This is a genomic window from Streptomyces sp. NPDC051173, assembly GCF_040689515.1.
In the GTDB taxonomy this organism is placed as follows: domain Bacteria; phylum Actinomycetota; class Actinomycetes; order Streptomycetales; family Streptomycetaceae; genus Streptomyces.
In genome coordinates, this window is the sequence record NZ_JBFBBD010000044.1 from 1 (window position 1) to 57,671 (window position 57,671).

Consider the following 57,671-nt stretch of genomic DNA (forward strand, 5'->3'; position numbering starts at 1 on the left):
ATCAAGATCTCGGTCAAGCACAACGACCCGGTCGTCATGGTCAACGCCTACCGGCAGCTGGCCGCCCAGTGCGACTACCCCCTCCACCTCGGCGTCACCGAGGCGGGCCCCGCCTTCCAGGGCACCATCAAGTCCGCCGTGGCCTTCGGCGCCCTGCTCTCCGAGGGCATCGGCGACACCATCCGCGTCTCCCTCTCCGCCCCGCCGGCCGAGGAGATCAAGGTCGGCATGCAGATCCTGGAGTCGCTCGGCCTGCGCCAGCGCCGCCTGGAGATCGTCTCCTGCCCGTCCTGCGGCCGCGCCCAGGTCGACGTCTACAAGCTCGCCGAAGAGGTGACCGCCGGCCTGGAGGGCATGGAGGTCCCGCTGCGCGTCGCCGTCATGGGCTGCGTCGTCAACGGCCCCGGCGAGGCCCGCGAGGCAGACCTCGGCGTCGCCTCCGGCAACGGCAAGGGCCAGATCTTCGTCAAGGGCGAGGTCATCAAGACCGTCCCCGAGTCCAAGATCGTGGAGACCCTCATCGAGGAAGCCCTCAAGATCGCCGAGCAGATGCGCCAGGACGGCGTCGCCTCCGGCGAGCCCGAGATCAGCGTCAGCGGCTGAGCCCGTCCCGCCGTCGTCACCCCTGTGCCCCGCTCCCCGGAGCGGGGCACAGCGCGTCCCGGGCGGTCCTCGAACGGCAGAGGGCGGGCAGGGGAGGTGTACGGGGTACCAGAGAGGTACAGTTCCAAGACCTGTTCCCATGGCCTCCGGCCCGCGACGGTGAGGCATTCCGACACGTGTTGACGACGACCACCACCAAGGTCCTGGAGCCCGGCGAACTGGACGACGCGCTCGCCGTCCTCGACCGCGATCCCGTCGCCAACGCCTTCGTCACCGCCCGTGTCCAGGTCGCCGGGCTCGACCCCTGGCGGCTCGGCGGCGAGATGTGGGGCTGGTACGCGGGCGGCCGTCTCGAATCCCTCTGCTACGCCGGGGCCAACCTCGTCCCCGTCTGCGCGGGACCCGAGGCCGTGCGGGCCTTCGCCGAACGCGCCCGCCGCGCCGGCCGCCGCTGCTCCTCCATCGTCGGCCCCGCCGACGCCACCGCCGAGCTGTGGTCGCTCCTCGAAGCCCATTGGGGCCCGGCCCGCGAGGTCCGCGCCCACCAGCCGCTGATGCAGACCCGGTCCATGCCCGCGGACATCGCCGCCGACCCGCTCGTCCGCCGCATCCGCAAGGACGAGATGGACGTGATCATGCCCGCGTGCGTGGCCATGTTCACCGAGGAGGTCGGGATCTCGCCGATGGCGGGCGACGGCGGGCTGCTCTACCAGGCGCGCGTCGCCGAGCTCGTCGGCTCGGGGCGCTCCTTCGCCCGGATCGAGAACGGCCGGGTCGTCTTCAAGGCGGAGATCGGCGCCGCCACCACCCGCGCCTGCCAGATCCAGGGCGTCTGGGTCGCTCCCGAACACCGCGGCCGCGGCCTGTCCGAGACCGGGATGGCGGCGGTGCTCAGGTACGCGCTGACCGAGGTGTCGCCCGTGGTCAGCCTCTACGTCAACGACTACAACACCGCGGCCCGGGCCGCGTACCGGCGCGTGGGCTTCGAGGAAGTCGGCGCGTTCATGAGCGTCCTGTTCTGACCGCTCCGGCCGCCGCGCGGTGCGCGGAGTGACGCACGGGACCAGCCGGAACCCGGCCCCGATCCGGCCGCCCCGCCCGGCGGGGGAGGTAGCCTCCCGACATGGATGACATCGCGGTCGGCCCGCTCGACCTCGCCGCGCGCGTCGACGACGCGCTGGGCGTACAGGCGCTGGCCTTCGGGCTCACCGAGGAAGAGGTCGGCGTACGGCGCCACATCGTGCTCCGGCACCTCGGCTGTCCCGGCGCCCGCGCCCTCGGGGCGACGACGGCGGACGGGCGGCTCGTCGGCTTCGTCTACGGCATGCCGAACAGCCGCGGTCACTGGTGGTCCAGCGTCGTCGAACCGTATCTGCGGAACACCGGCTCCGACGGCTGGCTCGACGACGCCTTCGTCATCACCGAGCTGCACGTCCACCCGGACTACCAGAAGCGCGGCATCGGGCGCGCCCTCATCACCGCCATCACCGCGACCGCGGCCGAGCCCCGCAGCATCCTCTCCGCCATCGACACCGAGAGCCCCGCCCGCGCCCTCTACCGCAGCCTCGGCTACCGCGACCTCGCGCGGCAGGTCGTCTTCCCGAGCGCCCCGAGCCCCTACGTGGTGATGGGGGCGCCCCTGCCCCTGCTGGGCTGAGCGCGCGAAAACCCGTTGCCGCGCCGTCGCCGCCTGCGGCTAACCTCCTGCCAGTCCACTACGCACGCAGGAGACCACGATGGCCCACGTCCAGCGCATGTCCACGACGATGCTGAAGACACTGCGCGACGATCCGGCCGACGCGGAGACCGCCAGCCACAAGCTGCTGGTCCGCGCCGGTTACGTCCGCCGCACCTCCGCGGGGGTCTGGACGTGGCTGCCGCTCGGCAAGAAGGTGCTGGACAACGTCTCCCGGGTGGTCCGGGAGGAGATGGACGCCATCGGCGGCCAGGAGGTCCTGCTGCCGGCGCTGCTGCCCAAGGAGCCCTACGAGGCGAGCGGGCGCTGGGCGGAGTACGGCGACCTGCTCTTCCGGCTGAAGGACCGCAAGGGCGCCGACTATCTCCTCGGCCCCACCCACGAGGAGATCTTCACGCTCACGGTCAAGGACCAGTGCACGTCCTACAAGGACCTGCCGGTGATCCTCTATCAGATCCAGACGAAGTACCGCGACGAGGCACGGCCCCGCTCGGGTGTGCTGCGCGGCCGCGAGTTCCAGATGAAGGACTCGTACTCCTTCGACACCACCGACGAGGGCCTCGCCGAGGCCTACCGCCTGCACCGCGAGGCGTACCTCCGGATCTTCACCCGGCTCGGCCTGGACCACCGCGTGGTCTCCGCCGTCTCGGGCGCCATGGGCGGCTCGGCGTCGGAGGAGTTCCTCGCCCCGGCCGCGGCCGGCGAGGACACCTTCGTGGACTGCCCGCAGTGCGACTACTCCGCCAACACCGAGGCGGTGACCGTACGGATCGAGGCCGGCGCCGAGGCCGGGCACGGTCCCGTCGAGGAGCTGGACACCCCGGACACCCCCACCATCGAGGCCCTCGCCGACCACCTCGGCGTGCCCGCCTCGGCCACCCTCAAGAACCTCCTCGTCAAGATCGACGGTGAGATCACCGCCATCGGCGTGCCCGGCGACCGCGAGGTGGACCTCGGCAAGCTGGGCGAGCACCTGGCGCCCGCCGTCGTGGAGTTGGTGACGGCCGAGGACTTCGCGGACCGGCCCGACCTCGTACGCGGCTACGTCGGCCCGCAGGGACTGACGGTGCCTTATATCGCCGACCCACGCGTGGCACCCGGCACGGCGTGGATCACCGGGGCCAACAAGCCGGACACGCACGCGCGGAACGTGGTCTGCGGACGGGACTTCAAGGTCGACCGGTACCTCGACGTCGTCGTGGTCCGCGAGGGCGACCCCTGCCCCCGGTGCGGCGCGGGCCTGGGGATCGGCCGGGCGATCGAGATCGGCCACATCTTCCAGCTCGGCAGGAAGTACGCCGACACCTTCGGCCTCGACGTCCTAGGACAGCAGGGCAAGCCGGTCCGGGTCACCATGGGCTCGTACGGCATCGGCGTCTCCCGCGCGGTGGCCGCCCTCGCCGAACAGACCCACGACGAGGCGGGCCTGTGCTGGCCGCGCGAGATCGCCCCCGCCGACGTCCACGTGGTCGCGGCGGGCAAGGCGGCGCAGACGGAACTGGCGTCGTCCCTGGCCGCCCAGTTGGGCGAGGCCGGGGTGCGCGTCCTGCTGGACGATCGCGCCGGGGTGTCCCCGGGCGTCAAGTTCACGGACGCGGAACTGATCGGAGTGCCGACGATTCTGGTGGTCGGTCGGGGTGCGGCTGACGGTGTGGTCGAGCTCAGGGACCGGCGGACGGGGGCTCGCGAGGAACTGCCGGTGGCGGAGGCGGTGGCGCGTCTGACGTCGGCCTGAGTTTGCCCCAGCCCCGCCCCTCGATTTCAGCCCGTCCGGCGATTGAGGACAGGGGGTCTGGGGGCTTGCCCCCAGTTTCGGGAAGGGGCGGGGTAGGGGAACAAGCCCGCCGCAGGCGCGAACCGGCCCGCAGCCAGGAGCCGGGGCGCCGGCCCAGCGGCACCGCTAAAGCAACCCCCCGAACTCCAGCAGCAGTTCACCCCGCCCCCGGCGCCCGGAAGAAAGCTCGGCCAGTCCGGAGGACACAGCGCGGAAGACCGCCCACCCCCGCACCCGCTCCGCCGACACGTCCAGCGAATCCGAGAGCTTCGACACCCGCCGCCGCGCGGCAGCCGCCGAGCCCGGCGCCGCCAGCAGCGTGTCGACGCGGTCGCCGACCAGCCACGCCAGGTCGTACGCCCGCTCGCCCACCAGCGGCCGCGGGCCGACGGCCAGCCACGGCGACCGGTCGCCGGCCAGCACGTTGCCCTGGTGGAACTCCCCGTGCAGCAGCACCGGTTCCTCCGCGGAGTCCGCCGTGAGCGCGTCCCGGAGCTCCAGTGCCTCGTCGGCGAGGGCCCGCGCGTCGGCAGCCCAGGGCTGCTCCCGGTGCTCCCGAAGACCCGCGGCGAGGGCCGCCGTGTGCTCGGCGACGCCGCCGAACGGATGGTCGTCGCCCGGCGGCACCCACAGCCGCTGGAGCACCGCCGCGGCCTCCAGCTGCGCCTTCGGCTCCGCGAGCGAGCGCAGGCTGATGTCACCGTGCAGCCGTTCCAGCAGGAGCGCCCCGCCGTCGGGGTCCGCCCGCAGCGGCCGCACCGCGTGCCGGCCGTCCCACCGGGTGAGTGCCGCGTGCTCCAGCGCCGCCGTGCCGTCGGGCGGGGTCAGTTTGAGGGCCGCGGGCGTGCCGTCGGGCTGCCGGACGAGGAGGACCAGGCTGGTGCGCCCGCCCGGCTCCTGTACCCGTTCGAGTGTCAATTCCCAGCGCCGCAGCCACTCCTGGGCGGTCCCGGGCAGCGCGGCCAGCCAGCGGCGGGCGGGGCTCTCCGGGGGGTCGAGGCTCAGGGTCCGCACCAGCCGCTCCGGCGGTTCGAGGCGGTTGTTCGCGTGGGTCATCCCTGGGCTGTCCTTTTCGTCTTCGCTGGTCAGGCACGGTCCGGCGAACCGCTGGGGGAGGCCCGCTCGACGAGCCCAGGGAAGGCTACGCTGCCCCCGCGCCAGCGCACCGCCCGCACCGCCGAGTCCCGCAGCGCGGTCGCCGCGTCCCGGCGGAGGGCGCCCGTGGCGTCCCGTACGAGGTCGGCGTAGACGTCCGCGACCCGGCTCTCCAGCTCCGCGCCCAGCCGCACCGCGGCCGCCGCGTCGGGCACCGCGAACGGCAGCGCGTACCCCGCGGCCGCCGCCTCGGGCGTGCCGCCCAGGTCCCGTACGGCCCGGTCCATCGCGTCGCGCCGCACGCGGTGCGCGTCGTACGCCTCGCGGGCCAGCGCGGCGTGCGGCTCGTCGGCGCGCGCGCCGACCACTCCGTAGCCGTACACCGCTGCGTGTTCCGCGGCGAGGGCGGCCTGGGCCGCGTCCAGGGTCCGGGTCCGCGGGGTGGCGGACGGTGACCGCGTCATGAGTCCTCTCCGAGCAGGAAGATGTGACCGGCGCCCGCCGCCGCGACGGACGCGAGGAGCCGGGCGAGCTCGGGCGGCGCGCCGACGAGCGCGGCCGTACGGGCGTCCATGGCGCGGTGCTCGGCCTCGGCGAGGGCGGCCAGGGCCTTCTTCCCGTCCCCGGGGACGCCCGGGGGAGGTGAAGCGGAGGCGGAGGCCGAGGGCGAGGCGGACGCGGAGGTTCCGAACGCCTCGGCGTGCCGGGCGACTTCGGCCCGCAGCGGCCGCAGCCGGGGGGCGAGCGCGTCGTGCGCGCCGATGGTCGCGTCGTAGCGTGCCAGCAGTTCCGCCGAGTCCCGGCCTGCGGCGGCCCGCAGCCGGTTCGCCGCGGACGTCCGCTCGCCGCCGCCCCCGGCGCCGTCCGAGCAGCCGGTCAGCAGGGCCGAGGCGCCACCGGTCAGCAGGGCCGCGCCGCCCGCCAGTACCCCGCGTCTGCGCGGGCCGGCAGTGCCCCGCGTCGTCGTCGTGAGCGCCACGAGCCCCTACTTTCCGTGTGTCCGCCAGGTCCTGCCATGATCACCGCCCGCGAGCGTACCCGCGCGCGGGCGCGAGGCCGGGGGAGCGGGGACCGAATCGTCAGTCGGCTGCCGGAACAGATAGGCTTTGACCTGACACGCGACTTTCCCACAACAGCACACGCGGCCGAGGAGTCACCCGGATGAGCACCACCCAGAGCGAGAGGCTGCGCGAGCTGCTGGCCCCTCTCGTCAGCGCGCGAGAGCTGGATCTGGAAGAGGTCGAGGTGACCACCGCGGGCAAGCGCCGCGTGCTGCGCGTCGTGGTGGATTCCGACGCGGGCGTCGAGCTGGACGAGTGCGCCGACCTCAGCCGCGCGGCCTCCGAGAAGCTCGACGAGACGGACGCCATGGGCGGGACCCCGTACGTCCTGGAGGTCACCTCTCCCGGCGCGGACCGTCCCCTGACCGAGCACCGTCACTACGTGCGTGCCACCGGCCGCCTGATGAAGGCGCAGCTGACGGAGGGCGGCGAGCTCGTCGCCCGTATCGTCGCGGTGGACGACGAGGGCCTGGACCTGGAGGTTCCCGGGGTGAAGGGCCGCAAGCCCACCACCCGGCGGATCACCTTCGGTGAGATCGCCAAGGCCCGCGTCGAGATCGAGTTCAACCGCAAGTCAGACGACAAGGCCGCCAAGGCCGCAGACGAAACCGACGAGAGCCAAGAGGAGGCGTAGCCGTGGACATCGACATGAGTGCCCTGCGGGGTCTGGTGCGAGAGAAGGAGATCTCCTTCGACCTGTTGGTCGAGGCGATCGAGTCGGCCCTCCTCATCGCGTACCACCGCACCGAGGGAAGCCGCCGCCGCGCCCGCGTGGAGCTGGACCGGTCCACCGGCCATGTGATGGTCTGGGCCAAGGAGGACCCGCAGGACCTGGAGGAGGGCGAGGAGCCCCGCGAGTTCGACGACACCCCGTCCGGCTTCGGCCGGATCGCCGCGACCACCGCCAAGCAGGTCATCCTCCAGCGTCTGCGCGATGCCGAGGACGAGATCACTTTCGGTGAGTTCGCGGGCCGTGAGGGCGACGTCGTCGCGGGCGTCGTCCAGCAGGGCAAGGACCCGAAGAACGTCCTGGTCGACATCGGCAAGCTGGAGGCCATCCTGCCGGTGCAGGAGCAGGTCCCCGGCGAGGAGTACAAGCACGGCACCCGCCTGCGGACGTACGTCGTCCGAGTGGCGAAGGGTGTCCGCGGCCCGTCCGTGACGCTCTCGCGCACCCACCCCAGCCTGGTGAAGAAGCTCTTCGCCATGGAGGTGCCGGAGATCGCCGACGGTTCGGTGGAGATCGCGGCCATCGCCCGCGAGGCCGGCCACCGCACCAAGATCGCGGTGCGCTCGACCCGCTCCGGGCTGAACGCCAAGGGTGCCTGCATCGGCCCGATGGGCGGCCGCGTCCGCGCGGTCATGGCCGAGCTGCACGGCGAGAAGATCGACATCGTCGACTGGTCGGACGACCCGGCCGAGCTCGTGGCCCACGCGCTGTCCCCCGCACGGGTGAGCAAGGTCGAGGTCGTGGACCTCGGCGCGCGCTCCGCCCGGGTGACCGTGCCGGACTACCAGCTGTCGCTCGCCATCGGCAAGGAGGGGCAGAACGCCCGCCTCGCCGCCCGCCTCACCGGCTGGCGCATCGACATCCGCCCGGACACGGAGCAGTCCGACCAGGACTGATCCTTGTGAGGCCGGCGCCCCTGGCGCCGGCCGATGGACTTCGGGGCCCCGCGGTGGGGCCTCGGCAGACGGCCGCGCAGGGTGGCCGAAACGTATTCGTGCCCGATCACGGCCCCCCAGGGGCGAGGTCGGCGCGGGGAGGTAGACTTAATCAGTGTCTGGCCGGACGCATGCCCGCGCATGCCCTGAGCGAACCTGTGTGGGATGCCGGGAGCGAGCGGCCAAGGGCGATCTGCTGCGGATCGTGATGATCGAGGGCGCTTGCGTCCCCGACCCTCGCGGTACGCTGCCCGGCCGGGGTGCCTCCGTGCACCCCACACTGGTCTGTCTCGACCTGGCGGTCCGCCGCAGGGCGTTCCCCCGGGCCTTCAAGGCCCAGGGCCCGCTCGACGTGACGGAACTGCGCCGGCACATCGAGCGGATCGATGAGTAAGGGCAGCACCGGCAGGCAACACCGTAAGAAGAACGGCACGGGAAACCGTGCGGTCAGGTACCTCGCGAGTTGGAAGTAGGTCGAGATTGCGATGAGCACTCGATGAGTACGCGATGAGTACGCCCATGAAGTAGCGACGGTCCGGTGGACACCCCGGACCTAGAAGGAGCGAAGTGGCTAAGGTCCGGGTATACGAACTCGCCAAGGAGTTCGGAGTAGAGAGCAAGGTCGTCATGGCCAAGCTCCAAGAACTTGGTGAATTCGTCCGTTCGGCGTCCTCGACGATCGAGGCGCCGGTCGTCCGCAAGTTGACTGACGCATTGCAGGGTCCTGGCGGCAACGCCAAGTCCTCTGCGAAGCCCGCGGCGCCGCGCAAGGCTGCGCCCGCGAAGCCGGGTGCCCCCACTCCGGGCGCCCCCCGTCCCGCTGCCCCGGCTCCCAAGCCGGCCGCGGAGACCCCCTCTCCCAAGCCCGCAGGCGCGGCGCCGACCCCTGGTCCGCGCCCCGGCCCGAAGCCCGCTCCGGCGGCTCCGGCCAAGCCTGCCCCTGTCACCCCGGTCCCGGCCGCGGAGTTCTCCGCCCCGGCCCCGGCGCAGCAGGCGCCGTCCCAGCAGGCCCCGTCCGGTCCGCGCCCCGGCGCCACCCCCGGCCCGCGTCCGGCTCGTCCGGCGCCCGCCGGTCGTGACGGCGGTCAGCGTGACGGCGGTCGTCCCGAGCGCGCCCCGCGCCCCGGCGGCCAGGGTGCCCCGCGTCCCGGTGGCGCCCGTCCGGCCGGTCCCCGTCCGGGCAACAACCCCTTCACCTCCGGTGGCTCCACCGGCATGGCCCGCCCGCAGGCCCCCCGTCCCGGTGGCGCCCCGCGTCCCGGCGGCGAGCGGCCCGGTCCGGGTGCCCCGCGTCCGCAGGGCGGCCCCGGCGGCGCCCCGCGTCCGCAGGGTCAGGGCGGTGCCCGTCCGACCCCGGGCGGCATGCCCCGTCCGCAGGGCGGCCCCGGCGGCGCTCCGCGTCCCGGTGGCGCTCCTGCGGGCAACCGTCCGAACCCCGGCATGATGCCGCAGCGTCCGGCCGCGGGTCCGCGTCCGGGCCCCGGCGGCGGCGGTCGCGGTCCCGGCGCCGGTGCCGGTCGTCCCGGCGGTGCCGGTCGTCCGGGTGGCGGCGGCTTCGCCGGCCGTCCGGCCGGTCCCGGTGGCGGCGGTCGTCCCGGTGGCGGCGGCGGCTTCGCCGGTCGTCCCGGTGGCGGTGGCCCCGGCGGCGGTGGCGGCGGCTTCGGCGGTCGTCCCGGCTTCGGTGGCCGTCCCGGCGGCCCGGGTGCCCGTGGCGGCACGCAGGGTGCCTTCGGCCGTCCCGGCGGTCCGGCGCGTCGTGGCCGTAAGTCGAAGCGGCAGAGGCGCCAGGAGTACGAGGCCATGCAGGCCCCGTCCGTCGGCGGCGTGATGCTGCCGCGCGGTGGCGGCGAGACCATTCGCCTGTCCCGCGGTGCCTCCCTCACCGACTTCGCGGAGAAGATCGGCGCCAACCCGGCGTCGCTCGTCGCCGTGATGATGAACCTCGGCGAGATGGTCACGGCCACGCAGTCGGTCTCCGACGAGACGCTGCAGCTCCTCGGCGGCGAGATGAACTACACCGTTCAGATCGTCAGCCCCGAGGAGGAGGACCGCGAGCTGCTCGAGTCGTTCTCCATCGAGTTCGGTGAGGACGAGGGCGGCGAGGAGATGCTCGTCTCCCGTCCGCCGGTCGTGACCGTCATGGGTCACGTCGACCACGGTAAGACCCGACTGCTGGACGCCATCCGCAAGACGAACGTCGTCGCGGGCGAGGCCGGCGGTATCACGCAGCACATCGGTGCGTACCAGGTCGCCACCGAGGTCAACGGCGAAGAGCGCGCGATCACCTTCATCGACACCCCGGGTCACGAGGCGTTCACCGCCATGCGTGCCCGTGGTGCGAAGTCCACCGACATCGCGATCCTCGTGGTGGCGGCGAACGACGGTGTGATGCCGCAGACGATCGAGGCGCTGAACCACGCCAAGGCGGCCGACGTGCCGATCGTGGTCGCGGTCAACAAGATCGACGTCGAGGGTGCCGACCCGACCAAGGTGCGCGGTCAGCTCACCGAGTTCGGTCTGGTGGCCGAGGAGTACGGCGGCGACACCATGTTCGTCGACATCTCCGCCAAGCAGGGTCTGAACATCGACAGCCTGCTGGAGGCCGTGGTCCTCACCGCGGACGCCTCGCTCGACCTGCGCGCCAACGCGGAGCAGGACGCGCAGGGTATCGCCATCGAGGCCCACCTCGACCGTGGCCGCGGCGCCGTGGCCACCGTGCTCGTCCAGCGCGGTACCCTCCGCGTCGGTGACACGATGGTCGCCGGTGACGCCTACGGCCGTGTCCGCGCGATGCTCGACGACAAGGGCCAGAACGTCGAGGAAGCGGGTCCGTCGACCCCCGTCCTCGTCCTCGGTCTGACCAACGTCCCGGGCGCCGGCGACAACTTCCTCGTCGTCGACGAGGACCGTACGGCTCGCCAGATCGCCGAGAAGCGCGCCGCGCGTGAGCGCAACGCCGCCTTCGCCAAGCGCACCCGCCGGGTGTCCCTCGAGGACCTCGACAAGGTGCTCAAGGCCGGTCTGGTGCAGGACCTCAACATCATCATCAAGGGCGACGCGTCCGGTTCGGTGGAGGCTCTCGAGTCCTCGCTGCTCCAGCTCGATGTCGGCGAAGAGGTCGAGATCCGGATCCTGCACCGCGGTGTCGGTGCGGTCACCGAGTCCGACATCAACCTGGCGACCGGCTCCGACGCCATCGTCATCGGCTTCAACGTCCGCGCCGAGGGCCGTGCCACGCAGATGGCCGAGCGCGAGGGCGTCGACGTCCGTTACTACTCGGTCATCTACCAGGCGATCGAGGAGATCGAGGCGGCCCTGAAGGGCATGCTGAAGCCGGAGTACGAAGAGGTCGAGCTGGGTACGGCGGAGATCCGCGAGATCTTCCGCTCGTCCAAGCTGGGCAACATCGCGGGTGTTCTCATCCGCTCCGGCGAGGTCAAGCGCAACACCAAGGCGCGACTCATCCGCGACGGCAAGGTCATCGCGGAGGAGCTCAACATCGTCGGTCTGCGTCGTTTCAAGGACGACGTCACCGAGATCCGCGAGGGCTTCGAGGGCGGTATCAACCTCGGAAACTTCAACGACATCAAGATCGACGACGTCATCGCGACGTACGAGATGCGCGAGAAGCCGCGCGGCTGATACGCGTTGCAACTGCCGCGCGCGGCCCGTCCACCGGAAGCGGTGGCCGGGCGGCGCGCGGGACGGGGCCGGTCGGCGGGAGAATATTTCCGTCGATCGGCCCCGGCCGTTGCATGTACGGTTCTAGGAGCTCGTACACACCAGCTGGACCTCACGCCTCCCGGGTGGGCCTCACCCGTCACGCATGTATGTAGGGACTCTGTCCTTCGACCTCCTCCTCGGCGATGTCCGGTCGCTGAAGGAGAAGCGCTCCGTCGTCCGCCCGATCGTCGCCGAGCTGGCCCGCAAGTTCGCGGTCAGTGTGGCGGAGGTCGGTGATCATGACCTCCACCGCAGGGCCCGGATAGGGCTCGCGGTGGTCTCCGGGGACACGGGGCACCTCACGGATGTACTGGACCGCTGCGAGCGGCTTGTCGCCGGGCGGCCGGAGGTGGAACTGCTGTCGGTCAGACGGCGGATCCACGGCGACGACGACTGATGACTGAACCGAAGAAGAAAGAAGTAGGCGCATGACCGACAACGCGCGGGCGCGCAAGCTGGCCGACCGTATCCGGGAGATTGTCGCGGAGACGCTCCAGCGCCGGATCAAGGACCCGCGGCTCGGCTATGTGACCATCACGGACACCCGGGTCACGGGCGATCTGCAGCAGGCGACCGTGTTCTACACGGTCTACGGCGACGACGAGGAGCGCGCCGCGTCCGCGGCCGCCCTGGAGAGCGCCAAGGGCATCCTGCGCTCCACCGTGGGCCGGGAGACCGGGGTGCGCTTCACCCCGACCCTGACCTTCGTGGCGGACGCCCTGCCCGACAACGCCCGGACGATCGACGACCTGCTCGCCAAGGCCAAGGCCAAGGACGCGGAGGTCCGTGAGGTCTCCTCGGGCAAGAAGTACGCGGGCGAGGCGGACCCGTACCGCAAGCCGGGCGAGGACGCAGAGGACGTCGAGAAGGCAGAGACCGCCGAGAACACGGACGCGGCGTCCGAATGAAGCAGAAGGCACCGGCTCCGCCGGACGGTCTGATCATTGTCGACAAGCCGGCCGGCTTCACCTCGCACGACGTGGTCGCCAAGATGCGCGGCATCGCGCGGACGCGGCGCGTCGGCCACGCGGGGACGCTCGACCCGATGGCGACGGGCGTGCTCGTCCTCGGCATCGAGCGGGCGACCAAGCTGCTCGGTCATCTCGCGCTGACCGAGAAGGAGTACGTCGCGACGATCCGCCTCGGGCAGAACACCGTGACGGACGACGCGGAGGGCGAGATCACCTCGTCCGCCGACGCCTCCGGGGTCACCCGCGAGGCGATCGACGCGGGCGTGGCCAAGCTGACGGGCGCCATCATGCAGGTCCCGTCGAAGGTCAGCGCGATCAAGATAGACGGCAAGCGGTCCTACGCCCGGGCCCGCGAGGGCGAGGACTTCGAGATCCCCGCCCGCCCGGTGACGGTCTCCTCCTTCGCGGTGCACGCCGTGCACCCGGCCGAGGCGGAGGACGGCACCCCGGTGCAGGACCTGCTGGTCTCCGTCGTGTGCTCCTCCGGCACCTACGTCCGTGCCCTCGCCCGTGACCTGGGCGCGGACACGGGCGTCGGCGGCCACCTGACGGCGCTGCGGCGCACCAGGGTCGGCCCGTACGGGCTGGGCGAGGCCCGGACGCTGGAGCAGATCCAGGAGGAGCTGGGCGTCATGCCGGTCGCCGAGGCGGCTGCCGCGGCCTTCCAGCGCTGGGACGTCAACGAGGAGCAGGCGCGCCTGCTCGGCAACGGCGTGCGGCTCAAGATGCCGCTCTTCGAGGGCACCGGCCCGGTCGCGGTCTTCGGGCCGGACGGCCGCTTCCTGGTCCTGGTCGAGAACCAGGGCGGCAAGGCGAAGAGCCTGGCCGTCTTCGGCTGAGGCCGGCCGACGGCCTGACACCGGCGCCGGGGCCTCGGCTTCGGCATGATCGTGGGACGGGGCGCGTCCGTACGCGCCCCGTCCCACGATGCCCTTCTCTCCGCTCCCCATCCGCTCCATGCGGAGGATTCACCCCATTGGGCAGGCGCTCGGAGTGAACGGAGGGGGTGGAAGGGGGCGCGTTCCGGGTGCGATCTGTCCTGCCGATCATCCGCTCCCTACCGTCGACGTAAGTGCACGGCGGGGAGGTTCGACGGATGAACGGTCGGCGGACCGATGCGGACGAGTACCTGGTGCGCATCAGAGACCTCGCCGGGCGACCGCGCGGCACGGGGTTCCTCGCGGACGACCGCGGCACGATGATCACCAGCCACGAGGCGGTCGACGGGCTCGCCCGGCTCGTCCTCCTCGCGCCGGGTGACCGCACCTGCCTGGTCGGCGCGGACGCCGTGACCCAGCTGCCCGGCTGCGACCTCGCGCTCGTACGGACCGAGGGCCTCGGCGTGCGGCCACTGCCCGTCGCCGCGGCCGACTGGATCGAGGACGGCACGGAGGTGCGGCTGCGCGCGGGCCGCTGGCAGACCGCGCGGATCGTCGGCGAGGCGCTGGTGACGTACACCGCCACCGACCGCTTCCACCTGCTGGACGCGGCCGTCGAGCTGTCCCTCGGCGAGCGCGACGGCCTGCGCCTCGGCGAGGAGGCCACCGGCGGCCCCGTCATCGACGCCCGTACGGGAACGGTGGCCGCCGTCCTCGGTACCGCGCTGCACGCCGAGCGCCGGTCGGGCGGATTCGCGATCCCGCTCCGGGCCGCCGCCGGTGCCACCCCGGACGGGCCCCTGGCGGCCCTCCTGGAGCGCAACGCCGCCACCATCCCGGCGTTCGGCCCCGACCTCAATCTCGCCGGTGCCCTCCAGCTCACGGCCACCTCCCTCGGGCAGGTCACCACCGCGCGCGCCTGGCGCGATCCCGTCCCGAGGCCGGAGACCGCCAGGGAGTTCGAGCGCTTCCTGGCGTGCCCGCGCCCCCCGTTCACCGACGCGGACGACGGGCCGGATCCCGCAGGCGCAGACGTCCCTGAAGCCGGCCTGCCCTGCGGCGGCGACGCGGCCGAGCCCGCGGCCCCGCCCGACGACCGGCAAGCCGGCACCGAGGCGGACGCCGGGGCCGGGCCGGAAGCGGAACCGGAGACCCGCCCGCCGCTGGGGCCCCTGGTCCTGGGGCTCGTCGGCGGGCCGGGCACCGGCCGTACGACCGAGCTCGGCGCGCTCGCCTCCCGGCGGGCCCTCGGCTCGGAGCCCGCGCCCACGATCTGGATCCGCGGCGCCGACCTGCGCGACGGCGACGAGAGCGTGCGAGACGCCGTCGCGCGCGCCCTGGAGGCGGCCGCGCGGATCGTCACCGCCTCGGCGGGCACGGCCGGCACGGTCGGGGACCCCGCCGAGGCCACCCCGGAAGCCGTCGCCGCGCTCGCGCACCGCGTGGGACGCCCCCTGCTGATCGTCCTCGACGGGCCCGAGGAGCTCCCCCCGGTCCTCGCCCACGGACTGCCCGCCTGGACGGCCGCCACCGCGGAGTGGCTGGGGGAGGTGTCGGCCCGGATCATCGTCGCCTGCCGCCCCGAGCACTGGGAGACGGCGGGCGCCCTCTTCCCGCCGTCCGCCCTCCACGTGCCGGACGACGCCCCCGCCCCCCGGGGCCTGCCGCCATGTGTCCGCCTCACCGACCTCACCCCCCGGCAGGCCGCCGAGGCCCGGGCCGTCTACGGCGTCCCCGAGGAGGCCATCCAGCAGGCGGACGCCGCCCACCCGCTGGCCCTCCGGCTGCTCGCGGAGGTCCGCGCCGCCCTCCCGGACGCGGCCGTCTCCGGGGAGGACGAGGGAGCCCGGCCGCCCGACCGCTGGGACGTCTTCTCCGCCTATCTGGACCTGACCTGCCTGCGCATCGCCGTACGGCTCTCCGCCGACCGCAGGCCACCGCTGCGCGGCACGACGGTGCGCCGGCTCGCCGCCCGGGTCGCCGGGCAGGTGCACGAGGCGGCCCGGCGCTGTCTCGGGCCCGGCCAGGGGGAGCTGGAGCGCGAGGCGTTCGAGGAGCTCTTCCCCTGGCGCAACGGCTGGGCCTCCGCCGTGCTCACCGAAGGCCTCCTCGTCCCCGCGGGCAGCGGCTACCGCTTCGCGCACGAGGAGTTCGCCGACTGGCTCCAGGGCGCGCACCTGGACCTCGACACGGCCCTGCACGCGCTGGTCCACCGCTGGTACGAGCACGAGAGCGCGGGCCTGGAGGCGGAGGAGAGGCTTCCGTCCCGGCCGGGCACCGGGGCCGCCCCCGAGGGCCACGTGCCGCCGCCCCCCGGCTCCAAGCGGCCGCCCCGTACCGGCGCGGGCCGCCGCCGCACCAAGCGCGGCGCGGCCGAGCAGGAGAAACCCAAGCCGCTGCCCGTGCCCCGGCACCGTATCGGCCCCGTGCTCCAGTCGCTGCTCCTGCTCGCCCGGCGCTCCGGCCCCGCCGCCCTGGCCGAGCGCCTCTGCGCCCTGGTCCACGCCGTGGAGGCGCTCTCCCCGGCCGGGCGCTCCGCCCTCGGGCGGACCGCCGCCGCCACCGACGCACCGGCCCCGGCCCTCCCCGACCCCGCCTGGTGGGCCGCGCACCTGCTCGGCGAGACGCTGCTCCGCGTCCCCGACGCCGCCCCCTACCTCGGCGCGCTGCGGCTGCTCGCCGAGCGGATCACCGCCCGTGCCGTCGACCTCGGTGGCTTCGACAGCGACGCGAGCCGGGCGCTGGGCGGGCTCGCCGAGTTCGGGCCCTGGTTCTGGCTCCGGCTGCCGCTCGGCCTCGCCGACCGCCTCGACCTGCTGCGCCTGCTGCTCCCCGCCGACGGCCCGCCGCCCGGCGCCGCCGCCCAGGTCCACTCGCAGCTCGCGCCGCACCAGGGCGCCCACGCGCCCCAGAGCGACCGCTTCCTGCCGGCCGTCGCCACCGTCCTCGCCGAGGACCCCTGCGCGGCACAGACCCTCATCTGCCGCTGGTTCACCGACGAGCGCCCCCTCCAGGCCGCGCCCTACCCCGACAGCGCCCGCCTCACCGTCTCCACCGCAGCGCAGGTGCTGCTCCACACCCACCGCCACCGCGCCGTCGACGACCTCGCCGAGGCCCTGGTGGAGGCCGGGCACCCGCGTGCCGACGAGCTCCTCAACGCCCTCGCCGAGGACGAGCCGTCCGCGCTCTGCCGGGCCGTCGACCGCTGGGCCCACGACGACCGCCTGGAGCGGCACGTGGCCGCCGCCGCGTACGCCCTGCGGACCGCGCCCCACGTCACCATCGACGCCGACCGCGAGCTGCTGCGCTACTCCGCGCTCGCCCTCCTCGCCCGCCCCGCCGAGGGCGCCCTGCACGGCACCGCGCTCGCCCTCCTCGTCCGGGACACCGAGACCCGCGCGAAATACCTCCCGCAGGCCGTCGTCCGCTTCGCCGCAGGCGATCCGCACCTGCCCGCCGAGGCCCTCGCGGCCGCCCTGACCACCCACCCCGAGCCCGTATTCGCGATCTTCCGGGCACGGCTGTACGAGCCGGGCGACGGCCCGGCCCTGGTGCTGCGCGCCCTCGCCGGGGTCACCGCCCCGGCCCTGGCCCGCCGGGCCGCCGCGCTCGTCCAGGAGCACATCGAGCACCGTCCCGAAGGCGCCGACCACGCCGCGGCCTTCGTCGACCGGCGGCTGGAGGAGGGCCCCGCCGCCAGGTCCGTGCTCTTCCCGCTGGTCGTGCACCTGCTGAGCAGCCGCCCCGCACAGGTGCGCCGGGCCCTCGCCCCCGTCCTGGCTGCCCCCGGCACCTCGCTGTCCCGTCCCCTGCGCCAGGAGCTGCTGGAGGTGCTGCTGGAGCGCGAGCAGTACGGCCCGTACGAGCGCGACGTCACCGTCCTCGACGCCCTGCTGCGGGCCGTGGCCGCGGGCGCCGCAGAGCGCACCGAGGCGCGCACGCGCGACCTCGTGCACCGCACCGGCCTGCTGATGGCGCGCACCGCGGAGGGGGCGGCCTGCTTCGACCGGCGGCTGACGCAGCTGGCCCGCGAGATCCCGGTCTTCGGTGAACAGGTGCGCCGCTGGCTGAAGTCCGCGCCCGCGCAGTGGGCCGTGGTGGTGGGGCCGCGGGCGCGGATCAGGCTCACCGCCGGGGCCGAGGCGGGCGGGGCGAGCGCCGGTGGACCGGCCGATGCGGACCGCCGCGAGCCAGCATGGCACTCTTAGTCCTGCGTATATCGACAGACAACAGTTCGGGTTCGGGCGAGGAGCGGGCACAGTGCAGCGCTGGCGTGGCTTGGAGGACATCCCCCAGGACTGGGGGCGCAGCGTCGTCACCATCGGCTCGTACGACGGGGTGCACCGGGGGCACCAGCTGCTCATCGGGCGCGCGGTGGAGCGGGCGCGGTCGCTCGGCGTCCCCGCCGTCGTGGTGACCTTCGACCCGCACCCCAGCGAGGTCGTGCGGCCGGGCAGCCACCCGCCGCTGCTGGCCCCGCACCACCGGCGCGCGGAGCTGATGGCGGAGCTGGGCGTGGACGCGGTGCTGATCCTGCCGTTCACGGCGGAGTTCTCCAAGCTCTCGCCCGCGGACTTCGTGGTCAAGGTGCTGGTCGACAAGCTGCACGCCAAGCTCGTCGTGGAGGGCCCCAACTTCCGCTTCGGCCACCGGGCGGCGGGCGATGTCGGCCTGCTCCAGGAGCTGGGTGTCACCTACGACTACGACGTCGAGGTCATGGACCTCTATGTGACCGGTGAGGCGGGCGACGGACTGCCGTTCTCGTCCACGCTGACCCGGCGGCTGGTCGCCGAGGGCGACGTCGCGGGCGCGATGGAGATCCTCGGCCGCCCGCACCGCGTCGAGGGCGTCGTCGTCCACGGCGCGCAGCGCGGCCGCGAACTCGGCTACCCCACCGCCAACGTCGAGACCCTCCCGCACACCGCGATCCCGGCGGACGGCGTCTACGCCGGCTGGCTGACCGTCGGCGGCGAGGCGATGCCCGCGGCCATCTCCGTCGGCACGAACGTGCAGTTCGACGCGACCGAGCGGACGGTCGAGGCGTACGCCATCGACCGCACCGACCTGGATCTCTACGGCCTGCACGTGGCCGTGGACTTCCTCGCCTACCTGCGCGGCATGGAGAAGTTCGACTCCATCGAGGCGCTGCTCCAGTGCATGGCCGGCGATGTGAAGCGGGCGCGTGACCTGGTGGCGGCGCACGACGCCGCGCACGTCACGGCGTGACCCGCTGAGGAGTTGACGGAAGGGCCCCGGGCGGCATCCGCCCGGGGCCCTTCCGTTCCGTCATCCGCTCAGGTCTGCTGCGGCGGGTACTGCTGGGGGTAGCCGTAGCCGCCACCGGGCTGCGGCTGACCGCCCGCCGGCGGGTACGGGCCGCCCGGCTGCGGCTGGCCGTACGGGTACGGCTGCTGCGGATACGGCTGGGCCTGCGGCTGTCCGCCCGCGTACGGGTCGTACGGCTGCTGGTACGGGCCCGGGGCGCCCGGCGGGACGTACGCGCCCGGCACCGGCGGCGCCTGGTGCGCGGGCGGGTTCTCCCCGGTCCAGAGCCCGTGCTGCTGCTGGGCCCGCGTGAAGTCCTCCGCGACGAGGGCGGAGAGGTGGAAGTACGCCTCGCGCGTCTTCGGCCGCATCATCTCCAGGTCGACCTCGGCACCCGCCGCCAGGTGCTCGTCGAAGGGCACGACCACGACACCGCGGCACCGCGTCTCGAAGTGGGAGACGATGTCCTCCACCTTGATCATCTTGCCGGTCTCCCGGACCCCCGAGATCACCGTGACGCTGCGCGAGACGAGGTCGGCGTAGCCGTGCGCGTGCAGCCAGTCCAGCGTGGTGCTGGCGCTGCTGGCGCCGTCGACGGACGGCGTGGAGACGACGATCAGCTGGTCCGCGAGGTCGAGGACGCCGCGCATCGCGCTGTAGAGCAGGCCGGTGCCCGAGTCGGTGAGGATGATCGGGTACTGCTTGCCCAGCAGGTCTATCGCCCGCCGGTAGTCCTCGTCGTTGAAGGTCGTCGAGACCGCCGGGTCCACGTCGTTGGCGATGATCTCCAGGCCGGACGGCGCCTGCGAGGTGTAGCGCCGGATGTCCATGTAGCTGTTCAGGCTCGGGATCGCCTGGACGAGGTCGCGGATCGTCGCCCCCGTCTCCCGGCGCACGCGGCGGCCGAGCGTGCCCGCGTCGGGGTTGGCGTCGATCGCCAGGATCTTGTCCTGCCGCTCGCTCGCCAGCGTCGCCCCGAGCGCGGTGGTGGTCGTCGTCTTGCCGACGCCGCCCTTGAGGCTGATCACGGCGATGCGGTAGCAGGACAGCACGGGGGTGCGGATCAGCTCCAGCCTGCGCTGCCGCTCCGCCTCCTCCTTCTTGCCGCCGAACTTGAACCGGCTGGTGCTCGGCTGCTTCTTCGGCTTCGGCTTGTTGCGCAGCAGCCGCTCCGACGACAGCTCCATGGACGCCGTGAACCCCAGCGGGGCCCCGTGCACGGACCGCTGCCGCTGCTCGGGCGTCACGGTCGGCCACCCGCCGGACCGCGGGTCCACGGGGACGCCGGGCTGCGACTGGGGCTGTGGTTGCGGCTGTTGCTGCTGCTCGGCGAGCGGCGGAAGGGCGCCGTTGTCCGGCGTGACGGCGGGCGGCAGCGCGTAACCGCCGGGCTGCACGCCCGGCTGCGCCTGCGGTGCCTGCTCGCCGGGCGCGCCCTGCGGCTGCGGCGCGGGAACCTCGGCGGAATCGTCCGCGGCGACGGGTGCCTGAGGCGGCGTCACGGGGGAGGCGGGCGGGGCGTACGGGGCGTACGGGGAGGGCTTGGGCATGGGCTGGGGCGCGTCCGCCGCAGGGTACGCCTCGGGCCGGGGGTGGGAGTTCTGAGGGTTGTACGCGCCCGGGGTGTACTGCGCGTAGAGGTCGGGCTGTCCAACTCCCGCGTGCGGAGCGGGTGTCGGGGCGTACGGCGAGGGTGTCGGGGCCGCGTCGGGCCGCGGGTAGCCGTAACCGCCCTGCGGCGCGCCCGTCGGCTGCGCGTACGGCGACTGGGGCGCCGCCGCCTGGCCGGGGTAGCCGTAGCCGTCTCGCGGCGCGTCGGCCGGCGCGGGCGGGGGAGTGGGCGCCGCGGGGGCGACGTCGGGACGCGACGGCAGGGCCGGCGCGGGTGCGGGCGTCGGGGCGGCCGGGGGAGCCTCTGGGGCCGGGACGGCGGGCTGGAAGTCCGGGGGCAGCGGCGGCAGCGCGCCTTGAGGCGGCGACGGCGGCGCCCACGGCTCAGGGGCCGGTGCGGCAGGAGCCGGTGCCGGTGCCGCAAGGGCCGGTGCCTCGTGAACGGATGCCTCGGGGGCCGGTGTCGCAGGAGCGGGCGCCGCAGGGGCCGATGCCTTGTAAACGGACGCCTCGGGAGCCGGTGCCTCAGGGGCCGGCGTCTCGGTCGGCGTCTCGGCGGTCGGCTCCGTGACGCCCTCCGGCGGCGTCACGGCGGAGAACCGCATGGTCCCCTCGCTCCGGACATCCGGCTCCTGCGTACGTCCCGCGACCTCGTCGCGCAGAGCGGCCGCGGAGAAGCGCATGGTGCCGTCGGCGCGGGGAGCGTCGACGGGAGGTTGCGGCTCCTCGGCCCGGTTGTCCGGGGCTTCTTCCCGCGGGGCGACGGCGGAGAACCGCACGGTTCCCTCGCTGCGCACGTCACCCTCGCGAGCGCCGCTGCCGGTTTCGCCCTGCGGTACGCCGGGGGAGAAGCGCATGGTCCCTTCGCCGCGCACGTCGCCGTCGGCCTCGGAGGCGTCCGCTCCGAACGGAAGCGGGTCGGCGTCGGCGGTGTCCGCCGCGCCGTTGTCGTCGGGCGTGGCCGCGGTGGCCGCGGCGGCCAGGGGGAAGTCCTCACCGTGTTCGGCGGGCGCCTCGGCCGCGGGTGCTTCGCCGTCGGCAAGCGCTTCGGCCGCGTCAGGAGCCTCGGCCGGCGAAGGCGCCGTACCGTCCGCCACCGGTGCCACGGCCGCCTCCGCCCCGAACGGCAGCTCGTCCGCGGAACCGTCGCCCTGCGCGGCGGCGGGCGGGAACCCCTCCGCCGCGCCGGTGCCGAAGGGCGAGCCGTCCGTCGTCGGAGCCCCCTCGTCCGGGGTCGCGGCGGCGGCCGGCTGCGGCGGCCACACGGGCGGCAGACCAGGCGGAGCCGACGGCGGAAGCGGCGGAGCCAGCGGTTCACCCGAAGGCGGGGGCGGGGCCGTCCGGCCCCGCCCCCGCGGGGCCGTCCGGCCCGCGTCACCCTCGCCGACAGCCGGGCCACCGGCCGGGCCGGCCGCACCAGTGGCCTGTGACACCGCGTTCTGCGTGTACCAAGCCGGTGGTGTGTAGTCGATCGTGAACTCACCCGTGTGGTCGGGTTCGTTCTCGTGGCCCGCGTCGGACCGGTCCTCGCCGGCTGTGGTCCCGCCCGCGCGGAGCTCGTCCCGATCGCTGCTCACATTGCCTCCTGCTGATGTGGTCTGACGCCCATGTGCTGCCTGTCGGGCCCGACCGTTCCCGTCGTCCGACCGCCCGGGGTTCCCCCTGTTCCGACGGGAGGAGTCCGGTGCGCGGTTCTCCCGTACGTACACCCGTCAAGACTAATCGTCATACGCGTCGCGACGGCAGGCCCGTCCCCACCTCGTCAACGGCCCCTGTGGCAACCGGCCCCGGCCTGCGCCGGAACCGGGGTGATAGAAAGATTTCCCGCTCGAAAGCCGCAACGGCGCGGGATCCGCGCCCGATTCGCTCCTTTTCGTGGGAATGCTGACGTTCCCTCGGATCGCGGGGGGAGGCAGAACGGACGCCGGGCCCGCACAGCAAGAGGTATGCGCTGATGGTCCAGCCGCCCCCACCCCCACCGATGCCGCCGAACCAGCCCCCCGAGGGCGGCTTCGGCGCACCGCGGGATCCGGCCGCGAACGCTCCGCAAGCCCCCCAGCAGCCCCCCGCCGCTCCCGCCGAACCCCCGGCACCGGCAGGTCCGTCGGCCCCGCCGGCGAAGTCCGCGGCGGTCCCGGAACAGCCGCCCGCGCCTCCGGCCCAGCCCCCCGCCGCGCCCCCGCCCGCCTGGGGCGCTCCCCCGGCCCCGGGGCGGCAGGGACCGGCCGCCGGCGTGCCGTACCCGCCCAGCCCGTACCCGCCGAACCCGTACGCGCAACAGCCCGGCGCGCAACAGCCCAACCCCTACGGCGCCTTCCCGCCGCCCCCGGGCCCGCCCTACGGCGCCCCGGGTCCCCAGCCCTCCTCCGGTGGCCCGGACAGGAAGCGGACGGCCGTCATCATCGGCTCGGCGCTCGCGGTCCTGGTCGCGGCGGCCGGTGGAGTGTGGGCGCTGACCGGCGACGACAAGGGCTCGGACAAGCCCAGCGCCCACGGCGGCGCCGCCCCGGCCAAGGGCGGCAAGGACGGTGGTGACGAGGGCACCGCGGGCCCGCGCGACGGTGGTGGCAGCGACCCGAACGACGCGCGCCAGGACGGCGAGGCGAAGGTCGTCCTCGACCAGAAGGGCCCCGACGTCGACCGGGCCGGCGCAGCCGTCCCGGGCTTCTGGACGATCGGCGACAACGCGGTCAAGACCGTGCAGGACAAGGTCGTCGCCTACTCCACGGCCGACGGCAAGGAGAAGTGGTCCGTCCCGCTGCCCAAGCGGGTGTGCGCCGCGCCCAAGGAGACGACGGACGACGGCAAGGTCGTCGTGGCGTACGAGGGCGACAAGAAGGACGAGTGCGGCAACTACGCCATGCTCGACCTGAAGGCGGGCAAGAAGGTCTGGGACAAGCCCATCCCCAAGTCGGGCGGCTTCGCCGAGAGCTTCATCGGCCTGGACATGGCCATCAGCGGCGACGCCATGGGCGCCGCCTGGTTCGGCGGCTCCGGCATGATCCGGGTCGGCGACGGCGAGACGATCCCCACCCCCGACATCCAGTCGGGCTGCGGCGTCGACGGCTACGCGGGCGGCAAGGCGCTGCTGCGCTCCTGGAACTGCGTGAGCGACAACACCTCGCACGTCGAGAAGCTCGACCCGGCCACGGGCAAGGCCGTCTGGACGTGGGACGGCCGCAAGGGCCTCCGGACCAAGAAGATCTACTCCACAGAACCGGCCGTGGTCTCCGTCCTGTCGGACGACAAGAAGTCCGGCGGCATCATCGCGCTCAAGGACGGCAAGGAGCGTTCGGTCATCGACCTCGCCGGCCAGTCGTACGCGCCGACCTGCGGGCTCTCGATCGTGGGCCACGACCTCGGCGGCTGCCAGGGCGTGGCCGTCACGGACAGCACCCTGTACCTGCCGACCGAGGGCAACTACTCCTCCGGCAACGAGATCCACGCCTTCGACCTCGACACCGGCAAGCGCAAGTGGGCCGCGAAGAACACGGGCAAGCGCGAGCTGATGCCACTCAAGGCGGACGGCGACAAGGTCATCGCGTACCAGAAGGCGTCGTACGACACGGCGGGCGCGGTCGTCAGCGTCGGCGCCGACGGCGACCCCAAGGTCCTGCTCCAGATCCCGGCGTCCATGACGTCCGCCGAGAACTCCTTCTTCGGCGCGCGCTACCTCTACGACGACGACCGCTTCTGCATCGCCACGACGCGGCTGTCGGACAGCAAGTCGGGGGACGGCAACAGAATGCTGCTGATCCTCCGCAAGTGACCCCCGGGGGGTGGGGCGGGGGAGAACCCGCCCCACTCTCCGGATCAGTCCATCCGCCGGGCCGCTCCCAGCAGCCCGGTCTCCGGCCCCGTGGCCCGGGTGTCGACATACATACGCGACCGCCGGCCCGCGCACCACAGCGTCACCCCGTCCTGGAGCGTCGGCAGCGCCGCGACGTCCTCCGGCGGCAACCCGAGGAGCCGGCCGAGCTGTTCCGCCTCCTCGGGGGAGACCCGCTGGACACCCACCAGATCCGCGCTCGCCATCAGGCGCGGCGCCTCCGGGCTCACGAACGGCAGCAGGGTGAGCACCGGCTGCCAGGGCGCCGCGACGACCCGGCCGCGCGGCGGCCGCGCACCGCAGTCACGGACGACGAGCACCGGGCTGTGCACCGACGCCCCTTGCGGCGGCACCCTCCCGACATCGTGCAGAGTCACGCACGGCTGACCGCTGTTGGCGGCCTGCGCGAGCGACGTCCACAACTGACGGCGGCCGGTCTCCACGGCGACACGGGCGCCCGTGCCGACCGTACGCAACGCGATCACCTGTGCCGTCCACGCACCGCCGACCAGGACGGCGTCGAAGGGGGCGGGGCGGCCGATCCCGAGGACGGCGGGCGAGCCCTGGGGATCGGTGCCGATCACCACGCCGTCGTCCCCGACCGGCAGGGCCAGCGCGTCGAACTGCTCCGGCGCGATCTCGTGCCGCCCGCGGCGCGGACCCGGCAGCCCGAAGCCGAAACGCCGCCGCGCGGGCGGCGGGGGAGCCGTGGTCATGAGCGCGTCCCTCCCAGGGGCAGCGTGGCGAGGACACCGGGCACCTGCTCGTGATCCAGCCGCACCAGCCCGGCCTTCGCCCCGCGCGCGGCCCGCTCCAGCTCCCGCCGGGCATCGGCCAGTTCGTCCGCACTGCGGCCGGTGACCCGTACGTGCGCGGTCACGCTCGGCGCGTGCCGGCCGCCCGGTGCGCGGCCGCGCCCGAGGGTCAGGCTCAGCGTCGTCGACAGCGCGGGCAGCGAGGTGAGCAGCGCGGCCAGCTGCGGCAGCGGAGTGGCCTCCGGGCCCAACTGCGGCCAGCGGGAGACCCAGTACGTGCTGTGCCACCGGTCGTCGCACCGCCAGGCCCGGGAGCTCTCCGCGGTCCGCCTCACCGGCGCGCCGCTTCGGCCCGCCTGCGCCGAGGCGGTCGGATTGACGTTCGCCGCGGTCACGACGGCGGCCGTGAGCCCCTCCTCGGACAGCAGCTGGGCCCGGAAGCCCGCCCCCTGCAAGCGGCTCGCCAACTGGTCCGCCGCCCGCAGCAGACAGCGCCGCGCGCCCTCCACACCCGAACCGCGGGCCTCGACGGCCTCACGGCACAGCTCCGGGTCGAGCTTGAGCGCCACCCACGTCAGCCGCACCGCGGGGGTGCCGGCCATCGCCTGGAGCGGCGCGTAGTTACGGGCCGCCAGCGCCTCCGCCGACAGGTGCGGAGCGGGCGCGGGCAGCGTGCTCTGCACCACCTGCACGGACTCCAGCCGGATGCCGTCGACGTCCATCGCGTCCCGCAGCAGCGCCAGCGGCAGCGCCTTCTCGACCCGCAGCGGACGCAGCGGGGCGTCCACGGCGTCGACCCGCAGCACCACCGTCAGGAACGTGCCGTCCCCGACCAGGCCCACCTCGCGCCGCTCACGGTCGGTGAAGGAACCGGTCCGCAGCGCCGGTTCGCACTCCAGGACCGGGGCGAACCCCGTGTCCGTACCCACCGGGGCGGCCACCGCCCGGCCCGCGCGCCGCCGCAGCGACACCGCCGTGGCCAGCCAGTCCGCTATCGGCCGCTGCCCGCGGCGCACGAGCGCGAGGAGCACCAGCACCGCGGCCACCACGCCCGCAGGCGCCAGCCACACCGGGCCCGCGGCCCACGCGGCCAGCACGAGCGCCGCCGCCACCTCGACCAGCACCAGCTGCTGCAGCCGGACCGGCCCCACGCCGCCGGGCCGCGACACGGCCCGCGGCGCGACCGCGCCCGGCTGCGCGGTGACCTCCGGCGGCCGTACGCGCGTTGCGGCACCCATGCCTGACAAACCCCCTCGCCTCACGCTGATCCCCTACCGGCATAGTAGGGGGCCGGTACGACAACCGGACCGACGGCAGGGTCCGGCAGCACCCCGTCAACCGAAGCCGACCACTGGGGAGAAGCGGCGACACATGGCATCACGCCGGGATCAGCTCAACGCGTACACCTTCGCGAAGAAGCGAACGGTCGCAGCTTTCCTGCAACCTTCCCCCAGCGGAACGGAGGAAGGGGCCCCGCGCCCACTGCGCGCCGTCCTGCCCGGCGTCGTCGTCGGGGCGCTGCTCGTCGCCGGATTCGGGGCCTGGGGCCTGTTCAGGCCGGTGGCGCCCAAGGGCTGGGACGACACCGCCGCGCACGTCATCGTCGGCAGCGAGTCGACCACGCGCTATGTCGTCCTGGAGACCGACAACAAGAAGCAGCTGCACCCGGTCCTCAACTTCGCCTCCGCCAAACTGCTCCTCACCCCCGACAAATCCACCGTCATCAAGGTGAAGGAATCCGAGCTCGACAACGGCCACATCCCGCGCGGCCCGACCCTCGGCATCCCCTACGCCCCCGACCGCATGCCCGGCGCCGCCGAAGCCGGCCGGAAGAAGCAGTGGGCCGTCTGCGAACAGCCCGGCGGCACGAACGGCAACACCACGCAGAAGGCCGTCTTCCTCTTCGCCGACCGCGACCCGAAACTCAAGAAGCTCACCGGGCCGGACCGTCTGCGGGACAATCAGGCCCTCTACGTACAGGGCCCCGACGACGCCCGCTACCTCATCGATCCGCAGGGCACCAAATACCTGCTCGGCGGCCCGGAGTGGAAGACCCTCGCCGGCACCCCGGACCACAACCTGCTGCTGCGCTCCCTCTTCCAGGACGGCGCCCGCCCGCAGCGCGTCACCAAGGACTGGCTCGGCACGTTCAACGACGGCGCCCCCATCGTCTTCCCCGAGATCCGCGGTGACATCGGCGCGAACGCCGGCGTCGGCACCCTGCCCGGAACGGCCAACCGTGTCGGTACGGTCCTCGAAGCCCCCACCGGCACGGGCACCCAGCACTACGTCGTGCTCCAGGGCAAGGTCCAGCGCGTCTCCGAATTCGTCGCCAAGCTGCTCCTCAACAGCAAGCTGCTCACGTCGCTCGGCCAGGCGGGCACGCCCCAGCACGTCAGCGCCGCCACCTTCACCCCGGACGACGAGGAGTTCTACGGGAAGTACCACTGGCCCTCGCGCGTACCCCAGCAGGCCAACGCGCAGGAGGCGCCCGCGGGGGGCGGCGCCAGGACGACGGTGTGCAGCGTCTTCGGCGGCCTCTCGGCCGCGGGCACCCCGGACCTCGCCGCCTGGGCGGGCACGGAATACCCGGCGACGATTCCCGACGGGGCGACGAGCGCCTACGTCACCCCCGGCTCCGGACTGCTCTACCGCCAGGTGACCGGCCATCAGACCACCAGCGGCTCCATCTTCCTCGTCACCGACACGGGATTGCGCTACGCGGTGCAGTCCAACGGCGACAGCGCCACCGGGAAGTCGAAGATCGGCGAGAACCCCGCGCCGTCCCCGGGCACGGACGGGAGCACCCCCGAGAGCTCGTCGTCGGCGGCGCCCGAATCAGGAACGGCCCGCGCCCGGCTCGGCTACCAGAACGTGAACCCCATGGCCGTACCCGCCAACTGGTCGCAATTCCTCCCCACCGGCCCGCGTCTGGACGCCAACAGCGCCCTGCAGCCGCAGGGATCGTGAGGAGCGGAATGAGACGCATCACCACGGCGCTGGCGGCCGCCGCGCTCATGACTCCCGTGACGGGAGCGTCGGCGGCCTCCGCCCCGCTTCCCGTCGCCCTGGACGGCAGCGGCGAATGCACCTATCCCGCGAAGCCCATCAAGGGCACCCCCTGGTCGCTCCAGCGCGTCCTCCTCGACCAGCTCTGGCAGGACACCAAGGGCAAGGACAGCGACGGCAAGCCGGTGCGCGTGGCCGTCATCGACACCGGGGTCGACACCCACAACCCCCAGCTCAAGGACGCCGTCGACGCCAAGAGCGGAGCGGATCTGCTGACCGGCAAGCAGGCGGCGGCCGCGGACGGGGTGGGGGTGCGCGAGGCCACCGAGGACCGCCGTGACGCCCCCGCGAAGGACCAGGAGAAGAAGGAGCCCAAGCCCGCCCCGAAACCCGCCCCGAAGAGCACACCGAAGCCTTCGGAGCAGGCCAAGGCCACGCCGGCCCCCAAGCCCTCCCCTTCGGCTTCGGCCTCGGCGACCCCGAAGCCGTCGGAGAAGCCCACGCCCAAACCCGAACCCGAGAAGCCGGCCGTCCAGCCCGACCCCACGCTCGACCTCGTCGGCCACGGCACGAAGGTCGCCGGCATCATCGCTGCCCGCCCGTCCGCCGCGAGCGGCTTCGTCGGCCTCGCGCCGGAGTCGGTCATCATCCCGATCCGGCAGAACGACGAAAAGGGCACCGGCGACTCCCAGACCCTCGCCCAGGGCATCAACCTGGCCGTCGCCGCCGGGGCCCAGGTCATCAACATCTCCCAGGACACCGCGAAGGCGCTCAAACCCGACTCCGACCTGGAACTCGCGGTGAAGGACGCCCTCGCCAAGGACGTCGTCGTGGTCGCCTCCGCGGGCAACGACGGCCTCGACGGCAGCGTCAAGGAAACCTACCCGGCCGCCTACAAGGGCGTCCTCGCCGTGGCCGCCTCCGACCGCAACAACGAGCGCGCCGCCTTCTCCCAGCCCGGCGAATTCGTGGGCGTCGCGGCCCCCGGCGTGGAAATGGTCTCCACCGTCCCGCTCGGCGGCCAGTGCGTCGACAACGGCACGAGTTTCTCCGCCCCTTATGTGGCCGGCGTCGCCGCCCTCATCCGCGCCAAACACCCCGACTGGAAACAGCACCAGGTCGTCGCCCAGATCGAGCAGACCGCGGAACGCGCCACGAACGGCCATGACCGCTACGTCGGCTGGGGCGTGGTCGACCCGGTCCGCGCCCTGACCGACGACGCCCACCCCCTCGACCGCGTCACCGCGACCCAGCCCACCACCCGCCACGCCAAGCCCCCCAACCCGGCCCCCCTGGCCACAGGCGAATCCCCGTCCCAGCGCCAGGAACGCCTCGCCACGTACGGCCTCGGCGGCACGGCTCTGCTGGTGGCGGCGATCGCGGGGGTGGCGATGGTGCTACGGGACCTGAGGAGGCGTCGGGCGGCCTGAATGAGTACGCGTACTCAGGCGTCAAGGGGATACCGGGCGACACCATGTAACTCATGCGGGGAGTGGCTGAAGTGGCGTAGTGTCGCGCTGGATGCCACAGGGGAGGGGCAGGCAGAGTGCAGCAACAGGGTTCGGGCGATCAGGACCAGAGGCCGTTCGGCAACGGCAATCTGGTGAAGGAAGCCGAGACGCTGGCGAAGTTCAAGGGCCGGATCGACACCATCGTGTCCGAGCTGGAGAAGTCGCCCGCCTCGCAGAAGGCCATCGCCCATCAGACGATCGCGAAGGGCGCCTACGGCACCGGATTCGACTCCGCCGACGACCTCACCAAGCTCTACGACCAGGTCCACGACCAGCTGCAGAAGCTGTCCCAGACCCTGGGCGACCAGGTCGAGGCGATGGGGATCGCCGCCGTGGTCGCCGAGCGCGGATACGACGGCATGGACGCCGAACAGGCCGCCCGGCTGCGCGCGATCGAAGAGCGCGTGCGCAAAAACTACCACGACCCGACGGCTGGAAAGCCCGCCCCGGCGAAGGGCGGACACGAGCCCAAGCCGGAGCGCAGCGGCGCCTCCGACCTCGGGTCCGAGACCGCGTAAGGGGGCGGCAGGCGGATGGGCAAGGGAAAATTCGACGACGCCACGCACGAACAGCTCTACGCCATGGTGGCGGGCGGTCAGCCGAAGCAGATCAACGACGCCGCGGACGCGCTGCTGAAGGCGTTCACCGACATCAACGACCTCGGCGGCGAACTCCAGGCACACGTCGAGCGCGTGAAGTGGGAGGGCGAGGGCGGCGAGGCATTCCGCAACTGGGGCGCGGAACTGGCCAAACAGACGCTCAAACTCGCCGACTTCACGCTGAAGGTCGGCATCAACATCGGCTTCGCGGGCCAGAGCCTGAGCGACGCGAAATCGTCGATGCCGGCGGTGGAACCGTGCTACACGGACGCGGCGAAGGAGAAGGCACGGCTGGACGGGGCGGAGTCCAACCGCCAGGAAGCCATCAAGGCGATGGAGCGGTTGGACTCCTATTACCGGACGGTGCATACGGATGTGGCGGGGTTGGAGGCGCCGCGGTTTCCGGTGTTGCCTCTCTTCTGGCAACGAGATGATTTTGAGCGACCGGATCCGGCTTCAGGGTCAACGGGAAGTGCAACCGGCAGTAGTGGCAGTGCCCATGGTGCATCGTTGCCGATGAACGTTGGCTTGGGTGGATCAGTGCAGCCCTCGCAGCAGCATCGCCTTGGGAGCAATCCGCCTGGGTATGCCGGTGCAGGGATGGTCAATCAACCCACGCATACGGCAATTGACTCTGTGGCACTCCCGCAGTCTCCGGACAGCACCACCAGGTATGTCCTTCCGCATCCTTCGATCGACGGCCCAGACGTAAGAGGGCCTGTCCTGCCAGGACCATTGGCGCCTGTCATGCCGTCCGGGTCGCAACGCGGGATCGACGCACCGCGCGGACCAGCTGTTGGGCGTCCCGAAAGAGTGAGCTTGCCCCAGCCCGGAAGCATCCCTCGTGCCGGAGGGAAGGACGGGATCATCGGTGGCACGCCTGCCCGTTCAGGTAGCCAGACAGCCGTCCCGCGGTTGCCTCGAGGGACGGTCGTGGGCGAAGAGCGGACGACGTTGGGACCTCAAGCCGGTACAGCGACAGGACCACGAGGTGCCACAGGGGGCCCAACCCCTCGGGCAGGAGGCCCGACGGGCATGGGCGGCCATCCCGCTGGAGGCGGCACTCCTGGCCCGAGGAATGGCTACGCAGGCCGGAGGCTGGCCACAGAGCCGGGCGGTACCGCTGGTGGCCTGCGTACACCGCGCGAAGGACGCTCCGAGTTCACGCCGGGTGGCTCAGGCCTCGTACGAGGAAGCCAGCCGCCGGGCGTGATGCCGCACTCGGGAGCCAACTCTTCTGGTAGTAGTCGTCGTCGCTCCAGTAGGCCCGACTACCTGGTAGAGGACGAAGAGACCTGGACGAGAGGCCGCGGTAACGTCGTGCCTCCAGTCATCGAATAGCTCGCGAGATTACAAGAAGGGGTCACTGCCTCATGCCATTTCCGGTTCAGCGAGTCTTGCTGACCTCGGCGTTGCTCGGGGCGATGCTCATGTCTCTCGTGACTCCCTCAGCGGCGCAAGATGAGCATTCGAAGCAGTGGTTCCTGGACGATATGCAGGCGCAACAGATGTGGAAGGTGAGTAGAGGAGAGGGCGTCACGGTTGCCGTGATCGACACCGGCGTGGACGATTCGCTCCCGGAACTGCGTGGGCAGGTGCTGGCAGGCGTGGATACTTCCAACAGGCCCACGGGCGCCAATGTTGATCGCGAACGTCATGGGACAAACATGGCTACCCTGATCGCCGGTACGGGAGCGGACGGGGGAATTCAAGGAATGGCTCCCGGGGCCAAGGTGCTTCCCATCAAGGCTGTGCTCGACATCGGAGCCGACGCCGTCGACCCGTTGCTGAGCAGAGCAATTCGATACGCCGTTGATCACAATGCCAAGGTGATCAACATCTCGATGGGAAGCCCAGGGAGAAATTCCGACTACCCTCAAGCCGCATCCGCCGTCAAATATGCTCTTGATAAAGGGAGTTTGGTTTTCGCGAGTACAGGAAATAGTGGAGATAAGGGGAATGAGCCAGACATCCCTGGCTCCCTTCCGGGCGTTGTTGGCGTAGGGGCAATCGGCCGTCAAGGTAAAATCGCCAAGTTCTCTACCTATGGAAACCAAGTCGGGCTCGTTGCCTTCGGTGACGAAATCGTTGCGCATTGCGAAAAAGGCCCGGGCTATTGCATCGGCGGCGGCACCAGCCAAGCCACCGCCATCGCCTCCGCCTCGGCAGCCCTCATCTGGGCCAAGCACCCCGACTGGACCAACAACCAAGTCCTCCGCGTGATGATGGAGACCGCCGGGAAACCCGCCGGTGCCAAGATGCCCAGCAAATACCTCGGCTACGGCAGTGTCCGCCCCCGTAAGGTCCTCGTGGACGGCGAAGGCGACCCCGGCCCTGCCGACGTCAACCCCCTCCTCGCGGCCAACGCTCCCAAGCCGTCGCTCTCCGATTCGAACTCGTCCGCAGCCGGCAAGCCCATCGTCGCGGAGGCCGGTTCGGACAAAGGCGTCGGCACCGTCACCTGGGTCGCCCTCGGCGCGGGCGCCGCAGTGATACTCGCCGCGGCCGTCGGCTTCGTGGTCGTACGCCGCCGTAACAGCCAGCCCTAACAACAAGAAAGGCGAAGCATGTCGGACACTCAGAAGATCAGTGATCCCGCATTCATCAAATTCGAAGGCAAGATCAGGGAGACGAGCGAGGCCCTTTCCGCCAACCTCCGTTCCCTGGCCGACGCCATCGCCACCGTCGAGGCGGCGTGGACGGGCGCCGGTGCCCAGGCGTTCCGCACGGCACAGTTGGCGCTCAACGACGACCACGACGCCCTGCGCCGCCTGATCGACGGCATTCACGACGCCGTGAGCCTCACCCGTAAGTCCAGCCACGCCAACGACGCCGACATCATGGCGACCTTCAACAAGATCGACGTCAATGGTGCGGCCCCGGGCGGGCACCTCGGCTCCATGGGGTCGGGCGCCGGTGTCAGCGCCGGTCTCGAAAGCAAGATCAGCAGTTACTAGAAGCACTTCCGAAGCAACAACCACCACCACGAGGGGGGTACATGTCCGGGGCGAATGACGACCTCAAGGTTCATTACAGCTCGGTCGAGAAGACCGCCGATGACATCAGCAAGGCGGCCGGCGTCGTCGACCAGCAGCTGAAGGACATCTGGGCCGCGGTCAACGCGGTCACCGAGGGCTGGCAGGGCGAGGCCCACCAGAAGATGCTCCAGGCGAAGGCGCAGTTCGACGCGCGCGGTACGCACATCCACTCGATCCTCACCGAGATCGCTGCCAAGATCAAGCAGGGCAGCATGGACTACCAGCACACGGACCGCAAGGCTTCCCAGCTGTTCGACATCAGCTACTGATGGCCGGCGGGGGTGGGGCGGGCGGCAAATGGCCCCGCCCCACCCCGTACGTTCACGTCAGGTCGAACTCGCCGTCCCGCGCGCCCAGTACGAACGCCCGCCACTCGCTCTCCGTATAGCGCAGCACGGTGTCCGGATCGGCGGACGACCGCATCGCCACCGCACCACCCGGGAGATACGCGATCTCGACGCGCACCTCGGTCGTGGCGTCCGGCGCGCTCAGCCACTCCACGCCGGAGATGTCCATCGCGTAGAGCTCGTCCTTCTCGTGTGGGTCCATGACGCAGAGGCCGCCTTTCAGGGTGCGAGAACGCCGCCATATCGCGGCGCGCACAAGTGAGTTGGCGCCGCGGGATTCACCATGAGCAGCGTACTCCCGGGGGCGCCGTGTTATCCCTGGATCACCGATCACAGCCGGTCGTAGTTCCGCGCCGCGTCCCGCGAGAACGCCACCCACATCTTGCTCCCGGCCAGCGGCCCGCCGACCTCGCCCAGTCCGCAGCACAGACTGTCGCTCGCGGCCAGCGCCGCGTCCAGGGTGGAAAGCGCGGCCCGCCGCCGCGCCCGGCAGGCTTCCCGCGCGGCTTTCGGGTGCCGAGGATGCTCGTCGAACACAGTGAGCCGCAGCACGCCGAACCGCCACCGGACGGACAGGCTGGTCGCCTTCCCAGGGGTGAACAGGTAGGCGTTGGCGAGGAGTTCGGAGGCCGCGAGCACGCCGAGCTCGGCCATGTCGGCCAGGTGGTGCTCGAGCAGGAGCCGCTCCACGGTCTTACGGGCCGTACTGACGCAGTACGGGCCATCGGGGAGACCGAAGGAGTAGTCGAGGTTGCTGGGGACGGGGTCGGCGTTCACGGACACGGCCGCTGAATCGGGCATACAGGGTGCGAAGTTCATGCGCGGTCACTCCAGATGCAGGGGTGATGTGATGGAGCCGCACGTGGTACCGGCGCCGGTGGCCTGCCTCCCTGGGCGCGAGCGCGCCCACTCCAGGGAAGGTGGGCATGCTCGCGCGGTGCACTTCCGGCTCCACGGCGTGTGAGCTGGACAACACTGACGGTAGCGCAGTCGGGAAGCCCTGTGCTACTCGCTCTCGGGAATCCCTGTGCTACGGGGTGATCACTGGAACTCGCCGCTACCGGCAGGCAGACTGGGCGCCGGTTCGAGAGGGGAGCCACATACATGCCGCCGAGAAGCAATCCGACGATCCGGCAACGTCGGTTGGGGGCCGCGCTACGCCACTTGCGGGAGCAGGCTGACATGTCGGCCCTGGACGCGGCAGCGGTGCTCGGGGTCGACCGCACTCGCATCTCCAACACGGAGGCCGGACGCTTCGGGATCAGTCCCGCCCGCATCCGCATGCTTGCCTCCAACTACCGTTGCACCGATGTCGGCTTGGTGGAGGCACTGGCGGCGATCGCGCAGGATCGCACCAAAGGGTGGTGGGAGGCGTACAGGGCTTCTCTTCCCGACTTCTTTCTGGACATCGCCGAGCTTGAGTGGCACGCCGCTAAGATCCGCAACGCATTGACATCCCATATCCCCGGTCTCCTTCAGACCGCAGATCATGCGCGAGCTGTCTTCGACCTGGTGATCCCGGCGATGCCGGCTGAGGAGATCGAGCTCCGTGTGGCGCACCGGTTGGAACGCCGTCGAGTGCTGGATCGAGATGACCCACCTGCTTATGAAGCCATCGTCCACGAGAGTGCGCTGCGCATGCAGTTCGGTGGCCGTGCCGTCACACGCGCCCAGTTGAACCATCTGCTGGAGGCGAGCGAGCGCGAGCGGGTCAGCATCAGAGTGATTCCCTTCGCAGCCGGGGCTTTCCCTGGAGCTGGTCAGACGATCCTCTACGCCTGTGGACCGGTTCCTCAACTCGACACTGTTCAGTTGGACACTGCCCACGGATCGGTCTTCATCGATTCCGAGACGCAGCTTGCCAACTACCGATTGCTGTTCGACATGATGGAGCCCCGCGTGCTCAGTGAGAAGGAGTCACGCGAGTTCATCCAGGAGATCGTTCAGCAACTGTGAGGGAATCGTCATGTCTGAAATCCGTTGGCAGGAACCGCTCTGCGCCAATGGCGGAAACGCCTGTCTGCAAATCGGTCACACCCCCACCGGCACCCCCATACTCCGCGAAACAACACGCCCTGACGAACTGATCGCCACCACCCGCGAAGGGCTCCGCAACTTCATCGAAGCCGCCAAGCGAGGCGAACTCGACCACCTCGTTTAGAGGGCGCGGCAGCGGTCGGCAGCACGGCCAGCGCGCTCCCCAGCAGCAGCGCCGCACCGTGGATGTTCTGGGCGCCTGCCAACACGATGCCGACGATCGGGACGGCGAGTGCTGTCGGCCGGTGGACGGCTATGCCCCGCTCCTTGCCGACGCGTATCAGCGCTGATGCGGCGACGCTGGCGACCATCGCCGGGACGGCGGCGCCTGACCAGAGTGTGCCGACCATGGCGCCGCACCAGAGCAGCAGCACCGGCGCGGCCCAGTCGGGCAACCGGGCGTCGTCGCGCCACAGCGCCAGCCCGGCGGCGCCGGCCAGCCCGCAGACCGCTATGGAGTTGCCGCCGCCGGTGGGCTGCCAGGCATAGCCGACGAACTCGCAGACGACTCCCACCCCGAAGTACTGCGACAGCCAACGGGACGGGGAGAGCACCTGCTCCGCGACCGTTCCTATCAGCAGCAGGAAGAGCAGGTTGGACACGGTCCCGGCCACCCCGCCGTCCTGGACGAACAGGGACGTGACCGAGCGCCACCAGTCCCCGTGCAACCCGGCGGGAGTCCGCTCAAGGTGCGCGAGCACGCCGTGGACGGCGAATTGCAGGAGATTCACCGCCGCGGTAGCAACGAACACCACCGCCGTCACCACGGGGAACCGCCGCAGACCTGCGCGTTCAGCGATCGTCATGTCCAGAAGTATCCGCCCGGCTCGTCGGCCGGACCAGTGCACTCTCTCCTGGTTTCCACATGACAAATGTCGTACGTCGGCCATCAGGCGGGGGCATCACTTGCCTGTGACGCGGCGGCGGAACTCGTTCATCGACATCGTCTTGTCGTCGGACGGCATGGTGATGCTGAACTTGTCGCCGAACGAGTCGTACGTCGTGGTGCTCGTCCGGCCGTCACGGGTGGACCGCAGCTGGAGCAGGTAGGACTTTTCCTCTGTCGCTATTTGATAGACGTCACTTGTCGAACCGGAGGCGGCGACGACCGCATAGGTCTTGGTGCCGTTGACCGGGCGGTCCTGGGTGGGGTCTGGCTTGGCCGTCTCGGCGATCCCGTAGAAGCTGCTGCACCCCTGCTGCCCCGGGGTTCCCAGCACATAGACATCGGCGAGGGCGGGCGGAAGCGTGATGTTCTGCCCGGACTGCCGCAGGCCGTCTGCCAGAAGGGGCGCGCTCGTGTAGGTCGTGCCTTCCTTGCAGAACATCTCGCCGATCTGCCCCGTCTCGCTCGACGTGGCCTTCAGCCGCAGCCCCTGCTCAGGGTCCGACCACATCTCCTGGCTGCCGCCCCCAAGAGCGGTCGTGGTCCCCGAAGCATGAAACGAGGTGTTCCGCATCAGCAGGTTTGTGCTCCGAATCTTCAATGCGTCCCTGTCGATACCGGTGTCGGGCGCCGGCATTTGTGCCGGGGCAGGGGGAGCGTCGGCGGCCGCATCCTTCGACGCTGAGTCACTGCCGCAGGCAGTCACGGCCACGCTGAACACGGCCAGGAGAACCGCTGATCGAGGGAGGGTTGTCTTGAACACGAGCGATCCTTCGGAGGGCATTCGGTGTGTGACCGTTTATGGAAGGGCATGGGAAGGCGAGTGGATGCGCAACCACTGCACCCTGTTAACGTCGCCGATCCCGCAGTCGTGTCTGCTTCCTACGAGCTCGCGCATCCCATCTTCTTCGTCGCAGCCAGGACGAATTGCTCGAACATCTCCTTGTCCGGCAGGAGGCTCTTCGCTGCGAGTCGGTAATTGTCCGGATACTGCTTGGAGGTGTATGTCATCATGCGGAAGAGCGTCTTGCTGCCGCTGCATTCCGTCAGCAGAATGGGACTCTGATCTGCGATGCTTCCAAGGCCCTGCCCCGGAGTGGAAGCAGGATGGCTGGCTGGATTACGTTTCTCGTAATCGTTGATCAACTGGTCATTCTTGGTGATGCTGAAAGCGGTGAATGCGCCCGGAGTGTCATTGTCCGGCCGCAGGGCGCAGCTCCATACTCGATAGTCGTCGCCCGAGGTGACTTCAGGGAAGTTCTGGACCTGAGCATCCTCCCGGAACGGCGAGAAGCCCGGGAGCTCGCAGGTGCTCGTTCGGGATGCCTTCCCCTGGTGTGGCTCGGGTGGAATGTTCGGGGCCGTGAAATCCTTGGTGGAGCAGCCGAGTGATCTCGTCACGCCGATCGCGCTCTTCATGAGCACCGTACTCATTCTTTTGCGCGTCTCTTCGTTGCTCCACCTCTTCGCCTGATCACCCCCAAAGTTGACAGTGACCTCTAGGGGGCCGTTCTTGATCCTGGTTTTGGGTGTACAAGAATCCGGGAGCCGCACGGAGGCCCATCCGTTTCCCACCCAGCCGTTGATCCCGTTCCCCAGCGGGAACTGCGAGGTGTACTGCAGCGGATCATAATAGCTGTTTGCCCCGTAGGGCCAGGTCTGACCTGCTTCTTCGTACTTCAATGAGAATGCGGGCACGGTAGTGGCCCGGGCAGGGGAGTAGATCTTGCAGAGCTGCTGAATCTTGAAGTCGTCCGGTGACGACTGCTCGGTCAATGAGTAATCAGAGAGGTCTATCCCCGCGGACGTCACGTCTTCTCTGGACAGCAGGTTTCCGCAGAAAAATTTCCGGCCGACCGTCTGGCTTGTGTGATCCCAGATGAATACTGCCAAGGCAGCGCCACCGAGTAGGCACAGTGCCGCGATCACGGCGGTGAGTCTCACTCGACGGAAGGCGAGCCGCTCCGGATTCTTCCGAAACATCAACTCACCTCACCGGTGGCACGCCGGCTGTGCCCGATGCCGTCTGCAAAGGCCATACCGAGCACCGCCGTGGCTATCACCGATCGAGCGAATGCGGACCTGGGCATCAGAACAATCCTTTCAAGCTGGGGGCGGTGATTCGTACTCACCTTGGGCTGAGCACCCACACCCTTCGGTCTTCACTGAATGCGCCCATTTCATGGCGCCATGCCACCGCATCCAAGTTTGCTGCCGGCCGCCTTGACGAATGATGCGAAGAGCGCACTTTCATCCGGCAAGAGCTTGTCACGTTCGTCGGAGGTCCAGCCGCCGGCGTAGGTGTTCATTCCGAGGAATGTGTCCTTGCTGCCGCAAGTGACTATTGCTCCACCGATCTGGCCGCGAACTTTCCAGCCCGTCCCGATAGGCTTCTCGCTGCCCATTGCCTGCGCGAGACTCGACACGAGCGCGGGGTCCTGGGATATGGCAAAGCTGAAGAACGGGGTGTCCTCTTTTTCTTGGCTCAGGTTGCAGACCCATGTGGACTTGATATCGTTCGTGGAAATTTCCCAGGGGTGAGGGGCGGCGGATGAGACTGCCTTCGGCATCTTGAAGCCAGGCAATGAGCAAGTTGCTTGTGAGTCGCTTTGTCGAGCCTGCGCAGGAAGTTGAAGGTCGGCAGGTGCAGGAACTTCGTAAGAAGCACAGCCCGCTTTTCCGGCTGCCGAATTAGCGGCTGTGGCCAATAGCCGAGCGATTCCCTGGCGATCCCCGTGTCCACTTGTAATGCTGACTCTGGCGATTTTACGTGTGGTCGACCTCGACGTATCATCCGTGTTCTTCCAGCATTTATCCGGCAGAAGAACCCAGCCGTTTGTGTCGGAAGCGCCTCCGCCGTTGAAGTAGGCCATGTCGGACGGCGTGTTGCTCCAGTTGGGCGTGGAGAACGGGAAATCCGGCTTAGAGGTATATTCAATGGATATGCCGAGCGTTACGTCCTTCCAGCCGGGAAGTAAGGCCTCGACTTGCACTGAGCAAGCGAACTCCTGGCCATCTTTTTGGGTGCTCGTGGAATGATGGTCGGAGAGGCGCCCTGGGTGCCCCACTGCTTTCTGTACGTCGTGAGCAGAGACCAGGTTGTCGCAGAGTCGACTCGGTCCGAAGACATTGGTGTTGAACGCGATATGTGCCCCAGCCAGAATGCTGATACAGACAACAATGGGGAGTGCTGCCCTCCGGAGCCCCTGCTTGGTCGAGGTGAGCATCGTCGGTCAGTGCCTACCGAGAGCGTCGAGTGCGATGTTGCGCCGCACAGCAGATTCATGACCAGCAACCATCTTGAGGTTGGCCAGGGCCGGGTTTTCTTGAAGCTCACCGTTGACCAAAATCTTGGCAGGTATCTTCCGCCCGTCGGCCCATGAGTCGATAAGCTCATTGGTTCCGTCGATACCTGAAGCCCTATTCTTGTCCAATTTATTTTGGGCTACAGAATCCGCTTCAGAGATCACGTCCTTGGCCCAGGAATACGTGGCCTCGTCCACCACTCGCTGCGCTTCATCGCCCACTACGGGAATAAAGGTTATGGGCGTTCCTCCCACATGGTAGGCATGTTTTGACATGTCGTTGGCCCATTGGGCTCTGTCATCTCGCTGATCCAAGTACTTGTCGGCGCCGATCGCGTTGAGGGCTCCCAGGGCGCCCGCCGTATCCTGAATCGGAACGGACCAGTTCTCGCGCCCCTCACCCGGGTCGTGGGCTGCCTTGGTGAGAACTTCTGCTCCATAGAATCGCTCCGCTTCGTAGAGCTGAGCGTAGACTGCATCATTCTCGGAAATACCGCGCATGACGCGAATGAGGCTGTCCTGAGGGACGGTGATGTGGGCGCGGCCGCCATCGGACCATATGTCTTCCTTTCCTGCGGCGCGGCCGTACTCCCCAAGCCGTCCTTTGGAAATCTCGTGGGTATCCGCGACGTAGTCAGCCATGGCGTGCCCGAGAGGTTGTCGCAGATTCTCGTGAATCTTCTGACCACCCTTGTCGATGTCGAGGACGCTGATGGTGTCCTGCATGACGCGTGCCTGCCCATCGGTGTGCGGGCCGGGCTTTCCGAGAGGGCTGCCCGGCTCGCGGCCGGTGGAAGCAGCTTCCAGGGCCGCACCGAGGCCCACTCGGCTGTCCTTGTCCTCGACATCGCCAGCACGATGCTCGACGTTCCCGTTCCACGTAGTCGTGTCGACGATCTTCCAGTCCCGGTCGTGGAGAAAGTAGTTGAGCCTGTCGTTGTTCCGGTGCCGGGCGTCCTCGCCTCCTGCACCAGGGTCCAGATAGGCGGTAGTCGTACTGGGGTCGTGACTCATGATGCCGAGTGCCGCGTCGACTGGATCGTTGGCAAACCAGCCGTCTTGCTTACCCTCGAATTGACCATAGAGGTCCCAGATGTTCTTGTCCTTCTTCTCGACTGCCACCATGTCGTCGGTGACATCGGTCAAGAATTGTGGAGAGTAGTTGCTGCCCTGCTGCATGAGTGTAATCAGGCTCTGGTACCCACGGATCTTCTGGTCGTGATCCATGCCGATGATGTCGGTTTTTTCGGTGGCGGCCTTCAGTGCGTACTTCTCGACCCCTGCCTTCTTCAGGCCGTCGCGCCAGCTGTTGTAGAAGTTTGCGTCGGGTGTCTTCATCCACTCCTGGTACGACTTCGCGTAGGCGGCCGAGCCGTACTTGACCGATTTGCCATCCGGGCCTTTGAAGTCGGGAGTTCGTGTCGCCGTGGCCAGGGTAGTGGCCAGGCCCTTCTCCAAGCTCAGATATTCGTCCTTGCGCTTCTTGTCGTCGAAATAGGAAAGATCATTGAGCTTGTTCGTGAACTTGAGGGCGTTCTCCGCTCCAAGACCTGTGAGGAAGGCCTGGCTGAACTCCTTGTTCCTGCTGTTGTCGCGGAACAGCCGCTCCATCTCGGCCAGTTGTTTTGTGTCGAGATGGCCCGTGGAGTCGAGCTTCATGGCGAGCTCCGCTGCCTCCTTGGCCTCGACCTTCTCGATGTCGCCTTCGGCTTTCGCGTTGAAGCCGTTCGCGAAGCCGTCGAACAAGTCCGTGTCCTGGACCGCTGCCTGGAGGGCGAGCTTCACTCCCTGGTCGGCGTCGTCGACCGCCTGGACGGCGTTGGCTATATGGGTGCTGTAGGTGGCTTCGGTGGTGTGCAGGTCCGGGTCGTGGCGTGCCGCATTTGCCAGAGCCTTGTCCGCCTTGGCGAAGTCGAAGGTCGCGATGCCGTTCTCGCTGACCTTCATCCCGGCCTTTTCGGCCTCTTTGACTTCGTTCTCGAGCTTCTTTCTCAGCTCCGTGAACTGGGCATGCGCATCCCGCAGCAACGAAGCGACCGCTCGGGCCTCCGTTGCTGCCGCCGTGTACTGGTTGTACGTTTGCGTCTTGGTCGTCTGGAGGAAGGTGGTGGCGGCCGTGCCCGTCCATGAACCGTCGGCGGCTACATTGCGTACCTGGCTGTCGTACGTCCTCTGGACGGCCTCGAAGTCCTTGGCGGCCGCTTCCCACTTAGCCGCCGCAGTGGTCAGCAGGGAGAGGTCGGTGGTTATGACCTGGTGATATGTGAGCATGCTACTCAGGCTTCCCCTCAGTAGTCCGACAGGCGTGATTGAAAAGGTGGTTGGACACCTTTTCCGTCCTTCGGGATGAGCAGCGGGAATTGGTTCCCGGTGTGGATGTCGGTGCCCTGGTACAGCTGATTGGCCCCGCTCAGTCCTGCCTTTTCGATGGACAGCTGCCCTTGAAGGGCCTTCACCGACGCACGCCACCCCTTCAGCGCCTCATTGATTCCGGCCCCTGTCGCCCACTCCGTGAAACCCTTCGCGGCGGCCTCCGTCGCCTCATCCATGGAACTGCCGGCCTTCTGCACGTCAGGCTGTATGTGCTGTTCCAGCGCGGATATGGCTGCTTTCTTCTTTGCCGCGGAAGACTTGAGGTCAGCAGCCCCTCCCGGCCCCGGAGCCCCGTTGAGCTGCATCCGCGCCGCGTCCCCTCGCAGCGCGGCCCATTCGTCGTCGAACGCCATGGCCACCACCCCTTCATCCAACGAACTCGGAAGTCCCCAACACCCACCCCACGTCAGGGTATTTGTGCACTCAAACCTAACAACAGGGCATGCTCCGGCACACCCTGTTCTCGATCTCTTGGCGCGCTTCTTCCGGTACGCAGCGCTCGGTGCACGACGCACCAGGTACGACCGCGACCCTACGTACGGGAATCGCGAGGGGGCATGAGTACGCGTACTCATGCCCCCGCACCGGCCAACAGCCCGCCGCCTACTCCTCCGGCAGCCACCCCACCTGCACCAGCGGAGCCCCCCTCTTGCGGGAGACGAAGTAGCCGCGGCCCGGCGGCATCGGGCGCGGGCGTACGCCGCCGAGGAGGTCGCCCTCGCCGGGGTCGCCGGACAGGACGACTCCCTGCGCGCCGAGTTCCTTCACGCGCTGCATGAAGGACTCGAACATCGAGCGGGACGCGCCGGCGGAGCTGCGGGCGATGATGAAGCGGATGCCGACGTCGCGGGCGAAGGGGAGGTTCTCGGTCAGGACGGACAGGGGATTTCCGCTGCTGGTCGAGACGAGTTCGTAGTCGTCGACGATGACGAAGAACCGCGGGCCCGACCACCAGCTCCGGTCGCGCAGTTGCTGCGGGGTGATGTCGGGCTGCGGAGCGCGCCGTTCCATCAGGCCGTTGAGGGCGTTCGCGTGCACGGCCAGCGCCGAGGCGAGCGGCGCGTACTCCAGCAGGTGGGTGTCGGGGATGACGTCGAGGAGGGTGCGGCGGAAGTCGCCGACCACGATCTTCGCCTCCTCCGGCGCGTAGCGCTCGGTGATCTGCTTGGCCAGCAGCCGCAGCAGCGCCGTCTTGCCCGATTCGCTCTCGCCGAACACGAGGAAGAACGGGTCGGTCTCGAAGTCGACGTAGACCGGCTCCAGATTGGTCTCGTCGATACCGATGGCGACGCCCTGCTGCGGATTCTCGAAGCCCTTGGGGAGCTCGTCGGCGCGCAGCTTGCGGGGGAGGAGCCGGACCCCGGGAGCGTGGGGCCCGGTCCATGCCTCGTCGACGGCGCGGACCAGCTCGGCGGTCGCGTCCGTCAGGGTCTCGGGGTCGCTGTCGGCGTCGATCCGCGGCAGTCCGGCCATGAAATGGAGCTTTTCCGGGAGTTGGCCACGGCCGGGCACCCCGGCGGGGACGTTCGCCGCGACCTTACGGTCGAATTCCGAGTCCATGGTGTCACCGAGCCGCAGTTCCAGCCGGTTCAGGAGCTGGTCCTTGAGCGATGCACGGACCTCCATGTTGCGGGAGGCGGTCACGACGACATGGATTCCGTATCCGAGACCCCGTCCCGCGATATCGGTGACGACGCCTTCCAGCATGTCGTATTCCTGCTTGAAATTGCCCCAGCCGTCGACGATGAGGAAGACGTCGCCCCACGGCTGGTCGGAGAATCCGCCCGCCGCCCGCTGCCGTCGGTATGTCGTGATCGAGTCGATGCCCTGGGCCCGGAAATACTCCTCGCGCCGGGCCAGGATGCCCGCCACCTCGGCGACCGTACGGCGCACGCGCTCCGGGTCGAGCCGGGACGCGACCCCGCCGACGTGCGGCAGGCCCGCGACGGCGCTCATGCCGCCACCGCCGAAATCGAGGCCGTAGAACTGCACCTCGGCGGGCGTATGGGTCAGCGCGAAGGACGCCACCAGCGTCCGCATGAGCGTGGACTTGCCCGACTGGGGGCCACCGACGACGAGCATGTTGCCGGCCGCGCCCGAGAAGTCGCGGTGCAGGACGTCGCGCCGCTGCTCGAAGGGCTTGTCGATGAGACCGATGGGGACGACGAGACGGCCGAGGCGGCCGTGCCCGGGGGCGGTCAGCCCGCGCCCCTCCACCGTGGACAGCGGCGGCAGCAGCTCGTCCAGGGAAGCCGCCCGGTCCAGCGGCGGCAGCCACACCTGGTGAGCGGGCGGCCCCTGGCCCTCGATCCGCCGGACGACGACGTCCAGGACCGTCTCGGCCTGCGGTTCCTCGCCCGTGCGGACCGCGGGTCCGATCGCGGGCTCGGGCGCGGTGTACGTGACCGGCACGGGATCGGCGGTGAAGAGCACGGGGCGGCGCTCGATGGGCAGAACGCTCCCCCCGGCGCCCGCGGCCGGAGCCGTGCGGTACGGGCCGGAGACGTACGCCGCCTTGAACCGCGTCATCTCGTCCGTGCCGAACTTCAGATAGCCCGACCCCGGCACGGACGGCAGGTGGTAGGCGTCGGGCACGCCCAGCGCCGTACGCGACTCGGCCGCCGAGAACGTCCGCAGGCCGATGCGGTACGACAGATAGGTCTCCAGGCCACGCAGCCGGCCCTCCTCCAGGCGCTGCGACGCCAGCAGCAGGTGCACCCCCAGCGAACGGCCGATGCGGCCGATCTGGATGAACATGTCGATGAAATCCGGCTTGGCCGTCAACAGCTCGCTGAATTCGTCGATCACCAGGACGAGTGAAGACAGCGGCTCCAGCGCCGCACCGGCCGCGCGCGCCTTCTCGTAGTCGTGCATGTTGGCGTAGTTGCCCGCCGAGCGCAGCAGCTCCTGGCGCCGCTGGAGCTCCCCGGTGATCGAGTCGCGCATGCGGTCGACCAGCGTCAGGTCGTCCGCCAGGTTGGTGATCACGGCCGCCACGTGCGGCAGCGCCGACATGCCCGCGAAGGTCGCACCGCCCTTGAAGTCCGCGAGGACGAAGTTCAGGGTCTCCGAGGAGTGCGTCACCGCGAGCCCCAGGACCAGCGTGCGCAGCAGCTCCGACTTGCCGGAACCCGTCGCGCCGACGCACAGCCCGTGCGGGCCCATGCCGTCCTGCGCGGCCTCCTTCATGTCGAGCATCACCGGCGTGCCGTCCTCGCTGACGCCGATCGGCACCCGCAGCCGCTCCGCCGAGGACCGCGGCCGCCAGGTGCGCGCCACGTCCACCGAGCCCGCGTCGCCCAGCCCCAGCAGGTCCGTGAAGTCGAGATTGGCGAGCAGCGGCTCGTCGCCGTCACCCCCGCCCATGCGCAGCGGCGCGAGCTGCCGCGCGAGCGCCTCCGCCGCCTCCATGGACAGCGTGTCCGGTACGCCGTCGTACGCCGCGACCTGCGACAGCAGCTGCAATTCGCCGGGCTCCACCACGACGGACAGCCCGCCCCGCGGCTCCCCGAGATCCCCCGGCACCACCTCGACGATGGTCACGCCCTGCAGCCCCTCGGGCGCCGCGAAGACCGACTCGGCCGGCACCGTACCGCCGTCGAGGACGAGCACCACGTGCGGCTGGTCGAGCACCGGCTGCCCGTCCCGGCTGAAGCGCGTGCGCCCCTCCAGCCGGGGCCGCAGCAAATCCTCCAGCTCGCCGAGCTCGTCACCGATCAGCCGGCGCGCGCCGGCCCCGTCGACCGCGCCCGGCACCTGCACGTGCGGCAGCCACTTCGTCCATTCCCAGTACGACGCCGCCCCGCGCGCCGCGACCACCGCGACCACCAGGTCGTCCGGCGAGTGCAGCGTCACCAGCTGCGCGACGAGCGCGCGGGCCGTCCCGTGCACCGTCTCCGGGTCGCCGGAGAGCGTCACGTGGTAGAAGGCGCGCAGCGACAGCGCCATCGGCATGCCGTCCAACGACCCGTGCGTGGCCAGGAACTGCTGCATCGCCCCCGTCGTCAACGGCTCCAGGTCGTCTATCGGAGCGGTCTCCGGGGCCACCAGCGGCGTCGCGAGCTGCTGCGCCCCCAGCCCGAGACGGACCTGCCCGAAGTCGTCGTCGCCCGCCCGCCGCTCCCACAGCCGGGTGCCCTCCGCGACGACCGACCACAGCTGGTCGGGGGAGGGGTGCAGATAGAACTGCGCGTCCCGCTGCGCCTGCGCCGTCCGGCGCACGGTCCGCCGCGTCTGCGCGAGGTATTTGAGGTAGTCCCGGCGCATGTCCGCGGTCTGCCCCTGGGAGCCCTGACGGTGCCTCACGACCATCGCGATCGTCATGCCCAGCGTCGAGCACATCATCATGACGCCCATGATCTTCATCATGGGAGCGGCGCCCGGCATGAAGAAATAGACCATCGACGAGGCCATGCCCACCGTCGGCAACAGCTGCATCAGCACACTGTCCTGACGCCCCCGCGGCAGCTCTGGCGGCGCCTCCAGCCGGATCTCCTCACCGGGCACGTCCGGCGGCAGACTCCGGGGCGGGCGATGGACGACGACCTGGCTCACCGGATGCCTCAACCCCTCCAGGCGGTGAGGAATCTCCGCGCGGCACCCCTCCGGCGCCGGCCTCCCCTCCGCGGAACGGCGATCCTATCGACGTGCGCCGACGGGCTCCCGATAGGGTGGCCGCCGCGCGTATGCATGAGCGAAGGAGCAGGGGGCCCCGACAGGTGAGTACGTCCACTGGGACAGGTTTCTGCCGGGTGACCGTGGTCGCTCCCGACAGCCGGATCGACGTCGCGCTGCCGGACGACATCGCGGTCGCCGACGTCTACCCGGAGATCCTGCGCCTCACCGGCCAGACCCAGCCGGCCGGCACCCCCACCGGCTACCACCTCGTACGCCGCGACGGCACGGTCCTCGACGGCGCCCGCTCGCTGGCCGCCCACCGGGTCCTCGACGGCGAGCTGCTCTCGCTGCGGCCCTTCGCGGAGTCCCTGCCGCCCGCCGTGCACGACGACGTGACGGACGCCGTGGCCGCCGCGGTCACCCGCGACCGGACCCTGTGGAACGATCAGCTCCTGCGCGCCGCCGGGCTGTTCGGCGGCGCCCTGCTGCTCGCCCTGATGGCCTTCGCCCTGTGGTTCGCCGACCCCGTCCGGCACGACATGCACGGCACCCCCGGCGCCGTCGCGGCCGCCGCCGGAGTGCTGCTGGCAGCGCTCGCGGGCGTACGGGCGCGGGTCTACGGCGACCGCGCCTGCGCCGTCGCCCTGGGGCTCGCGGCCCTGCCGCACCTGATGATCGCGGGCTCCGGGATCCTCGCGCCCGACGCGGGGCAGGGCGCCGGGCGACTGCAGTTCCTGCTCGGCTGCGCGGCCGTCCTCGTCGCCTCCGCGGCCCTCGTCGCCACCGTGCCCACGGGCGACGCGCCCTTCGTGGCCGCCCTCGCCGCAGCGGCCACCGGCACCCTCGCCGCCTTCGGCCTGGTCCTCGGCGGCGGGGGACCGGCGGACGCCGCCGCCGTCTGCGGCGTCGTCGCGATCGGCGCCATCGCCTTCCTGCCGGGCCTCTCCGCCCGCGTCGCCCGGCTGCCCATCGGCTACGCGGCCCCCCACTCCGCGTCCGGCGACCTCGACCCGGCCGCCCGCACCGCCGCCGACCCCGTGGACGCCGAGCGCGTCGCCGACCGGGTCCGCCGCGGCCACGAACTGCTCCTCGGCCTCGTCGGCGGCTGCGCGGCCGTCGTCACCGCCTCCGCCGCCGTCCTCGCCTTCTCGGCCGACGGCGGCCCCTGGGCCCGCCTCCTGGCCCTGGCCGCCGGACTCACGATGCTGCTGCGCGCCCGCCTCTTCCGCTACACCGCACAGGTCACCGCCGTCCTGGCCGCCGGGCTCGCCGCCCTGGCCCTGCTGGTCCTCGGCATGTCCCTGAACCCGCCCGCCGGCGGCTCCACCGACGTCCGCACGGTCTGGCTCGCCGCCGCTGTCACGCTCGGCGGCGGCCTGCTCACCGCCGTCGCCCTGATCGTCCCCCGCAAGGGTCTGTCACCCTTTTGGGGGCGCGTCTCCGACATCTCCGAGAGCGCGCTCCTCCTCGCCCTCGTGCCGCTCGCCCTCGCGGTCCTCGGCATGTACGGGACGGCCCGCGGCCTCTCGGCGGGCTGACGGGCCCCGCAGCGGCCCCGGAGCGGGGCCCGGGAGCCGGGGCTGGTACTGTGTGCAGTGGCCGTTTGTGTACGCGCCTCCGGACCGCCCTGCGGGGCTTCTGGGGACAGCGCCCAGCGGACCCCGCCTCCCGAGTAACGGAAGCTCCCCTGAGACCAAGACCAGGGGCACTCGGCGGCTGAAAACGAGAATTTCAAGGAGTACGCGTGTCGCTCGACGCCGCTACGAAGAAGCAGATCATGGCCGAGTTCGCCACCAAGGAGGGCGACACCGGCTCCCCCGAGGTCCAGGTCGCGATGCTCACCCGTCGCATCTCGGACCTGACGGAGCACCTCAAGCAGCACAAGCACGACCACCACTCGCGTCGTGGCCTGCTGCTGCTGGTCGGCCAGCGCCGCCGCCTGCTCCAGTACCTGGCCAAGAAGGACATCACGCGCTTCCGCGCCCTGGTGGAGCGCCTCGGCATCCGCCGCGGTGCCGCGGGCGCCAAGTAAGACATCGTGAAGGGAGCGGTTCCCACCTCTGGGGGCCGCTCCCTTTGCGTATCTCGTGGGACGCTGAAGCTTTGTAGTCTGGTCCCACGACGCAAAACCGTGCAGAGGAGGAGCGCTCCGCTCGCCGCCGGTCCTCGGTAGTGGCCCCCGGATCAGGGAAATCCGGGTGCTTCGATCGAAGACCGGCCAGCCGACGCGCACCTCCACCCACGTCCCCGCCACACGGGCGAGGACGCAGACGAGGAGATATTCCTGGTGGAGAACGAGACCCACTACGCCGAAGCCGTCATCGACAACGGCACCTTCGGTACCCGCACCATCCGCTTCGAGACGGGCCGCCTGGCCAAGCAGGCCGCCGGTTCCGCCGTGGCGTACCTGGACGACGACACCATGGTGATGTCGGCGACCACCGCTTCCAAGAAGCCCAAGGACCAGCTCGACTTCTTCCCCCTGACGGTGGACGTCGAGGAGCGGATGTACGCGGCCGGCAAGATCCCCGGCTCCTTCTTCCGCCGCGAGGGCCGGCCCTCCGAGGACGCGGTCCTCACCTGCCGCCTGATCGACCGCCCGCTGCGCCCCTCCTTCAAGAAGGGCCTGCGCAACGAGATCCAGATCGTCGAGACGATCATGGCGCTCAACCCCGACCACCTCTACGACGTGGTCGCCATCAACGCCGCCTCCTGCTCCACGCAGCTCGCCGGCCTGCCCTTCTCCGGTCCGATCGGCGCCACCCGCGTCGCTCTGATCAAGGGCCAGTGGGTCGCGTTCCCGACCCACACCGAGCTCGAGGACGCCGTCTTCGACATGGTCGTGGCCGGCCGCGCCCTGGAGGACGGCGACGTCGCGATCATGATGGTCGAGGCCGAGGCCACCGAGAAGACCATCCAGCTGGTCAAGGACGGCGCCGACGCCCCCACCGAGGAGGTCGTCGCCGCCGGTCTCGAGGCCGCGAAGCCCTTCATCAAGGTGCTGTGCCGCGCCCAGTCCGAGCTCGCCGCCAAGGCCGCCAAGCCCGAGGGCGAGTTCCCGGTCTTCCTGGACTACCAGGACGACGTCCTGGCCGCCCTGACCAAGGCCGTCCGTGACGAGCTCGCGCAGGCGCTCACCATCGCCGGCAAGCAGGAGCGCGAGACCGAGATCGACCGCGTCAAGGAGATCGCCGCCGAGAAGCTGCTCCCGCAGTTCGAGGGCCGCGAGAAGGAGATCTCCGCCGCGTACCGCTCGCTGACGAAGGCCCTGGTCCGTGAGCGCGTCATCAAGGAGCGCAAGCGCATCGACGGCCGTGGCGTGACGGACATCCGTACGCTCGCCGCCGAGGTCGAGGCCATCCCGCGCGTGCACGGCTCGGCGCTGTTCGAGCGTGGCGAGACCCAGATCCTGGGCGTCACCACCCTCAACATGCTCCGCATGGAGCAGCAGCTGGACACCCTCTCCCCGGTGACCCGCAAGCGCTACATGCACAACTACAACTTCCCGCCGTACTCCGTCGGCGAGACCGGCCGCGTCGGTTCGCCGAAGCGCCGCGAGATCGGCCACGGCGCCCTGGCCGAGCGGGCCATCGTGCCCGTGCTGCCGACGCGCGAGGAGTTCCCGTACGCCATCCGCCAGGTCTCCGAGGCGCTCGGCTCCAACGGCTCGACCTCCATGGGCTCGGTCTGCGCCTCCACCATGTCGCTGCTGAACGCCGGTGTGCCGCTGAAGGCCCCCGTCGCCGGTATCGCCATGGGCCTGATCTCCGAGGAGATCGACGGCAAGACGCACTACGTCGCCCTCACCGACATCCTCGGTGCGGAGGACGCGTTCGGTGACATGGACTTCAAGGTCGCCGGTACGAAGGAGTTCGTCACCGCACTCCAGCTCGACACCAAGCTGGACGGCATCCCGGCCTCCGTCCTGGCCGCGGCCCTCAAGCAGGCCCGCGACGCCCGTCTGCACATCCTCGATGTGATGATGGAGGCCATCGACACGCCGGACGAGATGTCCCCGAACGCCCCGCGGATCATCACCGTCAAGATCCCCGTGGACAAGATCGGTGAGGTCATCGGCCCCAAGGGCAAGATGATCAACCAGATCCAGGAGGACACCGGCGCCGAGATCACGATCGAGGACGACGGCACCATCTACATCGGTGCCGCGGACGGCCCGGCCGCCGAGGCCGCCCGCGCCACGATCAACGGCATCGCCAACCCGACCATGCCGGAGGTCGGCGAGCGCTACCTGGGCACGGTCGTCAAGACCACCACCTTCGGTGCCTTCGTCTCGCTCATGCCGGGCAAGGACGGCCTGCTGCACATCTCGCAGATCCGCAAGCTCGCCGGTGGCAAGCGCGTGGAGAACGTCGAGGACGTGCTCGGCGTCGGTGCCAAGGTCCAGGTCGAGATCGCCGAGATCGACCAGCGCGGCAAGCTCTCGCTGATCCCGGTCATCGAGGGCGAGGACGGCGACGACGCTAAGGACGAGTCCGCCAAGTGACGTCCCGTAGTACACGGAAGACGGCCCGCACCTCTTCGGAGGGGCGGGCCGTCGCCCGTACCCAAACGCTTCTCAAGGGCGAGCACGGCATCGGCACGGTCCGCCGCACCACCCTTCCCGGTGGTCTGCGCATCGTCACCGAGACCCTGCCGTCCGTCCGCTCCGCGACCTTCGGCATCTGGGCCAACGTCGGTTCCCGCGACGAGACCCCGACGCTGAACGGCGCCACCCACTATCTGGAGCACCTGCTCTTCAAGGGCACCTCCAAGCGCAGCGCGCTGGACATCTCCTCCGCCATCGACGCGGTCGGCGGTGAGATGAACGCGTTCACGGCGAAGGAGTACACCTGCTACTACGCCCGTGTCCTCGACACCGACCTGCCGCTGGCCATCGACGTCGTCTGTGACATGCTCACGGGCTCGCTCATCGACGCCGCCGACGTCGATGCCGAGCGCGGTGTGATCCTCGAAGAGATCGCGATGACCGAGGACGACCCCGGCGACTGCGTGCACGACCTGTTCGCGCACACGATGCTGGGCGACACTCCCCTCGGCCGTCCGGTCCTCGGCACCGTCGACACCATCAACGCCCTCGGCCGCGACCAGATCGCGCGCTTCTACAAGAAGCACTACGACCCGACCCACCTGGTCGTGGCCGCGGCGGGCAACGTCGACCACGCCAAGGTCGTCCGCCAGGTGCGGGCCGCCTTCGAGAAGGCCGGCGCGCTCGGCCGCACGGACGCGACCCCGGTCGCCCCGCGCGCGGGCGCCCGTACGATCCGCACCGCCGGCCGCGTCGAGCTGCTCGGCCGCAGGACCGAGCAGGCGCACGTCGTCCTCGGCATGCCCGGCCTGGCCCGCACCGACGACCGCCGCTGGGCGCTCGGCGTGCTCAACACCGCCCTCGGCGGCGGCATGAGCTCGCGGCTCTTCCAGGAGGTCCGGGAGAAGCGCGGACTCGCCTATTCCGTCTACTCCTACACCTCGGGCTTCGCCGACTGCGGTCTCTTCGGCGTCTACGCCGGCTGCCGCCCGAGCCAGGTCCACGACGTCCTCAAGATCTGCCGCGACGAGCTCGACAAGGTCGCGTCGGACGGTCTGACGGACGAGGAGATCACCCGCGCCGTCGGGCAGCTCTCCGGCTCCACGGTCCTGGGCCTGGAGGACACCGGCGCGCTGATGAACCGCATCGGCAAGAGCGAGCTGTGCTGGGGCGACCAGATGTCGGTCGACGACATGCTGGCCCGCATCTCGGCCGTCACCCCGGACGAGGTCCGCTCGGTGGCCCGCGATGTACTGGGGCAGCGTCCTTCGCTGTCCGTCATCGGCCCGCTGAAGGACAAGCAGGCGGCCAAGCTCGACGAAGCCGTGGCCTGAGCAGTCTCCGAGCCCGAGAGAAGGAAGCACCAAGGATGAGCAAGCTGCGCGTGGCGGTCATCGGCGCCCACGGCCGTATCGGCTCCGAGGCCGTACGGGCCGTGACGGCCGCCGAGGACATGGAACTGGTGGCCGCGCTGGGCCGGGGCGACAAGCTGGAGACGCTGACCGAGGCGGGAGCCCAGGTCGTGGTCGAGCTGACCCACCCCGACTCGGTGATGGACAACCTCGAGTTCTGCGTCGCCAACGGCATCCACGGCGTCGTCGGCACGACCGGCTGGACCGAGGACCGCCTCGCGCGGCTGACCGGCTGGCTCGACGCCAAGCCGGGCACCGGAGTGCTCATCGCGCCCAACTTCTCCATCGGCGCCGTGCTCACCATGACCTTCGCCCGGCAGGCGGCCCGTTTCTTCGAGTCCGTCGAGGTCGTCGAGCTGCACCACCCGAACAAGGCGGACGCCCCCTCCGGCACCGCCACCCGCACCGCCCAGCTGATCGCCGAGGCCCGCCGGGAAGCGGGCTGCGCCCCGCAGCCCGACGCCACGACGACGGCCCTGGAGGGCGCGCGCGGCGCGGACGTCGACGGGGTGCCGGTGCACGCCGTACGGCTGCGCGGCCTGCTGGCCCACCAGGAGGTGCTGTTCGGTGACACCGGCGAGACGCTCACCATCCGGCACGACTCGCTGCACCACAGCTGCTTCATGCCGGGCATCCTGCTGGGCGCGCGGCGCGTCGTGAGCACGCCGGGGCTGACGTTCGGCCTGGAAAACTTCCTGGATCTGGGCTGAGCACCGTGCGCGCGAAGATCGTCTATTTCGCTCTGGCCGCCGTCCTGGTCGTCTACTTCGTCCTGGTCGGCAGCCGTGGCGTCATGCTCATCCAGCAGGGCACGGCCATCACCGTCACCTTCGGTGCCGCGGTGCTGGTGCTGCCGTTCATCGGTGCCTGGTTCCTCTACCAGACCACCAAATTCGCGCGGGACGCCAACCGGCTGGCACGGGAACTGGAGGCCGAGGGCGGCCTCCCCGTCGACGAGCTCGTCCGCACGCCGAGCGGTCGCATCGACCGCGACTCGGCGGACGAGGTCTTCGCCCGCCGCCAGGCGGAGACGGAGGACGCCCCCGGCGACTGGCGCACGTGGTTCCGCCTCGCGGTGGCCTACCACGACGCCCGAGACACACCGCGCGCCCGCAAGGCGATGCAGCGGGCGATCGCCCTGCACGACGGCAGACCGGTACGCACGGACGCGTGAGCCGAAGCTTCTCCGTTGAGGACAGCGCGTGAAGTGTGTTGCGGGGGTCTGGGGGCTTGCCCCCAGTTTCGGGAAGGGGCGGGTAGGGGAAAAGCCCGCCGCAGGCGCCAACCGACCCGCAGACAAGCGGCCCGGGGCGCAGCCCCCACGCGGCGGAGCCGCAGATCAGACGCGGCCGGGAAAGGGCGGGGCCGGGGAAATCAGCCCCGCGACCCCACCCGCACCAGCCGCAGCGCCGCCGCGATCACGACGGCGGCGACGGCCACGCAGACCCCGCCGACCAGCAGCGAGCCGGCCAGCACGATGATCAGCGCGGAGAAGAGCAGATACGCGGCGAGGAGCAGCAGCAGGGCGGCGCCGCCCACCTGCCAGGAGCCGGGCCGGCCGGCACGGCGCCCGAGCGGGGCTTCCTCGTGCGGCAGGGGCTCGGCGGCGGTCGTGACGGGGGCACCGTCGCGGGCGGCTGTCAAAAAGGGCAGGGGCATTGGGCGAGGCTATCGATGCGCGAGAGGTCCGGCCACGTCAGGGTGGCCGGACCTCGGTCGTGTCGCTGAGCGGCGCGCGTCAGCGGCTGTCCTTCGCCTCCGACTGCTGCGTGTGGTGCGTGCTCTGCGCGCCTGTCTGGAGCGAGGGCATTCCGAACAACAGCGCCCCCACGAGACCCGCCGCGACCGTCAGCCCCACGAGCGCACGACCGGCTATCTGCGAGCGGCTCGCGCGGTCTCGGGGCGGCGGCGTGACGTTGCTGCGGTAACGCTCTGCCTCGGCGACAAAGGCGAACGGCACGGGCTCTCGCCGGCGGAACATGAAGCGCTCTCCTAGGAAGCTCGAGTGTGTGCTGTCAGTGCTGTCACACATAAGGACGTTCGAATCGCGTCGGTGGTGCCCGTTTTCTGCAACTTCTGTGAAAAATCTCAACCGGGGCCACCGCGTTCCCCGTGGCCCCGCTCTGTCGGAGCCCGAGTGTCAGTGGTGGCCCGTAGGCTGGGCGCCGCCCCAGCAACGCGATTGGAAGGACCCCGCCGGTGACCGACAGCCCCACCGAGAATGCCAAGCCCACATTCCGTGGCGATGTGACCGTCGAGCTGGTCAAGCACAGCGCCGCCGACTCCGACGTCCTGTGGGCGGCCCGCGTCTCCACCGCCGGTGAGCAGTCCCTGGAGGAGATCACCAAGGACCCCGAGCGGTCCAAGGGGCTCATCAACTACCTGATGCGGGACCGCCACGGCAGCCCCTTCGAGCACAACTCGATGACCTTCTTCATCAGCGCCCCGATCCTCGTCTTCCGCGAGTTCATGCGCCACCGCGTCGGCTGGTCGTACAACGAGGAGTCCGGCCGCTACCGCGAGCTCCAGCCCGTCTTCTACGTCCCGGGCGCGGACCGCAAGCTGGTCCAGGAGGGCCGTCCTGGCAAGTACGTCTTCGTCGAGGGCACCGAGGCGCAGCACGAGCTGACCACCCGCGCCATGGAGGACTCCTACCGCCAGGCGTACGAGGCCTATCAGGAGATGCTCGCCGCGGGCGTCGCCCGTGAGGTCGCCCGCTCGGTGCTGCCGGTCGGTCTCTTCTCCTCGATGTACGCCACGTGCAACGCCCGTTCGCTGATGCACTTCCTCGGGCTGCGCACCCAGCACGAGCAGGCGGCCGTCCCCTCCTTCCCGCAGCGGGAGATCGAGATGGTCGGCGAGAAGATGGAGGCGGAGTGGGCCAAGCTCATGCCGCTCACCTACGAGGCGTTCAACAAGAACGGCCGCGTCGCGCCGTAGCGCCGGTACGCGCCGTAGTGGGGGCACCGGACAGGGTGACGCTCGGGACCGCGTACGCACCGGTAGCAAAGGTGTCCGTATTGCGGCTTTTCGTTACCTTCATCTAGGCTGAACAAACGGACCCGGCACTGCTTGAACCCCCGAGCAGGCAGTGCCGGGATCCCTTTCCCACTCCCCGAGGGAGCACCTCACGGTGAGCAACGAGTAGCGTGGCCCCCATGGCTCCGACCTCCACACCGCAGACGCCCTTCGGGCGGGTCCTGACCGCCATGGTCACGCCCTTCACCGCAGATGGCGCCCTTGACCTCGAAGGTGCCCAGCGACTCGCCACGCACCTGGTGGACGCCGGCAATGACGGCCTTGTCGTCAACGGCACCACCGGCGAGTCCCCGACCACCAGCGATGCGGAGAAAGCGCAGCTCGTACGTGCCGTGGTCGAAGCGGTCGGAGACCGCGCCCACGTCGTCGCCGGAGCCGGCACCAACGACACCCAGCACAGCGTCGAGCTCGCCCGCGCCGCCGAGAAGGCGGGCGCCCACGGCCTGCTGGCCGTCACCCCGTACTACAACAAGCCCCCGCAAGAGGGCATCTTCCGGCACTTCACCGCGATCGCGGACGCCACCGGCCTCCCGGTGATGCTCTACGACATCCCCGGCCGCAGCGGTGTCCCGATCAACACCGAGACCATCGTCCGGCTGGCGGAGCACCCCCGGATCGTCGCGAACAAGGACGCCAAGGGCGACCTGGGCCGCGCCAGCTGGGCCATCGCCCGCTCGCGCCTCGCCTGGTACTCCGGCGACGACATGCTCAACCTGCCGCTGCTGTCCGTCGGCGCCGTCGGCTTCGTCTCCGTCGTCGGCCACCTCGTCACCCCCGACCTGCGCTCCTTGCTCGGCGCCTACCTCGAAGGTGACGTCGCGAAGGCGACCGCGATCCACCAGCAGCTGCTCCCGGTCTTCACCGGCATGTTCCGCACCCAGGGCGTGATCACCACCAAGGCCGCCCTCGCGCTGCAGGGCCTGCCCGCGGGCCCGCTGCGACTGCCGCTGGTGGAGCTCTCCGCCGAGGAGACGGAGCAGCTCAAGCGCGACCTCTCCGCCGGCGGGGTCGAGCTCTAGCGGCCGCAGGCGCCTCCGGGTGCCCGCCCACAGACTTCACAACTGAACATCGACAACACAACTGCAAGTGCACGAATGTCACGCGCGCCATGTGTCCCAGGAGGGCATGTGGCGTGCGTGGTGAGGAGAGTCTTTTGAGTCACCCGCATCCTGAACTCGGTCCCCCGCCGCAGCTGCCCGAGGGCGGCCTGCGCGTCACGCCCCTCGGCGGTCTCGGCGAGATCGGCCGCAACATGACCGTCTTCGAGTACGGCGGCCGCCTGCTGATCGTCGACTGCGGCGTGCTCTTCCCCGAGGAGGAGCAGCCCGGAGTCGACCTGATCCTGCCGGATTTCAGCTCGATCCGTGACCGTCTCGACGACATCGAAGGCATCGTGCTCACGCACGGCCACGAGGACCACATCGGCGGTGTCCCGTACCTGCTTCGCGAGAAGCCGGACATCCCGCTGATCGGCTCCAAGCTGACCCTCGCCCTGATCGAGGCGAAGCTCCAGGAGCACCGCATCCGCCCCTACACCCTGGAGGTCCAGGAGGGGCACCGGGAAGGCATCGGCCCGTTCGACTGCGAGTTCATCGCGGTCAACCACTCCATCCCGGACGCCCTCGCGGTCGCCATCCGCACCCCGGCCGGCATGGCCGTGCACACCGGCGACTTCAAGATGGACCAGCTCCCGCTGGACCGCCGCCTCACCGACCTGCCCGCCTTCGCGCGGCTCGGTGAGGAGGGCATCGACCTGCTGCTCGTGGACTCCACGAACGCCGAGGTCCCCGGCTTCGTCCCGCCCGAGCGCGACATCTCCAATGTGCTGCGCACGGTCTTCGCAGGCGCCCAGAAGCGCATCATCGTGGCCAGCTTCGCCAGCCACGTGCACCGCATCCAGCAGATCCTGGACGCCGCGCACGAGTACGGCCGCCGGGTCGCCTTCGTGGGCCGCTCCATGGTCCGCAACATGGGCATCGCCCGTGACCTGGGCTATCTGCGCGTCCCCGCGGGCCTGGTCGTCGAC

The 57,671-nt window shown here is 70.5% G+C and carries 49 protein-coding genes (1 of these 49 running past the window's edge); 32 read left to right on the top strand and 17 right to left on the bottom strand.

Annotated elements, in window-relative coordinates; translation table 11 throughout:
* From AB0435_RS22095 to AB0435_RS22110, 4 genes are all read left to right on the top strand, one after another.
* The coding region (locus AB0435_RS22095; protein ID WP_366427762.1) for a flavodoxin-dependent (E)-4-hydroxy-3-methylbut-2-enyl-diphosphate synthase at window positions 1–603 on the top strand (603 nt) is incomplete at its 5' end.
* A 176-nt stretch (window positions 604–779) separates the two neighbouring features.
* Window positions 780–1,625, top strand: a complete 846-nt coding sequence (locus AB0435_RS22100) for a GNAT family N-acetyltransferase (protein WP_366004959.1) — start codon at window positions 780–782, stop codon at window positions 1,623–1,625.
* Window positions 1,626–1,726: 101 nt separating this feature from the next.
* Entirely contained in the window at window positions 1,727–2,260 is a 534-nt protein-coding gene (locus tag AB0435_RS22105) for a GNAT family N-acetyltransferase (protein ID WP_366004960.1), read from the top strand.
* A gap of 79 nt (window positions 2,261–2,339) precedes the next feature.
* Entirely contained in the window at window positions 2,340–4,034 is a 1,695-nt protein-coding gene (locus AB0435_RS22110; protein ID WP_366004961.1) for a proline--tRNA ligase, read from the top strand.
* Window positions 4,035–4,199: 165 nt separating this feature from the next.
* On the opposite strand, the gene AB0435_RS22115 is transcribed toward AB0435_RS22110, so the two are convergent.
* From AB0435_RS22115 to AB0435_RS22125, 3 genes are read right to left on the bottom strand one after another with little or no spacing between them, the layout of a single operon-like run.
* The gene (locus tag AB0435_RS22115) at window positions 4,200–5,129 is read right to left on the bottom strand and encodes an aminoglycoside phosphotransferase family protein (protein WP_366427763.1); all 930 of its coding nucleotides are present in this window, start codon (window positions 5,127–5,129) and stop codon (window positions 4,200–4,202) included.
* 29 nt (window positions 5,130–5,158) lie between these two features.
* Window positions 5,159–5,632 (bottom strand): ferritin-like domain-containing protein, encoded by a 474-nt coding sequence (locus AB0435_RS22120; RefSeq protein ID WP_366004963.1) that lies wholly within the window; start codon window positions 5,630–5,632, stop codon window positions 5,159–5,161.
* Window positions 5,629–6,147: a hypothetical protein gene (locus AB0435_RS22125; RefSeq protein WP_366004964.1), complete on the bottom strand. Its 519-nt coding sequence runs from the start codon at window positions 6,145–6,147 to the stop codon at window positions 5,629–5,631. Before AB0435_RS22125 ends, AB0435_RS22120 begins: the two co-directional genes overlap by 4 nt.
* A 182-nt stretch (window positions 6,148–6,329) precedes the next feature.
* Between AB0435_RS22125 and rimP the strand changes: the two genes are divergently transcribed.
* The 9 genes from rimP to AB0435_RS22170 all read left to right on the top strand — a co-directional run bounded on the left by rimP (window position 6,330) and on the right by AB0435_RS22170 (window position 18,692).
* Window positions 6,330–6,863, top strand: coding sequence for a ribosome maturation factor RimP (gene rimP / locus AB0435_RS22130; RefSeq protein WP_366004965.1), 534 nt, complete (start codon window positions 6,330–6,332; stop codon window positions 6,861–6,863).
* A 2-nt stretch (window positions 6,864–6,865) separates the two neighbouring features.
* The gene (nusA, locus tag AB0435_RS22135) at window positions 6,866–7,855 is read left to right on the top strand and encodes a transcription termination factor NusA (protein ID WP_366427764.1); all 990 of its coding nucleotides are present in this window, start codon (window positions 6,866–6,868) and stop codon (window positions 7,853–7,855) included.
* Between the two features lie 154 nt (window positions 7,856–8,009).
* Window positions 8,010–8,288, top strand: a complete 279-nt coding sequence (locus AB0435_RS22140; protein ID WP_366004967.1) for a YlxR family protein — start codon at window positions 8,010–8,012, stop codon at window positions 8,286–8,288.
* Window positions 8,289–8,461: 173 nt separating this feature from the next.
* Window positions 8,462–11,536, top strand: coding sequence for a translation initiation factor IF-2 (gene infB / locus AB0435_RS22145; protein WP_366427765.1), 3,075 nt, complete (start codon window positions 8,462–8,464; stop codon window positions 11,534–11,536).
* 184 nt (window positions 11,537–11,720) lie between these two features.
* Complete coding sequence (locus AB0435_RS22150; RefSeq protein ID WP_366427766.1) at window positions 11,721–12,014, top strand: DUF503 domain-containing protein; 294 nt, start codon at window positions 11,721–11,723, stop codon at window positions 12,012–12,014.
* Between the two features lie 31 nt (window positions 12,015–12,045).
* Window positions 12,046–12,525 (top strand): 30S ribosome-binding factor RbfA, encoded by a 480-nt coding sequence (gene rbfA / locus AB0435_RS22155; RefSeq protein ID WP_366004970.1) that lies wholly within the window; start codon window positions 12,046–12,048, stop codon window positions 12,523–12,525.
* Complete coding sequence (gene truB, locus AB0435_RS22160) at window positions 12,522–13,427, top strand: tRNA pseudouridine(55) synthase TruB (protein ID WP_366427767.1); 906 nt, start codon at window positions 12,522–12,524, stop codon at window positions 13,425–13,427. Before rbfA ends, truB begins: the two co-directional genes overlap by 4 nt.
* A gap of 257 nt (window positions 13,428–13,684) precedes the next feature.
* On the top strand, window positions 13,685–17,674 hold the full coding sequence (locus tag AB0435_RS22165) for a serine protease (RefSeq protein ID WP_366427768.1): 3,990 nt from the start codon (window positions 13,685–13,687) through the stop codon (window positions 17,672–17,674).
* Window positions 17,675–17,726: 52 nt separating this feature from the next.
* The gene (locus AB0435_RS22170; protein WP_366004973.1) at window positions 17,727–18,692 is read left to right on the top strand and encodes a bifunctional riboflavin kinase/FAD synthetase; all 966 of its coding nucleotides are present in this window, start codon (window positions 17,727–17,729) and stop codon (window positions 18,690–18,692) included.
* A gap of 68 nt (window positions 18,693–18,760) precedes the next feature.
* Here AB0435_RS22170 and AB0435_RS22175 read toward each other — a convergent pair whose 3' ends face one another.
* On the bottom strand, window positions 18,761–21,919 hold the full coding sequence (locus AB0435_RS22175; RefSeq protein WP_366427769.1) for an SCO5717 family growth-regulating ATPase: 3,159 nt from the start codon (window positions 21,917–21,919) through the stop codon (window positions 18,761–18,763).
* 656 nt (window positions 21,920–22,575) lie between these two features.
* Here AB0435_RS22175 and AB0435_RS22180 point away from each other — a divergent pair.
* The gene (locus AB0435_RS22180; RefSeq protein ID WP_366427770.1) at window positions 22,576–24,111 is read left to right on the top strand and encodes a PQQ-binding-like beta-propeller repeat protein; all 1,536 of its coding nucleotides are present in this window, start codon (window positions 22,576–22,578) and stop codon (window positions 24,109–24,111) included.
* A 44-nt stretch (window positions 24,112–24,155) separates the two neighbouring features.
* Here AB0435_RS22180 and AB0435_RS22185 read toward each other — a convergent pair whose 3' ends face one another.
* Both AB0435_RS22185 and eccE read right to left on the bottom strand, forming a co-directional pair.
* A complete protein-coding gene (locus AB0435_RS22185; protein WP_366427771.1) occupies window positions 24,156–24,887 on the bottom strand; it encodes a hypothetical protein in 732 nt (243 codons plus the stop codon).
* Window positions 24,884–26,164, bottom strand: coding sequence for a type VII secretion protein EccE (eccE, locus tag AB0435_RS22190; RefSeq protein ID WP_366004977.1), 1,281 nt, complete (start codon window positions 26,162–26,164; stop codon window positions 24,884–24,886). The genes AB0435_RS22185 and eccE overlap by 4 nt, the downstream gene beginning before the upstream one ends.
* Before the next feature lie 133 nt (window positions 26,165–26,297).
* On the opposite strand from eccE, the gene eccB reads away from it, so the two are divergent.
* The 7 genes from eccB (at window position 26,298) to AB0435_RS22225 (ending at window position 33,352) form a co-directional block, all read left to right on the top strand.
* The gene (gene eccB, locus AB0435_RS22195) at window positions 26,298–27,896 is read left to right on the top strand and encodes a type VII secretion protein EccB (RefSeq protein ID WP_366427772.1); all 1,599 of its coding nucleotides are present in this window, start codon (window positions 26,298–26,300) and stop codon (window positions 27,894–27,896) included.
* 47 nt (window positions 27,897–27,943) lie between these two features.
* Entirely contained in the window at window positions 27,944–29,365 is a 1,422-nt protein-coding gene (gene mycP / locus AB0435_RS22200) for a type VII secretion-associated serine protease mycosin (RefSeq protein ID WP_366004994.1), read from the top strand.
* A gap of 116 nt (window positions 29,366–29,481) precedes the next feature.
* Window positions 29,482–29,964 (top strand): hypothetical protein, encoded by a 483-nt coding sequence (locus AB0435_RS22205; protein ID WP_366004979.1) that lies wholly within the window; start codon window positions 29,482–29,484, stop codon window positions 29,962–29,964.
* Window positions 29,965–29,979: 15 nt separating this feature from the next.
* The gene (locus AB0435_RS22210; RefSeq protein WP_366427773.1) at window positions 29,980–31,386 is read left to right on the top strand and encodes a hypothetical protein; all 1,407 of its coding nucleotides are present in this window, start codon (window positions 29,980–29,982) and stop codon (window positions 31,384–31,386) included.
* A gap of 32 nt (window positions 31,387–31,418) precedes the next feature.
* Window positions 31,419–32,594, top strand: coding sequence for a S8 family serine peptidase (locus AB0435_RS22215; RefSeq protein ID WP_366427774.1), 1,176 nt, complete (start codon window positions 31,419–31,421; stop codon window positions 32,592–32,594).
* A gap of 18 nt (window positions 32,595–32,612) precedes the next feature.
* Window positions 32,613–33,002, top strand: coding sequence for a hypothetical protein (locus tag AB0435_RS22220; RefSeq protein WP_366427775.1), 390 nt, complete (start codon window positions 32,613–32,615; stop codon window positions 33,000–33,002).
* Between the two features lie 41 nt (window positions 33,003–33,043).
* Window positions 33,044–33,352 (top strand): WXG100 family type VII secretion target, encoded by a 309-nt coding sequence (locus AB0435_RS22225; protein WP_366004982.1) that lies wholly within the window; start codon window positions 33,044–33,046, stop codon window positions 33,350–33,352.
* Window positions 33,353–33,404: 52 nt separating this feature from the next.
* Here the strand turns inward: AB0435_RS22225 and AB0435_RS22230 are convergent, their stop codons facing one another.
* Entirely contained in the window at window positions 33,405–33,632 is a 228-nt protein-coding gene (locus AB0435_RS22230; protein ID WP_366004983.1) for a DUF397 domain-containing protein, read from the bottom strand.
* A 128-nt stretch (window positions 33,633–33,760) separates the two neighbouring features.
* Entirely contained in the window at window positions 33,761–34,231 is a 471-nt protein-coding gene (locus AB0435_RS22235) for an ATP-binding protein (RefSeq protein WP_366427776.1), read from the bottom strand.
* Window positions 34,232–34,534: 303 nt separating this feature from the next.
* Here AB0435_RS22235 and AB0435_RS22240 point away from each other — a divergent pair, with 303 nt between their 5' ends.
* Both AB0435_RS22240 and AB0435_RS22245 read left to right on the top strand, forming a co-directional pair.
* On the top strand, window positions 34,535–35,386 hold the full coding sequence (locus AB0435_RS22240; RefSeq protein ID WP_366004985.1) for a helix-turn-helix transcriptional regulator: 852 nt from the start codon (window positions 34,535–34,537) through the stop codon (window positions 35,384–35,386).
* Window positions 35,387–35,396: 10 nt separating this feature from the next.
* On the top strand, window positions 35,397–35,591 hold the full coding sequence (locus tag AB0435_RS22245; protein ID WP_366004986.1) for a DUF397 domain-containing protein: 195 nt from the start codon (window positions 35,397–35,399) through the stop codon (window positions 35,589–35,591).
* Here AB0435_RS22245 and AB0435_RS22250 read toward each other — a convergent pair.
* The 7 genes from AB0435_RS22250 to eccCa form a co-directional block, all read right to left on the bottom strand.
* Window positions 35,548–36,273, bottom strand: a complete 726-nt coding sequence (locus AB0435_RS22250; RefSeq protein WP_366427777.1) for a rhomboid family intramembrane serine protease — start codon at window positions 36,271–36,273, stop codon at window positions 35,548–35,550. The genes AB0435_RS22245 and AB0435_RS22250 overlap by 44 nt on opposite strands.
* A gap of 96 nt (window positions 36,274–36,369) precedes the next feature.
* Window positions 36,370–36,927 carry a hypothetical protein gene (locus tag AB0435_RS22255; protein WP_366427778.1) on the bottom strand — a complete coding sequence of 186 codons (558 nt, stop codon included), beginning with the start codon at window positions 36,925–36,927 and terminating at the stop codon, window positions 36,370–36,372.
* A gap of 308 nt (window positions 36,928–37,235) precedes the next feature.
* Window positions 37,236–38,282, bottom strand: a complete 1,047-nt coding sequence (locus tag AB0435_RS22260) for a hypothetical protein (RefSeq protein WP_366427779.1) — start codon at window positions 38,280–38,282, stop codon at window positions 37,236–37,238.
* A gap of 251 nt (window positions 38,283–38,533) precedes the next feature.
* Window positions 38,534–39,580, bottom strand: coding sequence for a hypothetical protein (locus tag AB0435_RS22265; protein ID WP_366427780.1), 1,047 nt, complete (start codon window positions 39,578–39,580; stop codon window positions 38,534–38,536).
* Between the two features lie 6 nt (window positions 39,581–39,586).
* Complete coding sequence (locus AB0435_RS22270) at window positions 39,587–41,929, bottom strand: hypothetical protein (RefSeq protein ID WP_366427781.1); 2,343 nt, start codon at window positions 41,927–41,929, stop codon at window positions 39,587–39,589.
* A gap of 17 nt (window positions 41,930–41,946) precedes the next feature.
* On the bottom strand, window positions 41,947–42,384 hold the full coding sequence (locus AB0435_RS22275; protein WP_366427782.1) for a hypothetical protein: 438 nt from the start codon (window positions 42,382–42,384) through the stop codon (window positions 41,947–41,949).
* Window positions 42,385–42,634: 250 nt separating this feature from the next.
* Window positions 42,635–46,585 (bottom strand): type VII secretion protein EccCa, encoded by a 3,951-nt coding sequence (gene eccCa / locus AB0435_RS22280; protein ID WP_366427783.1) that lies wholly within the window; start codon window positions 46,583–46,585, stop codon window positions 42,635–42,637.
* Between the two features lie 131 nt (window positions 46,586–46,716).
* Between eccCa and eccD the strand changes: the two genes are divergently transcribed.
* The 6 genes from eccD (at window position 46,717) to AB0435_RS22310 (ending at window position 53,780) form a co-directional block, all read left to right on the top strand.
* The gene (gene eccD, locus AB0435_RS22285) at window positions 46,717–48,186 is read left to right on the top strand and encodes a type VII secretion integral membrane protein EccD (protein ID WP_366427784.1); all 1,470 of its coding nucleotides are present in this window, start codon (window positions 46,717–46,719) and stop codon (window positions 48,184–48,186) included.
* 206 nt (window positions 48,187–48,392) lie between these two features.
* Window positions 48,393–48,680: a 30S ribosomal protein S15 gene (gene rpsO, locus AB0435_RS22290; RefSeq protein ID WP_045934183.1), complete on the top strand. Its 288-nt coding sequence runs from the start codon at window positions 48,393–48,395 to the stop codon at window positions 48,678–48,680.
* Window positions 48,681–48,935: 255 nt separating this feature from the next.
* Window positions 48,936–51,152 carry a polyribonucleotide nucleotidyltransferase gene (locus tag AB0435_RS22295; RefSeq protein WP_366007575.1) on the top strand — a complete coding sequence of 739 codons (2,217 nt, stop codon included), beginning with the start codon at window positions 48,936–48,938 and terminating at the stop codon, window positions 51,150–51,152.
* Complete coding sequence (locus tag AB0435_RS22300) at window positions 51,149–52,528, top strand: pitrilysin family protein (protein WP_366007574.1); 1,380 nt, start codon at window positions 51,149–51,151, stop codon at window positions 52,526–52,528. The genes AB0435_RS22295 and AB0435_RS22300 overlap by 4 nt, the downstream gene beginning before the upstream one ends.
* Before the next feature lie 35 nt (window positions 52,529–52,563).
* Entirely contained in the window at window positions 52,564–53,316 is a 753-nt protein-coding gene (dapB, locus tag AB0435_RS22305; protein ID WP_366007573.1) for a 4-hydroxy-tetrahydrodipicolinate reductase, read from the top strand.
* A 5-nt stretch (window positions 53,317–53,321) separates the two neighbouring features.
* Window positions 53,322–53,780 (top strand): hypothetical protein, encoded by a 459-nt coding sequence (locus AB0435_RS22310; RefSeq protein WP_116214199.1) that lies wholly within the window; start codon window positions 53,322–53,324, stop codon window positions 53,778–53,780.
* 200 nt (window positions 53,781–53,980) lie between these two features.
* Here the strand turns inward: AB0435_RS22310 and AB0435_RS22315 are convergent, their stop codons facing one another.
* Window positions 53,981–54,265 carry a hypothetical protein gene (locus AB0435_RS22315; RefSeq protein ID WP_366007572.1) on the bottom strand — a complete coding sequence of 95 codons (285 nt, stop codon included), beginning with the start codon at window positions 54,263–54,265 and terminating at the stop codon, window positions 53,981–53,983.
* Window positions 54,266–54,344: 79 nt separating this feature from the next.
* Window positions 54,345–54,587: a hypothetical protein gene (locus AB0435_RS22320; RefSeq protein WP_366007571.1), complete on the bottom strand. Its 243-nt coding sequence runs from the start codon at window positions 54,585–54,587 to the stop codon at window positions 54,345–54,347.
* Window positions 54,588–54,805: 218 nt separating this feature from the next.
* Between AB0435_RS22320 and thyX the strand changes: the two genes are divergently transcribed.
* From thyX to AB0435_RS22335, 3 genes are all read left to right on the top strand, one after another.
* On the top strand, window positions 54,806–55,546 hold the full coding sequence (gene thyX, locus AB0435_RS22325; RefSeq protein WP_366007570.1) for an FAD-dependent thymidylate synthase: 741 nt from the start codon (window positions 54,806–54,808) through the stop codon (window positions 55,544–55,546).
* 218 nt (window positions 55,547–55,764) lie between these two features.
* Window positions 55,765–56,664: a 4-hydroxy-tetrahydrodipicolinate synthase gene (gene dapA, locus AB0435_RS22330; RefSeq protein WP_366007569.1), complete on the top strand. Its 900-nt coding sequence runs from the start codon at window positions 55,765–55,767 to the stop codon at window positions 56,662–56,664.
* A gap of 134 nt (window positions 56,665–56,798) precedes the next feature.
* A protein-coding gene (locus AB0435_RS22335; RefSeq protein ID WP_366007568.1) for a ribonuclease J crosses the window boundary here: on the top strand, window positions 56,799–57,671 show its 5' portion. 813 nt of this gene lie beyond the right edge of the window; only the first 873 of its 1,686 coding nucleotides appear in the window; it begins with the start codon at window positions 56,799–56,801; the stop codon falls past the right edge of the window.

Coding starts and splice junctions, on each gene's coding strand:
- dapA (WP_366007569.1), top strand. CDS start 55,765: ATGGCTCCGACCTCCACACCGCAGACGCCCTTCGGGCGGGTCCTGACC.
- truB (WP_366427767.1), top strand. CDS start 12,522: ATGAAGCAGAAGGCACCGGCTCCGCCGGACGGTCTGATCATTGTCGAC.
- AB0435_RS22165 (WP_366427768.1), top strand. CDS start 13,685: ATGAACGGTCGGCGGACCGATGCGGACGAGTACCTGGTGCGCATCAGA.
- AB0435_RS22315 (WP_366007572.1), bottom strand. CDS start 54,265: ATGCCCCTGCCCTTTTTGACAGCCGCCCGCGACGGTGCCCCCGTCACG.
- AB0435_RS22320 (WP_366007571.1), bottom strand. CDS start 54,587: ATGTTCCGCCGGCGAGAGCCCGTGCCGTTCGCCTTTGTCGCCGAGGCA.
- AB0435_RS22240 (WP_366004985.1), top strand. CDS start 34,535: ATGCCGCCGAGAAGCAATCCGACGATCCGGCAACGTCGGTTGGGGGCC.
- AB0435_RS22115 (WP_366427763.1), bottom strand. CDS start 5,129: ATGACCCACGCGAACAACCGCCTCGAACCGCCGGAGCGGCTGGTGCGG.
- AB0435_RS22105 (WP_366004960.1), top strand. CDS start 1,727: ATGGATGACATCGCGGTCGGCCCGCTCGACCTCGCCGCGCGCGTCGAC.
- AB0435_RS22255 (WP_366427778.1), bottom strand. CDS start 36,927: ATGCGGAACACCTCGTTTCATGCTTCGGGGACCACGACCGCTCTTGGG.
- AB0435_RS22250 (WP_366427777.1), bottom strand. CDS start 36,273: ATGACGATCGCTGAACGCGCAGGTCTGCGGCGGTTCCCCGTGGTGACG.
- AB0435_RS22265 (WP_366427780.1), bottom strand. CDS start 39,580: ATGCTCACCTCGACCAAGCAGGGGCTCCGGAGGGCAGCACTCCCCATT.
- rimP (WP_366004965.1), top strand. CDS start 6,330: ATGAGCACCACCCAGAGCGAGAGGCTGCGCGAGCTGCTGGCCCCTCTC.
- AB0435_RS22225 (WP_366004982.1), top strand. CDS start 33,044: ATGTCCGGGGCGAATGACGACCTCAAGGTTCATTACAGCTCGGTCGAG.
- AB0435_RS22110 (WP_366004961.1), top strand. CDS start 2,340: ATGGCCCACGTCCAGCGCATGTCCACGACGATGCTGAAGACACTGCGC.
- AB0435_RS22120 (WP_366004963.1), bottom strand. CDS start 5,632: ATGACGCGGTCACCGTCCGCCACCCCGCGGACCCGGACCCTGGACGCG.
- dapB (WP_366007573.1), top strand. CDS start 52,564: ATGAGCAAGCTGCGCGTGGCGGTCATCGGCGCCCACGGCCGTATCGGC.
- eccE (WP_366004977.1), bottom strand. CDS start 26,164: ATGGGTGCCGCAACGCGCGTACGGCCGCCGGAGGTCACCGCGCAGCCG.
- AB0435_RS22245 (WP_366004986.1), top strand. CDS start 35,397: ATGTCTGAAATCCGTTGGCAGGAACCGCTCTGCGCCAATGGCGGAAAC.
- eccB (WP_366427772.1), top strand. CDS start 26,298: ATGGCATCACGCCGGGATCAGCTCAACGCGTACACCTTCGCGAAGAAG.
- AB0435_RS22220 (WP_366427775.1), top strand. CDS start 32,613: ATGTCGGACACTCAGAAGATCAGTGATCCCGCATTCATCAAATTCGAA.
- AB0435_RS22150 (WP_366427766.1), top strand. CDS start 11,721: ATGTATGTAGGGACTCTGTCCTTCGACCTCCTCCTCGGCGATGTCCGG.
- AB0435_RS22185 (WP_366427771.1), bottom strand. CDS start 24,887: ATGACCACGGCTCCCCCGCCGCCCGCGCGGCGGCGTTTCGGCTTCGGG.
- AB0435_RS22230 (WP_366004983.1), bottom strand. CDS start 33,632: ATGGACCCACACGAGAAGGACGAGCTCTACGCGATGGACATCTCCGGC.
- eccD (WP_366427784.1), top strand. CDS start 46,717: ATGCATGAGCGAAGGAGCAGGGGGCCCCGACAGGTGAGTACGTCCACT.
- AB0435_RS22215 (WP_366427774.1), top strand. CDS start 31,419: ATGCCATTTCCGGTTCAGCGAGTCTTGCTGACCTCGGCGTTGCTCGGG.
- AB0435_RS22210 (WP_366427773.1), top strand. CDS start 29,980: ATGGGCAAGGGAAAATTCGACGACGCCACGCACGAACAGCTCTACGCC.
- AB0435_RS22270 (WP_366427781.1), bottom strand. CDS start 41,929: ATGCTCACATATCACCAGGTCATAACCACCGACCTCTCCCTGCTGACC.
- mycP (WP_366004994.1), top strand. CDS start 27,944: ATGACTCCCGTGACGGGAGCGTCGGCGGCCTCCGCCCCGCTTCCCGTC.
- AB0435_RS22235 (WP_366427776.1), bottom strand. CDS start 34,231: ATGCCCGATTCAGCGGCCGTGTCCGTGAACGCCGACCCCGTCCCCAGC.
- rbfA (WP_366004970.1), top strand. CDS start 12,046: ATGACCGACAACGCGCGGGCGCGCAAGCTGGCCGACCGTATCCGGGAG.
- AB0435_RS22275 (WP_366427782.1), bottom strand. CDS start 42,384: ATGGCGTTCGACGACGAATGGGCCGCGCTGCGAGGGGACGCGGCGCGG.